55 protein-coding genes and 1 pseudogene (1 of these 56 running past the window's edge) are annotated in these 57671 nt (G+C 35.9%); 6 read left to right on the forward strand and 50 right to left on the reverse strand.

Annotated elements, in window-relative coordinates; translation table 11 throughout:
• The 7 genes from dacB to C1N55_RS12285 form a co-directional block, all read right to left on the reverse strand.
• Window positions 1-135, reverse strand: the beginning of a protein-coding gene (gene dacB, locus C1N55_RS12255; RefSeq protein ID WP_137729093.1) for a D-alanyl-D-alanine carboxypeptidase/D-alanyl-D-alanine endopeptidase. Its footprint begins 1296 nt before the window's first position; only the first 135 of its 1431 coding nucleotides appear in the window; the start codon lies at window positions 133-135; its stop codon lies off the left edge, out of view.
• 289 nt (window positions 136-424) lie between these two features.
• Entirely contained in the window at window positions 425-1312 is an 888-nt protein-coding gene (locus C1N55_RS12260) for a deoxyribonuclease IV (RefSeq protein ID WP_137729094.1), read from the reverse strand.
• A 40-nt stretch (window positions 1313-1352) separates the two neighbouring features.
• On the reverse strand, window positions 1353-2651 hold the full coding sequence (locus tag C1N55_RS12265; protein WP_137729095.1) for a DEAD/DEAH box helicase: 1299 nt from the start codon (window positions 2649-2651) through the stop codon (window positions 1353-1355).
• A 165-nt stretch (window positions 2652-2816) separates the two neighbouring features.
• Entirely contained in the window at window positions 2817-3785 is a 969-nt protein-coding gene (locus tag C1N55_RS12270) for a 4-hydroxy-3-methylbut-2-enyl diphosphate reductase (RefSeq protein WP_137729096.1), read from the reverse strand.
• A gap of 84 nt (window positions 3786-3869) precedes the next feature.
• Entirely contained in the window at window positions 3870-4475 is a 606-nt protein-coding gene (gene vrrA, locus C1N55_RS12275; RefSeq protein ID WP_137729097.1) for a VrrA/YqfQ family protein, read from the reverse strand.
• Between the two features lie 237 nt (window positions 4476-4712).
• Window positions 4713-5411 (reverse strand): response regulator, encoded by a 699-nt coding sequence (locus C1N55_RS12280; protein ID WP_137729098.1) that lies wholly within the window; start codon window positions 5409-5411, stop codon window positions 4713-4715.
• A gap of 14 nt (window positions 5412-5425) precedes the next feature.
• Entirely contained in the window at window positions 5426-7024 is a 1599-nt protein-coding gene (locus tag C1N55_RS12285; protein WP_137729099.1) for an ATP-binding protein, read from the reverse strand.
• A 173-nt stretch (window positions 7025-7197) separates the two neighbouring features.
• Between C1N55_RS12285 and C1N55_RS12290 the strand changes: the two genes are divergently transcribed.
• Both C1N55_RS12290 and dctA read left to right on the forward strand, forming a co-directional pair.
• Window positions 7198-8244 carry a DctP family TRAP transporter solute-binding subunit gene (locus tag C1N55_RS12290; protein ID WP_137729100.1) on the forward strand — a complete coding sequence of 349 codons (1047 nt, stop codon included), beginning with the start codon at window positions 7198-7200 and terminating at the stop codon, window positions 8242-8244.
• 287 nt (window positions 8245-8531) lie between these two features.
• Window positions 8532-9782 (forward strand): C4-dicarboxylate transporter DctA, encoded by a 1251-nt coding sequence (dctA, locus tag C1N55_RS12295; RefSeq protein WP_137729101.1) that lies wholly within the window; start codon window positions 8532-8534, stop codon window positions 9780-9782.
• Between the two features lie 327 nt (window positions 9783-10109).
• Here dctA and C1N55_RS12300 read toward each other — a convergent pair whose 3' ends face one another.
• The 10 genes and pseudogenes from C1N55_RS12300 to C1N55_RS12345 all read right to left on the reverse strand — a co-directional run bounded on the left by C1N55_RS12300 (window position 10110) and on the right by C1N55_RS12345 (window position 18799).
• Window positions 10110-10313 carry a hypothetical protein gene (locus C1N55_RS12300; protein ID WP_137729102.1) on the reverse strand — a complete coding sequence of 68 codons (204 nt, stop codon included), beginning with the start codon at window positions 10311-10313 and terminating at the stop codon, window positions 10110-10112.
• Window positions 10314-10344: 31 nt separating this feature from the next.
• A complete protein-coding gene (locus tag C1N55_RS12305) occupies window positions 10345-11466 on the reverse strand; it encodes a Nif3-like dinuclear metal center hexameric protein (RefSeq protein WP_137729103.1) in 1122 nt (373 codons plus the stop codon).
• The gene (locus tag C1N55_RS12310) at window positions 11453-12160 is read right to left on the reverse strand and encodes a tRNA (adenine(22)-N(1))-methyltransferase (protein WP_137729104.1); all 708 of its coding nucleotides are present in this window, start codon (window positions 12158-12160) and stop codon (window positions 11453-11455) included. Before C1N55_RS12310 ends, C1N55_RS12305 begins: the two co-directional genes overlap by 14 nt.
• 153 nt (window positions 12161-12313) lie before the next feature.
• Complete coding sequence (locus C1N55_RS12315; RefSeq protein ID WP_137729105.1) at window positions 12314-12682, reverse strand: c-type cytochrome; 369 nt, start codon at window positions 12680-12682, stop codon at window positions 12314-12316.
• Window positions 12683-12832: 150 nt separating this feature from the next.
• Window positions 12833-12973, reverse strand: a pseudogene (locus C1N55_RS12320) (acyl-CoA dehydrogenase family protein); the annotation flags it as partial.
• 297 nt (window positions 12974-13270) lie between these two features.
• Window positions 13271-13831 carry a hypothetical protein gene (locus tag C1N55_RS12325; protein WP_137729107.1) on the reverse strand — a complete coding sequence of 187 codons (561 nt, stop codon included), beginning with the start codon at window positions 13829-13831 and terminating at the stop codon, window positions 13271-13273.
• A gap of 199 nt (window positions 13832-14030) precedes the next feature.
• Window positions 14031-15158 (reverse strand): RNA polymerase sigma factor RpoD, encoded by a 1128-nt coding sequence (rpoD, locus tag C1N55_RS12330; RefSeq protein WP_137729108.1) that lies wholly within the window; start codon window positions 15156-15158, stop codon window positions 14031-14033.
• 31 nt (window positions 15159-15189) lie between these two features.
• Window positions 15190-17010: a DNA primase gene (gene dnaG / locus C1N55_RS12335; RefSeq protein WP_137730639.1), complete on the reverse strand. Its 1821-nt coding sequence runs from the start codon at window positions 17008-17010 to the stop codon at window positions 15190-15192.
• Window positions 17011-17333: 323 nt separating this feature from the next.
• Window positions 17334-18149 carry a pyruvate, water dikinase regulatory protein gene (locus C1N55_RS12340; RefSeq protein ID WP_137729109.1) on the reverse strand — a complete coding sequence of 272 codons (816 nt, stop codon included), beginning with the start codon at window positions 18147-18149 and terminating at the stop codon, window positions 17334-17336.
• A gap of 11 nt (window positions 18150-18160) precedes the next feature.
• Window positions 18161-18799, reverse strand: a complete 639-nt coding sequence (locus tag C1N55_RS12345; RefSeq protein ID WP_137729110.1) for a transcriptional regulator CcpN — start codon at window positions 18797-18799, stop codon at window positions 18161-18163.
• A 401-nt stretch (window positions 18800-19200) separates the two neighbouring features.
• Here C1N55_RS12345 and C1N55_RS12350 point away from each other — a divergent pair, with 401 nt between their 5' ends.
• Together C1N55_RS12350 and C1N55_RS12355 are read left to right on the forward strand one after the other, a co-directional pair.
• On the forward strand, window positions 19201-20589 hold the full coding sequence (locus C1N55_RS12350; RefSeq protein ID WP_137729111.1) for a glycine--tRNA ligase: 1389 nt from the start codon (window positions 19201-19203) through the stop codon (window positions 20587-20589).
• A 416-nt stretch (window positions 20590-21005) separates the two neighbouring features.
• Window positions 21006-21479 carry a hypothetical protein gene (locus tag C1N55_RS12355; protein ID WP_168193850.1) on the forward strand — a complete coding sequence of 158 codons (474 nt, stop codon included), beginning with the start codon at window positions 21006-21008 and terminating at the stop codon, window positions 21477-21479.
• A 3-nt stretch (window positions 21480-21482) separates the two neighbouring features.
• On the opposite strand, the gene recO is transcribed toward C1N55_RS12355, so the two are convergent.
• The 27 genes from recO to gpr form a co-directional block, all read right to left on the reverse strand.
• Entirely contained in the window at window positions 21483-22262 is a 780-nt protein-coding gene (recO, locus tag C1N55_RS12360) for a DNA repair protein RecO (protein ID WP_137729113.1), read from the reverse strand.
• A 234-nt stretch (window positions 22263-22496) separates the two neighbouring features.
• Entirely contained in the window at window positions 22497-23414 is a 918-nt protein-coding gene (gene era / locus C1N55_RS12365) for a GTPase Era (RefSeq protein ID WP_137729114.1), read from the reverse strand.
• Window positions 23395-23814, reverse strand: coding sequence for a cytidine deaminase (locus tag C1N55_RS12370; protein WP_137729115.1), 420 nt, complete (start codon window positions 23812-23814; stop codon window positions 23395-23397). Before C1N55_RS12370 ends, era begins: the two co-directional genes overlap by 20 nt.
• 60 nt (window positions 23815-23874) lie before the next feature.
• Window positions 23875-24225 (reverse strand): diacylglycerol kinase family protein, encoded by a 351-nt coding sequence (locus tag C1N55_RS12375; protein ID WP_137729116.1) that lies wholly within the window; start codon window positions 24223-24225, stop codon window positions 23875-23877.
• Window positions 24226-24699 (reverse strand): rRNA maturation RNase YbeY, encoded by a 474-nt coding sequence (gene ybeY / locus C1N55_RS12380; protein ID WP_137729117.1) that lies wholly within the window; start codon window positions 24697-24699, stop codon window positions 24226-24228.
• Window positions 24700-24714: 15 nt separating this feature from the next.
• Complete coding sequence (locus C1N55_RS12385; RefSeq protein ID WP_370452524.1) at window positions 24715-26838, reverse strand: HD family phosphohydrolase; 2124 nt, start codon at window positions 26836-26838, stop codon at window positions 24715-24717.
• A 145-nt stretch (window positions 26839-26983) separates the two neighbouring features.
• The gene (locus C1N55_RS12390) at window positions 26984-27940 is read right to left on the reverse strand and encodes a PhoH family protein (RefSeq protein ID WP_137729118.1); all 957 of its coding nucleotides are present in this window, start codon (window positions 27938-27940) and stop codon (window positions 26984-26986) included.
• Between the two features lie 3 nt (window positions 27941-27943).
• Window positions 27944-29068, reverse strand: a complete 1125-nt coding sequence (locus tag C1N55_RS12395) for a sporulation protein YqfD (RefSeq protein WP_137729119.1) — start codon at window positions 29066-29068, stop codon at window positions 27944-27946.
• Complete coding sequence (locus tag C1N55_RS12400; RefSeq protein WP_137729120.1) at window positions 29065-29310, reverse strand: hypothetical protein; 246 nt, start codon at window positions 29308-29310, stop codon at window positions 29065-29067. The genes C1N55_RS12395 and C1N55_RS12400 overlap by 4 nt, the downstream gene beginning before the upstream one ends.
• A 99-nt stretch (window positions 29311-29409) precedes the next feature.
• Window positions 29410-29898, reverse strand: a complete 489-nt coding sequence (locus tag C1N55_RS12405; protein WP_137729121.1) for a hypothetical protein — start codon at window positions 29896-29898, stop codon at window positions 29410-29412.
• Window positions 29899-29936: 38 nt separating this feature from the next.
• Entirely contained in the window at window positions 29937-30935 is a 999-nt protein-coding gene (gene floA / locus C1N55_RS12410; protein WP_168193851.1) for a flotillin-like protein FloA, read from the reverse strand.
• Window positions 30936-30937: 2 nt separating this feature from the next.
• Entirely contained in the window at window positions 30938-32263 is a 1326-nt protein-coding gene (locus tag C1N55_RS12415; protein WP_137729123.1) for an NfeD family protein, read from the reverse strand.
• 344 nt (window positions 32264-32607) lie between these two features.
• Window positions 32608-33816: an ISL3 family transposase gene (locus C1N55_RS12420; protein WP_137727947.1), complete on the reverse strand. Its 1209-nt coding sequence runs from the start codon at window positions 33814-33816 to the stop codon at window positions 32608-32610.
• A 298-nt stretch (window positions 33817-34114) separates the two neighbouring features.
• Window positions 34115-34288, reverse strand: a complete 174-nt coding sequence (gene rpsU, locus C1N55_RS12425; protein ID WP_004227078.1) for a 30S ribosomal protein S21 — start codon at window positions 34286-34288, stop codon at window positions 34115-34117.
• A 109-nt stretch (window positions 34289-34397) separates the two neighbouring features.
• The gene (deoC, locus tag C1N55_RS12430; RefSeq protein WP_137729124.1) at window positions 34398-35066 is read right to left on the reverse strand and encodes a deoxyribose-phosphate aldolase; all 669 of its coding nucleotides are present in this window, start codon (window positions 35064-35066) and stop codon (window positions 34398-34400) included.
• 237 nt (window positions 35067-35303) lie between these two features.
• Window positions 35304-36638 (reverse strand): tRNA (N(6)-L-threonylcarbamoyladenosine(37)-C(2))-methylthiotransferase MtaB, encoded by a 1335-nt coding sequence (gene mtaB, locus C1N55_RS12435; RefSeq protein ID WP_137729125.1) that lies wholly within the window; start codon window positions 36636-36638, stop codon window positions 35304-35306.
• 15 nt (window positions 36639-36653) lie between these two features.
• Complete coding sequence (locus tag C1N55_RS12440) at window positions 36654-37397, reverse strand: 16S rRNA (uracil(1498)-N(3))-methyltransferase (RefSeq protein WP_137729126.1); 744 nt, start codon at window positions 37395-37397, stop codon at window positions 36654-36656.
• Between the two features lie 123 nt (window positions 37398-37520).
• The gene (gene prmA, locus C1N55_RS12445; protein WP_137729127.1) at window positions 37521-38459 is read right to left on the reverse strand and encodes a 50S ribosomal protein L11 methyltransferase; all 939 of its coding nucleotides are present in this window, start codon (window positions 38457-38459) and stop codon (window positions 37521-37523) included.
• Between the two features lie 81 nt (window positions 38460-38540).
• Window positions 38541-39659 carry a molecular chaperone DnaJ gene (dnaJ, locus tag C1N55_RS12450; RefSeq protein ID WP_137729128.1) on the reverse strand — a complete coding sequence of 373 codons (1119 nt, stop codon included), beginning with the start codon at window positions 39657-39659 and terminating at the stop codon, window positions 38541-38543.
• A gap of 322 nt (window positions 39660-39981) precedes the next feature.
• Entirely contained in the window at window positions 39982-41814 is a 1833-nt protein-coding gene (gene dnaK, locus C1N55_RS12455) for a molecular chaperone DnaK (protein WP_137729129.1), read from the reverse strand.
• A gap of 64 nt (window positions 41815-41878) precedes the next feature.
• On the reverse strand, window positions 41879-42448 hold the full coding sequence (gene grpE, locus C1N55_RS12460) for a nucleotide exchange factor GrpE (RefSeq protein ID WP_137729130.1): 570 nt from the start codon (window positions 42446-42448) through the stop codon (window positions 41879-41881).
• Window positions 42449-42461: 13 nt separating this feature from the next.
• Window positions 42462-43496 (reverse strand): heat-inducible transcriptional repressor HrcA, encoded by a 1035-nt coding sequence (gene hrcA, locus C1N55_RS12465; RefSeq protein WP_137729131.1) that lies wholly within the window; start codon window positions 43494-43496, stop codon window positions 42462-42464.
• Window positions 43497-43586: 90 nt separating this feature from the next.
• Complete coding sequence (gene hemW, locus C1N55_RS12470) at window positions 43587-44732, reverse strand: radical SAM family heme chaperone HemW (protein ID WP_137729132.1); 1146 nt, start codon at window positions 44730-44732, stop codon at window positions 43587-43589.
• Between the two features lie 144 nt (window positions 44733-44876).
• Window positions 44877-45203, reverse strand: a complete 327-nt coding sequence (locus C1N55_RS12475) for a hypothetical protein (RefSeq protein ID WP_137729133.1) — start codon at window positions 45201-45203, stop codon at window positions 44877-44879.
• A gap of 532 nt (window positions 45204-45735) precedes the next feature.
• Window positions 45736-47568 carry a translation elongation factor 4 gene (gene lepA, locus C1N55_RS12480; protein WP_137729134.1) on the reverse strand — a complete coding sequence of 611 codons (1833 nt, stop codon included), beginning with the start codon at window positions 47566-47568 and terminating at the stop codon, window positions 45736-45738.
• Window positions 47569-47887: 319 nt separating this feature from the next.
• Complete coding sequence (gene spoIIP / locus C1N55_RS12485) at window positions 47888-48748, reverse strand: stage II sporulation protein P (RefSeq protein WP_137729135.1); 861 nt, start codon at window positions 48746-48748, stop codon at window positions 47888-47890.
• A gap of 48 nt (window positions 48749-48796) precedes the next feature.
• Window positions 48797-49825, reverse strand: coding sequence for a GPR endopeptidase (gene gpr, locus C1N55_RS12490; RefSeq protein WP_137729136.1), 1029 nt, complete (start codon window positions 49823-49825; stop codon window positions 48797-48799).
• A 165-nt stretch (window positions 49826-49990) separates the two neighbouring features.
• On the opposite strand from gpr, the gene rpsT reads away from it, so the two are divergent.
• The gene (gene rpsT / locus C1N55_RS12495; RefSeq protein ID WP_137729137.1) at window positions 49991-50242 is read left to right on the forward strand and encodes a 30S ribosomal protein S20; all 252 of its coding nucleotides are present in this window, start codon (window positions 49991-49993) and stop codon (window positions 50240-50242) included.
• A gap of 239 nt (window positions 50243-50481) precedes the next feature.
• Here rpsT and C1N55_RS12500 read toward each other — a convergent pair whose 3' ends face one another.
• The 3 genes from C1N55_RS12500 to holA form a co-directional block, all read right to left on the reverse strand.
• Window positions 50482-51837, reverse strand: coding sequence for a DUF2968 domain-containing protein (locus C1N55_RS12500; RefSeq protein ID WP_137729138.1), 1356 nt, complete (start codon window positions 51835-51837; stop codon window positions 50482-50484).
• A complete protein-coding gene (locus C1N55_RS12505; protein ID WP_137729139.1) occupies window positions 51834-52523 on the reverse strand; it encodes a hypothetical protein in 690 nt (229 codons plus the stop codon). Before C1N55_RS12505 ends, C1N55_RS12500 begins: the two co-directional genes overlap by 4 nt.
• Window positions 52524-52622: 99 nt before the next feature.
• Complete coding sequence (holA, locus tag C1N55_RS12510; protein ID WP_137729140.1) at window positions 52623-53633, reverse strand: DNA polymerase III subunit delta; 1011 nt, start codon at window positions 53631-53633, stop codon at window positions 52623-52625.
• A gap of 171 nt (window positions 53634-53804) precedes the next feature.
• On the opposite strand from holA, the gene C1N55_RS12515 reads away from it, so the two are divergent.
• On the forward strand, window positions 53805-53969 hold the full coding sequence (locus C1N55_RS12515; RefSeq protein ID WP_137729141.1) for a YqzM family protein: 165 nt from the start codon (window positions 53805-53807) through the stop codon (window positions 53967-53969).
• A 50-nt stretch (window positions 53970-54019) separates the two neighbouring features.
• Here the strand turns inward: C1N55_RS12515 and C1N55_RS12520 are convergent, their stop codons facing one another.
• The 3 genes from C1N55_RS12520 to C1N55_RS12530 form a co-directional block, all read right to left on the reverse strand.
• On the reverse strand, window positions 54020-56314 hold the full coding sequence (locus C1N55_RS12520) for a DNA internalization-related competence protein ComEC/Rec2 (RefSeq protein ID WP_240758289.1): 2295 nt from the start codon (window positions 56312-56314) through the stop codon (window positions 54020-54022).
• Window positions 56295-56867, reverse strand: coding sequence for a ComE operon protein 2 (locus C1N55_RS12525; protein ID WP_137729142.1), 573 nt, complete (start codon window positions 56865-56867; stop codon window positions 56295-56297). The genes C1N55_RS12520 and C1N55_RS12525 overlap by 20 nt, the downstream gene beginning before the upstream one ends.
• A gap of 79 nt (window positions 56868-56946) precedes the next feature.
• The gene (locus C1N55_RS12530) at window positions 56947-57567 is read right to left on the reverse strand and encodes a helix-hairpin-helix domain-containing protein (RefSeq protein ID WP_137729143.1); all 621 of its coding nucleotides are present in this window, start codon (window positions 57565-57567) and stop codon (window positions 56947-56949) included.
• Window positions 57568-57671 lie beyond the last annotated feature (104 nt).

A 57671-nucleotide genomic window follows, 5' to 3' on the forward strand; every position in this document is an offset into this window, starting at 1 on the left:
AAGTGACACACTTATATTGGTGTTCCCTAATTGGGCTTGTACGGTACTCTCTATATCTGATGCTGCTTCTACAAAGTGATTTGGGATAAAAAGCAAACAAATAGTAATCATAGAAAGAATTAGTTTCGTTTTCATTAATTCCTCCAAAAATATAAGTTGATATTAGTATTAACTTCTTTTTGTGACCTTAAGCACCTATTTAAACTAACTTATAGAATCTATAAATATAGGTATTCTAATCAAATTTTGATGATTAATAAGTTCTTCCCTTACTATATGTATGAAGGTTTGTTTGTAAGACTCGGGTTAGCTAATTGTAATTAAAACGAAGCTCTATCCAGATTCTATTACAATGCAAAGTTTTATATTCTCCCATAAAAAAACATCAAGCAATATTATTTGCTTGATGTTACTTTCGTCCTTATTAAACTAGTAATGCTTCGATTTCTGCTGGTTTATAGTCGCCACTTTTTAGCATTTCTATTTCAAATTTATATGGCGCTTTTTTGTTCTTGGCGTCAGTTCCAACCCATGGTGTTTCAAGGATTTTAGGCACATCTTTGAACGCTTCATGGTGAACAATGGATTTAAGTGCTTCAAATCCGATATGTCCAAATCCAATATTTTCATGACGGTCTTTTCCTGCTCCACAAACATTTTTGCTATCATTTATATGAACAACCTTAATACGGTCAATCCCTATCAATTGATCAAATTTAGCTAGTACCCCATCAAAATCGTTGATAATGTCATAACCTGCGTCATGTATATGACAAGTATCAAAGCATACAGATAAACGATCATTATTTTTTACACCATCAAAAATTTGGGCTAGTTCTTCAAAGGATCTACCAATCTCGGATCCCTTTCCTGCCATGGTTTCCAAGGCAATTTGAACAGGATGATTTGTAGATAATACCTCATTTAAACCTTCAATAATTTTCGCAATACCCATCTCCACACCTGCACCCACATGGGCTCCAGGGTGTAGAACAATTTGTGTTGCGCCAATTGCTGCTGTACGCTCGATTTCTTTTTGCAGGAACTCTACACCTAATGCAAAAGTTTCAGGTTTTGTGGTATTAGCGATATTGATAATATAAGGTGCATGAACCACAATATTTGAAAGTCCATTTTCTTTCATATGTGCTAGTCCAGCTTCAATATTTAACTCTTCAATAGGCTTACGACGAGTATTTTGGGGTGCACCTGTATAAATCATGAATGTTGATGAACCATAGGAAGCTGCCTCTTTACTTGATCCCAGAAGCATTTCTTTTCCACTCATCGAAACGTGTGAACCTAACAACATTTTCAAGTCCTCCTAAATTTTAAGCATTTAGCATTCTCAATTATTTTTGACGATTCTTCTTTCGTCTTTCTTTCTTTTTAATTTTTTCCATTTCCCAACGCATATTGCGTTTGTAGCCTGGTTTAACTTTTTTCGGCTTACGTACCTTTGATTTTGCAATGGCGTCAATTTCATTTTCATGTTTCGCACGGTTCGCTCTTGCATGACGTTCTTTTAGTTCAATCCATTCTCCGTTTTTCACATCTTTTTGAACGAAAGGAATGCCCATTTTTTCTACACGTACTACTGCATCTTCATCTTCTGGCTCAAACAAAGTAATAGCCGTTCCTTTATTACCAGCTCGAGCAGTTCGACCCACGCGGTGGATAAAGAATTCCAGGTCTTCGGGAATTTCATAATTGATCACATGGGAGATTCCTTGAATATCAATACCACGTGCTGCTAAATCCGTCGCTACGATATATTGGAATTCTAGGTCACGAATTTGTTTCATCATTTTTTTTCGATCACGAGGACTTAAATCCCCATGTATTTGTCCAACACGAGTACCTTGCTCCGCTAGGAATCCTGCTACAGCCTCAGCATTTTTTCTTGTATTACAGAAAATAACGGCTAGATATGGATTAATGGCTTCCATCACTTCAATTAAACGGCGATTTTTTGATTTGGAACGAACTGGCACTAATACGAAATCGATCCCTTCAGCCACAGGTCGCTTATCATTCATATGAATATGGACAGGAGCTTCCATATATTTTTTTAAGAACGGTTGTAATTTTTCAGGAATGGTTGCAGAGAAGACAAACATTTCTAGCTTTTCTGGCATATGGGATGCAAAACCATCAATTTCTTCGATGAATCCCATATCAAAAGCTAGGTCAGCTTCATCAACTACTAAAATTGGTGCAGTATGGACAAGTAAAGCACCTTCTTTTACTAAATCACGAATTCGACCAGGTGTCCCTACCACAATCTGCGGCTGATTTTTTAATTTATCGATTGATCTTTGTTTATCGGTTCCACCAATAAACAATTTTGCTTGTATTTCCGTTTCTTCGATTAACTCGCCTAACGCATCGAAAATTTGTTGAGCAAGCTCTCTTGTTGGAGAAGTGATTACTGCTTGAACTTCTTGCTTCTCTTCATTTACGCGTTGAACAATCGGTAATAGAAAACTATGTGTTTTCCCTGTCCCTGTATGCGCTTGTCCAATCGCACTTTTCCCTCTTAGAATAAGAGGGATCATTTCCTTTTGAATCGGTGTTGGTTCTTCAAAGCCAAGTTTTGCAATTGCTTCTTTTAAAAATGGCTTAAAATCATAATCTGAGTACTTCGACATTTTTCGTACCTCCTAATATGTTTCATATTGTACCATCTATAGTGAACAAAGAACAACTATACAAGTGTCAAACTCGAGGTATATCAAGGCTTTTGGAATATTAAGTTTATTTGGTCAAAATAAAAAAACCAGGAAATACTCCTGATTTTTTATTTTACCCAGTATTTAATATGGCATAATTTTTTCTACCGGTTTTGGTTCTTTAATTTTCGGTAGAATTTTATCTATAGTAACTGTTCGTTTAATTTCATGAGTTGTAGGGTCTTCGTGATCAAATTTCTCAAGGAATGTAATAACTTCTTTCACAATAGGTGTCGGTGTAGAAGCACCAGCTGTCACTGCAACAGTCTGAATTCCCTCTAACCATTCAAGCTTTAATTCTGATAGGTCTGCAATACGGTGTGAAGGTGTATTGGCAATTTCCTCGGACACTTGTGTTAAGCGATTTGAGTTATTTGACTTCGGATCTCCAACAACAATAAGTAATTCAGCTTTACCTGCTTGTTCTGCAACTGCTTCTTGACGAACTTGAGTAGCAAGACAAATTTCTTCATGGATTTGAATATGTGGATATTTTACTTTTAGATAATCCATTGCAACTTTAACATCCCATTGACTCATAGTTGTTTGGTTTGTTACAAGCAATTTATCATTATCTAATTGCAGTTCGTCGATATCTTCTGCGCTTTGCACTAAGTGGACGTGATTTGGCGCAACACCAATTGCCCCTTCCGGCTCAGGATGTCCTTTTTTACCGATATAGATAATATCATAGCCTTCAGCGGACTTTTCGCGAATAAGATCATGTGTCACAGTCACATCAGGACATGTAGCATCTATTGAAACAAGTCCTTTTTTTCTAGCAATCTCTCGAATCTCAGGTGATACACCATGTGCTGTGAAAATTACAGTACCCGATTCAACTTGTTCAATTATTTCTTTACGGTTTTCACCATCCAATGTAATGATCCCGTCTTTCTCGAAAGCATCCGTTACATGTTTATTGTGAACAATCATACCTAATATATATATTGGTCTTGGTAATGTTTTATCTAATGAGGCATTTCGTGCAATGACCATTGCATCCACTACACCATAACAATAGCCTCTTGGATTTATTTTAATGACTTGCATCATGTCAACTCCTTTTGTGGTACATAGTTCTATTATAACGGAGCGACACGCTGAATACAAAACTTCCTTCTAGCTTTTCTAAATCTATTCATCAAAATGATAGGGTGGCTGAAAGATTCTTGGAACTGATGGACGTGAAATAGCTTTTTTGGGTTTTGCTTTTTCAGTATAAGTAGGTGATTCAGATAACTCGAATTCCTCATACCTTCCTCTCCTGCCAGGTTTTGCAAACTTTTCTGCTCTGACTTGAGGTTCGGGTTTTTTGAACCTTTCAGGGGAAGAGAAGCTTTCTGGGATTTCTGAACTGTCATCTAAGTTAAATTCTTCACTTTCATCCTGTTCCTTTGTACCGCCAGTCTTGGGTAAACCTTGAAAACCTTTATATAATCTCCAAAGTGCAGGTAAGTTACGGAACATAGGTGTTGCTTGTTGTACAAATGGTTGAAAGCTTTGAGCTGTTGATAAAAATCGATTGGCCGTATCCATAAAAGTTTGTAATTTTGGTGTAGCTCCTCCTGTACCAAGCCCCGCACCCGGGATTGGAACTGGGGCTGGACCTCTACCTGGTGGTGGCATCATACCAGGTTGAGGGAATCGAGGTGGCCTCGTTGCAAAGTTGCCTCTTGGTCCCTGGAACTGATTAAAAGGTCGACTAGGTGGCATTTGGTTATAAAAACTTTGAGGGCGCATTTTAATCTCCTTTCTCCATGCTTAAGACGAAGTTGTTCTAAAGGTATCATATGCAATTGGGCTTTTAAGTGTACGTTTTTAATAGATTGATTAAAAAAATTGAAAAACACATCTCTGAAAAATAATATCGTGTAAATATGGCGCCTTTTTCGAATAAACGTACAAAACTAACTTTTCTATACATAAAAAATAGCCATTTCCTAATACGCAGAAATGACTACTATCCTTATATCTTTTCTAAACAAAATAATGATTTATAGGTCTGCCTATACCGCCATAATGAACATCCACATTGATAAAGTTCTGTTTTTCCAAAAAGTCTAAATACCTTCTTGCTGTTACCCTCGCAACTCCAATTGCTGCTGCAACTTCATCAGCGGATACACCATCTCTGGAAGCTTTTACGAAGTGAAGTACTTTATCCAAAGTCGTACGATTAAATCCTTTTGGTAATTCGGTTAATAATGTAGGTTCATTTCCCATTGATTCTTCTAACTCACGATATGGACGAATCATCTCATCCAATTCCTTTTGTGTGATATCTTGAACCTCGAAGGTCTTCAATTTAAAATTATAATAATTAAATAATGTTTGCTGTATTCTTTCAAATGTAAATGGCTTCATAATATAGTCATATACACCTAAATGTAAAATTTGTTGAATAGTTTGCATATCATTTGCTGCAGTAACTGTAATCACATCAACAGGTAAATTGGCGTTACGTATTTTTCTAAGAGTAATTAGTCCATCTTGTTCTGGCATAAAGATATCCATGATAACTAAATGAGGACTAAGCTCCTCTATCTGGTTATATCCTTCTACTCCATTGCTGCACATGGAGATTACTTTAAAACCTTGCACACGTTCGATAAACTGTCGATTTACTTCCCTTACCATTGGGTCATCTTCTACGAGTATCACTTTAATCGTATCCAACGATGATTCCCCCTTTAAAATTCAAAAGTAATTATAAATGTTGTCCCTTTGTTTACTTCACTTGATACCTCAATTGTACCATTTCCTTTTTGTACGATTTCATTTACTAAGTATAAACCGATTCCACGACCTTCATTTTCCTTTGTAGAAAATCCACTTTCAAAAATGCGAGATTGTATATCCTCTGTCATTCCGATTCCATTATCGCTTACTAAAATCGCGAGAATTCCATCATTATCATCAATTGAAATCGTAATTTCCTTATCTTGACGATTAACGCCAATTAATGAATCAAAAGCATTTTCGATTAAATTTCCGAATAATACAACAAAGTCATGATGATCCAGTTTATCAGGAAATTTTGTAAATTTACTTTCCTTATCAAGATTTACCTTTATTCCTAGTTCTTTGCCACGGCTTATTTTACTTAATAATAAGCCTGAAATATTTTCATTGTAAATACGTTCATTCAGAAATTTTGTTACATTGTCATGTTCATCTTGAACCTGGGATAAATATTCTAATGCCTGTTTAATATGCCCTAAATGAATAAGTCCCGAAATGGTATGCAACTTGTTTTTATATTCATGGGTTTGCACTCTCAAAGCCTGTACAAAAGCTTTTACTCCTGTAAGCTCCTCAGCTAATTGTTTAAAGGCCGTTAAATCTTTAAAAACAGCTACAGCCCCCACCTTATTGCCATTTACAAGTATTGGAATACGATTACTTAATATACTGCGTTCATTCACATATATTTCTTGATCATATACTGGTTTACCTGTCAGAACAATTTCAGGTAACCTAGTGTCCGGTAATACCTCATATATATTTTTGCCTAAATAATAGGAGGGCTCCCCCTCTACACCTAATATTTCACTTGCTTTCTTATTAAAGATGGTAATATTCAAGTCCTTATCAACAGCAATAATCCCTTCATGCATTGAATTAAAAGTTTCTGTTCTTTCAACATACATTTTTGAAATCTCGTGTGGCTCTAAACCGAACATTTGCTTTTTAATATGTCTTCCTAGGGTATGAGCTCCCCACATACTAAATAGTACAGAAATAGCAATCGTAATCAAAATTTCACTTTGGTAATCAGTAAAAATCTGAAGAGGTGAAGGTAATAGAAAACCAACAAGAGCTACCCCCACTTGGTTGTTATACTCATCCATAATCGGTACAAATGCTCGAATGGTTGTCCCATTTTCACCATTTGCTTTCGATAAATAATAATGCTCGACAAAAGCAGCGTCCATATCTGATGATTTACTAACTTCCCCAATTTCCTTGATTGATGGATGGGAGTACTTTACACGATTCGTATCCATTATCACGATATAATCTGCTTGATTGATAAACCGGATTTCTTCAACCATCTCATTTATTGTAGACGATGCAAATTTAAAATCATTGCTTTGCAGCAAGGTTTTTATCTCTGGTAAATTAGCAACAGTACGTGCTACCAGCATCGCTTCTTGACCGATGTTTTCCTCTTTTTCTTTTAATAAACTTCCGATGACAAAGGTACCTGCGATTAAAAAAGAAAAGACAATAATGAAAAAAGTCAACATCATTATTTTCTTATTCATCGATAATTTTCTGAACAGCATTATTGTCTCTCCTTTTGGAAAACTTGGCTTATCGAATAGACGTATTTCATTAAGCCTTTGTGGCGCTTATACAGATAAAAAGTTTTATACTTTCTTATTTACTAAATAAAACTGTTAGATTTTCACTTCAATGCTTATAATTATTTATAAAAATTGTAATTGTGGTGAAAAAAATGAAATACTTTCTAACTGGTTCATTCATTACCATCATTATCTTAATCGCACTATTTAGCTACCGTCAAAATATTTTTTCAACTACCCTACCCTATGATGATGAACAACAGGGGTTAAATGAACAAATCACCATTCATTTTAGTCATGTAGTTGCCGAGAATACACCTAAAGGGATTGCAGCTGAAAAATTTAAAGCGCTAGTAGAAGAAAAAAGCGATGGGAAAGTGGTCGTTCAGATTTACCCGAATGGTATGTTATATAATGATGAAAATGAATTGGAAGCACTCCGGGAAAATAAAATCCAGATGATTGCTCCTACAATATCTAAGATGACAAAGACATTACCAAATTGGCAGGTACTAGATCTTCCCTTCATTATAGAAGATAATAAACAGTTAAAAAAGGTCTTGCAAGGTGAGACTAGTAAATCGCTCCTGCAAGAGCTGGATAGTATCAATGTCAAGGGATTGACGTTCTGGAATAATGGCTTCAAACAAATAGCATCCACTTCGCCAATAATAGAAGTGGAGCAATTTAAAGGTAAACGTGTAAGGATGATGACTAGTGATATTTTGCATGAACAATTTATGCTACTAGATGCTAAACCTATTGCTACTACATTCGGTGACCTATATTCTGGCTTAAAACAAAACCTTGTGGATGCACAGGAGAATACCATTTCGAATATCTACTCAAAACAATTTCATACCATGGAAAATCACATCACTCTTTCGAATCATGGTATCCTGGCCTATTCCGTGATAATGAATGAAACTTTTTGGAATAGCCTTGATGTAGAAATTCAAAATATCATTACCGATTCACTTGACCAAATGCAAAACTGGCAATTCGAACGTGCTGAACAATTTAATGTTGAAAACTTATCGTATTTAAAAGGAAATTCAAACGTCAAAATTTATGATTTAGATGACCTGACTAAAAAGAAATGGGAAGAAAAATTACTTCCAATTTACTCTCATTACGAAAAAAACATCAATGATCATTATTTGGATGATCTCTTAAATGAAATAAAACAGATAGATTAATAACGAACAAAATGAACAATATACGACTACCTTTCAAAAAAGGTAGTTTTTTTATTTTATCAAAACTTTGTACTATAACAAAAAATTCTATTCCGAAAATAGTATTATAACAGAATAAACGTTGATATAAAGCTGTTTGTGAGCACTTTCACATAATATTGAACAAAATGAACGATATAACCTTTAAAAACTAAACAGTCTTTTTAGAAAACTATGAGGTATTATAGGTTCAGAAATTGAAAGCGATATCATTTAAGATTCTTAATTTACAAGGAGGATGTAAAGAAATGAAATTCCTTAAGAACCTAACAGTTCAAGTTATTATTGCAATCATTTTAGGTATTATCGTTGGTGCTATTTGGCCAGAGTTTGGGGCAAGCTTAAAAGTTTTAGCGGATTTATTTATTAAATTAATTAAAATGTTAATTACGCCTATTATCTTCTTGACAGTTGCAATTGGAATCGGTGCTATGGGAGATATGAAAAAGGTTGGTAAAATTGGCGGCAAGGCTTTAATTTATTTTGAAATTGTATCGACAATTGCACTTGCTATCGGTATTGCTGTTGCCTTACTAGTTAACGCTGGTTCCGGTATTCCTACAGATGCTGCCAATGGTTCAGATGTTTCTCAGTATACAGAGGCTGCTGCAAACCAAGAGCATGGGATTGGTGCATTCATCGCAAGTATTATTCCATCAAACTTTGTTGGAGCTCTTGCAAACGGCGAATTATTACCTACTTTATTTGCTGCTGTATTATTCGGTATGGCTGCTGCTTCACTTGGTGAAAGATCAAAACCGGTTATAACTTTCTTTGAACAAGTTTCAGAGATTTTCTTTAAAATCGTAGGTATGGTAATGAAGTTCTCTCCAATTGGTGCATTTGGTGCGATGGCTTATACAATCGGTAACTTTGGTCTAAAATCTCTTGGAAACTTAGGATTATTAATGGCTGCCGTTTATATTACAATGGCATTATTCCTCATTGTAATTTTAGGCTCAATTGCAAAATTCTATGGATTTAATATCTTTAAATTTATCGCTTATATTAAGGACGAAATCTTCTTAGTAATTGGTACTTCATCATCAGAATCTGCGCTTCCATCCATGATGCGTAAATTGGAAAGATTCGGATGCTCTAAGCAAGTTGTTGGTCTGGTTGTTCCAACTGGATATTCATTCAACCTAGACGGTACAGCAATTTACTTATCTATGGCTGCATTATTCATTGCACAAGCTTATGGTGTAGACTTATCTTGGATCCAAATCTTAACTTTACTAGGTATTTTAATGATTACTTCTAAGGGAGCTGCTGGTGTAACTGGCTCAGGTTTCATCACTTTAGCTGCTACTTTAGCTGCCTTCCCAATGATTCCAGTTGAAGGGATTGCATTATTAATCGGGGTTGACCGTTTCATGTCAGAAGCTCGTGCTGTAACGAACTTAATTGGTAACGGAGTTGCTACTGTAGTTGTTTCTAAATCTGAAAAAGAATTTGACGAAGCAGTTAACGCAGAGTTACAACAATCACGTGCATAAATGCAAAAAAATTAGCTTCCTCAGACTGTAGATAAACTCAGAAATTTCGAGTTTGCTACAGTCTTTTTTCATATTATTAATTGTTTGCTTTACAGCAGCTGTGAGAGCGTTTGACTGTGCGGTTTGCAAGTTTCTAGCTTTTTGGGGATTGAGATTGCTTCTCGCTCCCTCGCTAGCTCACTCTTTGCCTTTTCGGGGTATTGAAATCGCTTTTCGCTTCCCTGATAGCCTAGTTTAAATCTTTTCAAGACAGTGCGTTCTTTTTTCAAATTATAAGGAAAAGAAAAGACATCCTATCGACCTAATCTGGTCAATTGGATGTCTCAGTTATTTCTTACATTCATATTCAAAGGAAGTGGTAACTATAAAGCCACTTTTTTCTACGATGGGGTTGCCGCCTTCTTTTTCGCAGGCTTGTACTAACTTTTCAATTTTGCTCTCCAAGAAATACGAGGTTATCCCTGCAAACACAATCCCGATTATTATCATGATGGCCCCAATGATTACCCATCCACGTCCACTATTCCCCATATCTTACTTCCTACTCCCCGAAATAAAGTACTTAGATAAAAATGAAAGGTTCAGTATTTAATTCTGATTGAATAAATTCAACAGAAAGCTTTGCTTCCATACATAATTTATCCATTTTTTCCGCCACACCCTTAATCATCACCTTTTCTACGTGATGACCAGGATCTACAATGTTTAACCCAAGACTTTGCGCGTCTTGAGCAATGTGAAAACCGATATCCCCTGTGACGAATACATCTGCACCTGAACGTTTCGCAGTATGAATGTACTTGTTCCCATCTCCACCTACAATCGCTACTTTAGAAACAATCGAGTTGGTATCTCCTACAACACGTACTCTAGGGACATTTAATTGAGTTTTAACATACTCTGCAAATCTCTCTAATGTCATAGGCTCTTTTAACGTTCCAACACGTCCTAGGCCCATTACGTTTGTTTCAACGGCTAATGTATATAAATCATACGCCGGTTCCTCATATGGATGAGCATTTAACATCGCTTTAAGCACTTGATTTTTAATTGATTGTGTGAAAACAACTTCAATTTTCTCTTCATCCGTTTTTTCCATTTCACCAATGTCTCCAATAAATGGCTCTGCACCCTCTAAGGCTCTAAAACGTCCTTGCCCATTCGTCGAGAAACTGCAACTGTCATAGTTCCCTATACTTCCCGCACCAGCCTTACCTAGTGCAAGACGCACTTTTTCGGCATAGTCATCCGGTACAAATACAGCGAGCTTCATAAGATTTTCATGATAGGTTTTTTCAAGGATTTGGCGATTTTCAAGCTGTAAAGCATCTGACAATAAATCATTTACGCCATCTTCTGCAACATCTAGATTTGTATGGGCAGCATAGACTGCAATGTCATTTTTAATTAATTTTTCAAATAGCTTTCCAGCTGGTGTATCTGTTCTTATATTAGATAGTTTTCTAAAAATCGGTGGGTGGTGAGCAATAATTAATTGACACCCTTTTGCAATTGCCTCATCAGCGATTTGTTCATTCACATCAAGTGTGACTAGTACTTTTGCAACTTCTTTATTTAATGTTCCAATTGCTAATCCAATAGGATCATTTTCCATACAAGCTAACTTTTTTGGTGACCAGCTTTCAAAAAGATGGATAATTTCATGCCCATTAGCTTTCTTCATTATTTAAAGCCTCCTCAACAAGCTTTATTAAACGTATTACTTCTTCCCGTTTCTTGGCAATATCCGTTGTATCGTCTGCACGTTCAATGGAAGTTAGAATTCGTTTCCAATTGTCGATTTCTTTAGTCCATTTTTCAATAAACACATTTGTTTTATTGGCCATTAATTGTTTGCCTAATAAAATCTCTTGTTCTGAAAGTTCCATTTCGCCACGCTGTAACACGAGGACTTCATAAATTTTTTCGTCTTCTTTTAAGATAACTTCATCTAAGACAGCCCAATGATTTCGAATCGCCCATTCTCTAATTACCTTTGCATGTATGTTTGGTTGTAAAATGAGTCGAGTAACAGATTTTAAAGATTCTTTATCGTTTTCTAAGATGGAGACAATTAATGGACCTCCCATTCCTGCAATAGTGATTGTATCTACTCCATCACTTTCTTCAACTGCTTTTAATCCATCAGCAAGACGAACAGTAATATTCTTCTCTAAGCCTTCTAATTTAACCTGTCTGAGTGCAGATTCAAAGGGACCCTTTACTACCTCGCCTGCAATCGCTTTGGTTACGATTCCATTATGTACTAGATAGCATGGTAGGTACGCATGGTCACTCCCTATATCTGCAACAACTGCACCTGTAGGAACAAAGGATGCTACTGTTTCTAACCGTTTTGATAATTTTTGTGCGTTCATGTAAGTAAACCGCCTTTTTCTATTGTCTATGTATATTATATATAAAATTAAATAGCTTGTCCTTAAAGGGTATTTAAGTACCCAAATCTACAGACAAAAGATAAAAGGGCTACCTTATAAGAATTCTTATAAGGTAGCCTCTAATTTTCATTATTATTCTAATGAAGAAATGTATTCAGCAATTGCTTCTGCCTCTGCTCCAGTTTTTAAACCAGGAGTCATTGGTGAACCTTCAATACCGTTTGCTAAAACGTCAACGATATGCTCAGCATCTAAACCAGCAATTTTAGGACCCATACCACCAGTTAAGTCACCACCGTGACAACCGATACATGTGCTTACTAATTCTTCACCGCCAGCACCTTCAGTAGCTGTAGCTCCTTCTTCAGTAGCTGCGCCTTCTTCACCATGTTCTGCAGCGATTTCTTCTTTATTTCCTGCTCCTTCTAATGACATAAAGAAAATAAGTCCAATACCGAATGCCATGATTAGAATATAAGGAATAATAGGATTGTTTTTCATTAGGATACCCTCCCTTTGGATTTAATTTTTCTACATCTATTAATATAGAATCTAGTCAACATTAATTATTGTACTGCATTATTCGAAAAACGAAAAGACCTAAACGCCAACTTTTACTATGGATGACACAAATTCGACAATTATAAGTTATTACTGCAAGAAGAGTTTTGCGATGATAACCTTTTGTACTTCAAACATTTCCTCGCCGATTTCTAATAATTTCGCATCTCTTAAATATCTTTCCACTTCATACTCTTTCATATACCCATTACCACCATGAATTTGGATTGCTTATTCAGCAATCTCAAAGAAAAGCGCTTTTAGTAGAAGAATATGTCCTACAATCACGAAACTCAGCAACTCTAGTTTGCCCTATGGAATTCTTTTCGAATCGGCAATCCCATGATACCCATTTCTGAAAGCTGTTTAAACACTTCTCGGAAATGTTTTGTGACAATTCCTTTCTATTGTTCAGGAGCTACAATCTCATCTTCAAATTATTTATCATTTCAACTGTATGGTAAAATCAATTGATCCTTGAAGCTGATCTTCATTTTCCTAAAAAAATATCTCATTATTGAGATACTCTTACAGATAGACCAGTTGATATCCAATTAAAACGACTATACCTAGTGCGCCTGATATTGTAAAATACATTAATTTAAATTTAAAGCCAGTATATAACCACAATAAACAATTGATGATTAGTAAAGCATATAAGACAATTCGATTTTCAGGAAAGTACGTAAGACTTATTTTCACAGATAAACCAAAAAGCAGTAAAGCAGATGCTATTTGTAATATTGGTGCTATCACATCATTTTTCTTAGCAAATCGATAAGCTAATACAATTAAGAAAATAGCGGTTATTCCAACCATAGCTGAAACTAGCCATACTAATTCAGACATCATGAATAAAGCGATTAATAAGGTAATGGACACTAGTAAAACGAATGTCAATAATAACAATTTATTCCGTTTTTCCTTAGCCATGACTGACTTTTTATGACCAACTTCTTCCTTATGGTCAATTTCCTTTCCTTCAGAATAAAGAGTCATCAGAAAGTCACAATAATGATCTGGTAATAACTTATTTTGTTTCCAAAATAAAATTTCATTCAAAATAATTGTTTTCTTCGAATTAGCCATAACGATTTCTCCAAATTTTGTTGAGTATGTATGTAATTATTCTATCTTATTTTGCAGATGGATGACATAGTAAAAAAATCATCAATCAAAAAGGCACCCTGAAAAGGATGCCAGTTTAGAAGCAGGAAAGTTAACAATCATTATTAACTAGACCAACTGTATTAATAAACAACTTCGTTTGAAGTTCTAGATGTTAGTTTTACTCCAGGAAGTCTTTTAAACGTTTACTTCTAGAAGGATGTCGCAGTTTTCTTAATGCTTTTGCCTCGATTTGACGAATACGTTCACGAGTTACGCCGAAAACCTTCCCTACTTCTTCTAAAGTACGTGTACGACCATCATCTAAACCAAAACGTAAACGTAAGACATTTTCTTCACGATCTGTTAATGTATCGAGTACATCTTCAAGCTGCTCTTTTAACAATTCGTATGCAGCATGATCAGATGGTGATTGAGCTTCATGGTCTTCAATGAAATCACCTAAATGTGAATCATCTTCTTCCCCAATTGGTGTCTCTAAAGAAACAGGCTCTTGCGCAATTTTTAAAATTTCGCGTACTTTTTCAGGTGTTAAATCCATCTCTTCTCCAATTTCTTCTGGAGATGGTTCGCGACCAAGATCCTGTAATAATTGTCTTTGAACACGAATTAATTTGTTGATTGTTTCCACCATATGAACCGGAATACGAATTGTACGTGCTTGGTCTGCAATTGCACGTGTAATTGCCTGACGAATCCACCAAGTAGCATATGTTGAAAATTTAAACCCTTTACGGTAATCAAATTTCTCAACTGCTTTAATAAGCCCCATATTCCCCTCTTGAATTAGGTCAAGGAACAGCATCCCACGACCTACATAGCGTTTTGCAATGGAAACAACTAAACGTAAGTTCGCTTCAGCTAAGCGTTTACGTGCCTCTTCATCACCTTGTTCAATTCTTTCAGCAAGCTTAATTTCATCTTCAGCGGATAGTAAATCTACACGTCCAATTTCTTTCAAGTACATTCGAACAGGGTCATTAATCTTTACGCCCGGAGGAACACTTAAGTCATTTAGATCAAACGCTTCTTCGCTCTCTTCTTGTTTGGCAAGAACTTCTTCTTCAAACTCTTCTTTTCCATCCACTTCAATACCAAAGCTTTTTTCAATATCTTCTGCAAAATGGAAGATTTCTTCATTTTCTAATTCAAACGGAGTGAGTTTGCTTGAAATTTCTTGCATAGAAATTTCATTGGATTTTTTTGCTTTTTCTTGTAAAAGTGTTTTCACTTCGTCAATCGTCTGTCCATTGACAACTTCTTTTGATTGTTCTGACTTGTCCGCCATAAACCTTCCTCCTTCTAACAACGCAAATCGGCTAAATTGTTGATAATGATTTCCTCAATTGTATGATGTTCATTGCGATTTCCAGTGCACGTTTATGCTCGTGCATTTTCTCCGCTTCTTGTGACTCATGAAGTAATTTTTTTATCTCCAATTCAATCCGATGTTTTTTTAACTGCCTTAAACAATCTGAGATTTCTGCTTCAGCCTGTTCAGAATCATGCTCTAGAAGTGCTGCTTCCATTACAATTTTCCTTAACTCAGAATCCTCGAGAATTTCTAAAAACCTTTGGTAATCGGCTGTTCCATGCTCCTCATAAAATCCGATTAATCGTACGAAAACAGCACTGTATTCATCTCGTACAAAAGGCTCGGATTGGTCGCTTCTTAATATCCTATCTACAACCTCATCATTGGTAAGCATATGCGATAAAAGCAATCGTTCTGCTCGTTCAGTTGCAGTTAAAGGTTTTTTTGTCTGTAATTCAATTTTCTTCGTTTGCTTTATGTTGTCTGCTCGGTTAAAATTTTTAGCATTATTAGCATCTAATTTTCTATACTGAGCATATATTGCTTCCTCAGAAATATTTGTTTCACTTGCAATCTGTTTTATATAAAGGTCTCTCTCAATAGGCGAAGATCGACCTACAAGTTGTTCAAGTACTTCCTGGGTATATTGCAACACGTCATTCTCAAATTGAAAGTTTTTATTTCGCCTTGCATGCATCATCATAAAAGCAATGTATGCATGTGGCTTTTCTAAAATTTGCTGTACAAAGGAATCCGGACCATATTTTTTTATATAATCATCTGGATCTAGTTTCTCAGGTAATACAGCTATCTCAACTTTCAAATTTTCGGCATATAACATTTCAGAAGCCCGCTTGGCAGCTTCCCAACCAGCATTATCACCGTCATAACATACTATTATTTGTTCACTTAAGCGCTTTAGCTTTGTGATGTGCTGTGGCGTCAGGGAAGTCCCCATTGTTGCAACTGCGTTATATACACCGGCTTGATTTGCTGCAAGTACATCCATAAAACCTTCCATCAAAATTACTTGACGCTTTTTTCTGATTACGGTTCTTGCCTTATCCAGATTGAAAAGTATTTGACTTTTGTGAAATATTGGTGATTCTGGACTATTTAAGTACTTTGCCTCATCTATTGAGTCAATGATTCGTCCTGAAAATGCAATTACTTTCCCATTTTCGTCCCGAATTGGAAACATGACTCTTCCTCGAAAACGATCAAAATAAGTATGGTCATTTTCACGCTTTATGATGAGTCCGCACTCAGCCATTTCTTCTAAATCAAACCCTTTTCTTTTTAGCAAAACTGACAGGGTGTCCCATCCTGGTAAAGACCATCCTATACCATTCGTTTCGATATGTTCCTTTGTAAATCCTCTTTTTAGCAAGTAATTTAATGCCTGTTCCCCTTCTTCTGTATTCATTAATACATGATGAAAAAAATCAGCAGTAAATTCATGCGCCTCAAGCATATTTTCTTCTTTCTTTGAATAGGCATGAGTTTCTTTGGATAGACTGTTGCTTTGGATATCTAAATTGATTCCAACGCGGCTTCCAAGTTTGACTACAGCATCTGGAAATGTAATATTTTCAATATCCATTACAAAAGTAATAGCATTTCCTCCTGCGCCACACCCAAAACAATGAAAAATTTGCTTATCTTGAGACACTGAAAATGAGGGTGTATTTTCACCGTGAAATGGACATAATCCAAACCAGTTACGTCCTCTTTTTGTCAGTTGCATATAATCACTTATGACATCGACTATATCGGATTGGGAACGTATTTGTTCTATCATCTCTTCAGGTATTTTTCCGGTCATATAATCACCAACTTCAGTTGCTAAGTAACACAATTCGAGATAAATTAAAAAAATCCTCTATTTTCCGACAAAAAAATAGTGTTTTTGCTCTAAGATTTCTCTTATTAATATTTTTACCACAATTTTCTCATTATAAAACAAATAGATGAAAATTTCCACTTTTTTATTGAAAAAAATGCATTTTTTATCCATTCCAGGGTTTAACCCTTCATAATTACGATGATTTTTCACAAAAAATTAATTGACTTCTAATATGTATTCTGAGCATCCGCGAAAAAAAACCACCTCTTCAATTTTTTTTGAAGAGATAGCCATTAAATATTTCAGTTCTTATTTTGTTCAATTTTTTCAATGATAACATTTGCCGTTTCTTCTACAGCTTTATTGGTTACATCAATAACTGAACATCCGATTCTTTCAACCACTTTATTGAAATGTTCGATTTCCTGCTCGATTCTAGATGGTTTAGCATAAATTGCATCATCATTCAAACCTAATGCAATAAGTCGTTCCTTACGAATAACATTTAATTTATCCGTAGATATTACTAGACCAAAGCATTTTTTTGGATCAACCAAGTATAATTCCTCAGGTGGATTAATCTCGGGAACTAACGGTACATTAGCTACTTTATAACGTTTATGGGCTAGATACTGAGAAAGTGGGGTTTTTGAAGTTCGAGATACACCTACTAAGACCACATCCGCTAACAATAACCCTCTAGGATCCCGACCATCATCATATTTGACTGCGAATTCTACAGCCTCGATTTTCTTGAAATAATCAGCATCTAATTTATGAACAAGCCCTGGTTCTTCTCTTGGCTGCTCACCAATTTTTTCTTCAAATATACGGATAATCGGACCTAATAAATCAATCCATTGGACAGCTTCGCGACTACAACTATCCATCATATAGTTTCTCATTTTTTCTTCAACTAACGTAAAGACAATAATTGCATCTTGTTCTTTTGCAATTTCAACAATTTTTTCAATATGATCATTATTTTCAATATTAGGAAACTTACGAATTACAGTATTATCAAAGTTTGGGCGGAATTGAGAAACTGCTGCTTTAACAACCTGTTCACCTGTTTCCCCTACTGAATCAGATACAACGAATACTTTTAAATTTTTCAAAATAGCACTCCTTATAAATCATGGGTTTCAGCTAATGAAATAAATGCCTTGGTTACGCTTGTTTTTGTTAAACGCCCAATAATTTCAAGACCTTTTTCCGTCTCATTGACAACAGGTAGAGAATCGACTTGACGCTCGATTAATTTTTTTGCAGCCCCGATTAATGAATCTGATTTCTTACAATATACAATATTAGGCATCCTAGACATAATAATATGAACTGGTATTTTCGTCAGCTCTTGTGTACCGATACTTGTTCGTAATAAATCTTTTCTGGACAAAACCCCTTGCAAATAAGACTGGTCATCTACAACAAATAAAGTTCCAACATCTTCTAAAAATAATTGGACAATGGCATCGTAAACGGTCATATTTTCTGATACTACTACTGGTAGAGACTGAAAATCCCCTACCTTCAAATTCATCATGGATTCACTTGCCGTGGTCATTGTTTTTTTTCCTGAATAGAAGTATCCAACACGTGGCCTAGCATCTAAAAATCCAGCCATCGTTAAGATTGCTAAATCTGGACGTAGAGTAGCCCGGGTCAAATTTAAACGTTCTGCAATTTGTTCACCTGTTATTGGGCCATTCTCTTTAACGATCTGCAGAATCGTGTCTTGACGTTTATTGAGTTCGATTGGACTCACCCGCTTCAAATAGTGTTATACTTTTCTATAAATATTATATACTAATTTGGTATCATTTGCGAAGAAATGAATGAAAAGCTACAATATTGACACAGTTCGAGTGAATAGCATAAAATATCGATAGAAGTTCATATAGGCAATGAGAGGACAAATAAGTATCTTTTCAAAAAAGCGAGTAGGAGTTGGTGAAAGCCTACAAGAAAAGAGAAACGGCACCCTTGAGCCAATTTTCTAAAAGAGGATTGTTAATGTTAAAAGTAGCGACATTGAAAATGATGCGCTTTACTTTAGCCGACAATCAAGCGGGGTGGAACCGCGGGTGTACATACGCACTCGTCCCCGGGCAAAAAGCCCGGAGACGGGTGCTTTTATATTTTTATTTATAGTAGGAGGAATTTTTTATGGCACAAAAATCTATGGAAACAATCGTAAGCTTAGCAAAACACCGTGGTTTCGTCTTCCCAGGATCTGAAATTTACGGCGGACTTGCAAACACTTGGGATTACGGTCCACTTGGTGTTGAATTAAAAAACAATGTTAAAAAAGCATGGTGGCTAAAATTTGTTCAAGAATCTGAATACAATGTAGGTCTTGATGCTGCAATCCTTATGAACCCACGTGCATGGGTAGCATCTGGTCACGTTGGAAACTTCAACGATCCTATGATTGATTGTAAATCGTGTAAAGCACGCCACCGTGCAGATAAACTAATCGAAGATGCATCTTTAGAAAAAACAGGTAATGAAATTATCGTCGACGGTATGAGCTTCGATCAAATGAAAGCAAAAATGGAAGAACTATCTGTTACTTGTCCAGAGTGTGGTAAAAACGATTTCACGGATATCCGTCAATTCAACCTTATGTTTAAAACATTCCAAGGTGTAACAGAAAGCTCTACAAACGAGATTTTCCTTCGTCCTGAAACAGCACAAGGTATTTTCGTTAACTTTAAAAATGTGCAACGCTCAATGCGTAAACGTACACCATTTGGTATAGCACAAATCGGTAAATCATTCCGTAACGAAATTACACCAGGTAACTTTACATTCCGTACACGTGAATTCGAGCAAATGGAATTAGAATTCTTCTGCAAGCCAGGCGAAGACCTAGAATGGCACCAATATTGGAAAGAATTCTGTAAAAATTGGTTATTAAACCTAGGTATGAAAGACGATAGCATGCGTCTACGTGACCATGAAGATGATGAGCTATCCCACTATTCAAATGCAACTTCTGATATCGAATTCCGCTTCCCATTCGGCTGGGGTGAGCTATGGGGAATCGCAGACCGTACAGATTTCGACTTGAAACAGCATATGGAACACTCTGGTGAAGATTTCACTTATATCGATCCAATTACAAACGAACGTTATGTTCCATATTGTATCGAACCATCACTTGGTGCAGATCGTGTAACACTAGCGTTCTTATGTGATGCTTATGATGAAGAAGAGCTTGAAGGCGGCGACTCTCGTACAGTATTACGCTTCCACCCTGCTCTTGCTCCGTTTAAAGCAGCGGTATTACCATTATCGAAAAAACTAGCTGATGATGCAGGAGAAGTATGGGCTGAGCTACGCAAATCATTCCCAGTGGATTACGATGAGTCACAGTCAATCGGTAAACGTTACCGCCGTCAGGACGAAATCGGTACACCATTCTGTATCACATATGATTTCGACTCAAAAGAAGACGGTCAAGTAACAGTACGCCACCGTGACAGCATGGAACAGGTACGTATGCCTATTACTGAAGTTAAGGCATATATTGAAAAGCATCTTCAATTCTAATTGGCACTTAAATAGATAATTTACGGACACTGTGGCGAAAGCCTGCAACATGCACAAATATGCCAAATATTTATAGAAAAGCATTTACAATTCTAATATAGATTCCTTTGTATAGAAGTTTTGCGGTTCTGCACCGAAAACTTGCGACAGGTGCAAACTTGCAAATTTCTGAAGTTATTAAGACTATCAACTTCAATTCTAAATGCAAACACTCTACTTAGTATTACTTTTGAACTTATTTCGCAATTGCGAGATAAGTTCTTTTTTGTATAAATTCAAAATAAAAACACTCTCCTCATAAGAGAATGTACATTTCAAATTATCATTTTGTTCATTTTGTTCAATTTGTTTATTCAGGAGATGATTTGTTAGAAAATTTAGATTATAATTATAATAAAAAAATCGAGGTGGGATTGATGTTCTTTCACACTTTATTTAAACAACCTAAGCAAGAAGCTGAAGAAATTTCCTCGGCAGAAAAACTTTTGATCGTTGTACGTGAACTATTAAATAAAGAATTACCAGAACACTATACTCATCATCATATTTTATTTACAGCAAATTCAAAACTAGCTTCTTTAAATGAATCTCTCAAAAATCATCGAACTCAAGCAAATTATGACTTAAAATTAGGTCAATTCCATTCACAAATGCATGATGAACTGCGAAAACAAGTTAGTGATTTACAGGTGTTAGTCGATGGCTTTATGGAGCTAAATATTGATATAAAACAAATGAATCATCGACTACACTTCCACTATGATTCTATTCAGTATATCCATGAGAATTATGTACTTTATATGGAAGGACGATTCTCTCATCAATCCTCCCAATTATTCTGGCAAGCAGTTAAAGAAGATGTATTAGACATCATACGAAAAATTATTTAACACTCAATCAGTGGGTTCCTCATTACTTGTCCTTCTTGTCAATAATGGGGTTCTTTCCAATTGTTCAATAAATGAACGTGATTTTAAGCGAATACCTGTTTGCTCCTCATAAATTGTCGTGACTATTTTCTTTATGAACTGTTTCGTCCCCTTTTTCAGCTCTAACTTCCCTATCTGATCAATCGGTACATTATAAAACATCCTAATCAATTTTAACTGTGTTGGAGATAAACGTATGATATAAGGATCTTGATGGAAACAACGATGGCATAAGAAACCACCCTGTGAAAAGGAAAAAGCAAACTCCCCATCAAAAGACCCACATGATGCACATGCATTTAGAATTGGTTGAACCCCTGTGTATGGTAGTAGCTTCCAATCTACAAATAAGCTGATGGCTTCTGGATCATGCTCTTCCTCAATAGCATTAAGTGCTTGCAAAAGTACCTCAAAAGCAAAAGGTTCTGGTCCCTCATCTACTAGTCTATCAACAAGCTCCACAATATAACTTGCGTAGGCTGTGGCGTTAATGTCTGTTTGTATATGGCGCATTGACGCTAAATGTTCTCCCTGCTGCATCGTTCCCATACCTGATGTTCTTTGCACCATATACATCCCATGCATGAAGGTTTGGGTAACACCCGCTAAACGACTGGTCGGCTTTTTCGCACCCCTAGCCATTACAGTTATCTTACCTGCTTCTCTTGTCATTAAGGTCACAATTTTATTTGATTCACCATAAGCTCGCGATTTTAAAACAATGCCTTCCCATTTATTTAACATTTGGCACTGCACTTCCTTCTACATTTACTTTGCTTCTATTATACATGACCGCTATATGATTTACGCTATTAGTCACTTTTTATCGATTGATTTTTACCTATGAAGTTTCTAATAAGTTTTTCTATAATGGTCTATCCAAGTTTTACTTGTTACTATATTCGCTAGCAAGCACAATATCCAATCGAAAAAAAAGACAAACTGCATTCAACAGCTTGTCTTTGAATTTACTTAATATTAATATTCATCTTCTCGATAACCAAAATCACGTAGATGAGCGGATTTATTTCGCCAATCCTTTTGTACTTTCACCCATAGCTCCAAAAATACTTTTGAGCCAAGGAGCATTTCGATATCCTTACGGGCTTGTGTACCTACTTCTTTTAACAGGGCACCCCGTTTCCCGATAACAATTCCTTTTTGAGAATCTCGTTCCACCATAATCGTTGCTTGAACGCGAATCATATTTTCGTTCTCTTCGTCACGCTTAATTTTATCGATAACGACAGCAATTGAATGTGGAATTTCTTCTCTTGTTAAATGAAGAACTTTTTCACGAATCATTTCTGATATGATAAAACGCTCTGGGTGATCGGTCACCTGATCTGCAGGATAATATTGTGGACCCTCAGGTAAATATTTTTCAATCGTTTCAAGTAATTGGTCGACATTATTCCCTTGTAGCGCAGAAATCGGAACAATCTCTGCGAATGGGAATTTCCCTTTATATGTTTCAATCGTTTGAACTAATTCATCCGGATGAATTTGGTCGATTTTATTCACAACTAGAAATACAGGTGTTTTGGTCCCTTCAAGCAGCTCTAAAATGAATTCGTCACCCTTACCTATTCCTTGTTCTGCATTCACCATAAACATAATGATGTCTACTTCACGTAAAGTATTTTTGGATACCTTAATCATGAATTCACCTAATTTATGTTTCGGCTTATGAATCCCTGGTGTATCAATGAAGACCATTTGAGATGCTTCACGTGTCAGTACACCCTGTATTTTATTTCTTGTAGTTTGTGGTTTATCCGACATAATCGCAATTTTTTGACCGATAACACGGTTTAAAAAAGTAGACTTCCCTACATTCGGTCGTCCAATTATTGAGATAAATCCTGATTTGTAGCTATTGTTTTTTTCCTGCATTATCTAAGTCCTCCGGTGTAAAGGCGCCAGGCAAAAGCTCGGCAACTGTCGTTTGTTGTAGATCTCCATTTAGGTTTGTTAAGTAAACCGGCATGTCTGGTGCACAGAATTCTGAAATAACTTGTCTGCATGCTCCACATGGTGAACATGGTCCGACTGTATCTGCAACCACTGCAATTGCTTTAAACTTTTTATTGCCTTCAGAAACCGCCTTAAAAATAGCTGTTCTTTCTGCACAATTTGTTAAACCGAAGCTGGAATTTTCAATGTTGCAGCCTTGATAAACTTTTCCATCCTCTGTAAGCAATGCTGCACCTACCGGAAATTTTGAGTATGGTACATAAGCCGTTTTTCTAGCAACTTTTGATTGTTCAATTAAATCTTTCATATCTACTGTCATTAATTTCCCCGCTCCTTCATAAATACCTTATTCATACCTTTATCTATTCACTTGATAATGTTAAAACCATTTTGGTAGAAAAATAAGTAATCCGATTATAACACTTGCAAGAGCAATTACAAGTACTGCACCCGCTGCAACATCCTTTGCTTGCTTTGCAAGGGGATGAATTTCCGGTGATGCCAAGTTGACGACACTTTCAATGGCGGTATTGATCATCTCAGCACCAATCACTAGCGTAATAACCAGAATAATAATTAACCATTCATTTATTGTTAGACCAGTTAATATAGATGCAATTATCACGATAATTGCACTAATGATATGGATGCGCATATTTTGTTCTCTCATTGCAGTCCATATTCCATAAAAAGCATACCCAAAGGATTTGAGCAGTTTATGGACGTCCATTCAGAAATCACGACCTAAGCCAAAAGAAGTCAGAATTTCATCTTGTTTTCCAAACATGATTTTTTCATCTTCTTCTGTCATATGGTCATATCCTAATAAGTGTAAAAATCCATGTACAGCTAAAAAGCCTAATTCTCTTTCAAAAGAGTGTCCAAAATCAGCAGCCTGTTCCTTTGTTCGATCGGTTGAAATAATGATGTCTCCTAAAACTCTGGGGATTCCTTCACCAACAATTTCAATCTCTCCCTCTCCTAATTCTTCAAGAGCAAAGGAAATAACGTCTGTCGGCTGATCTTTGTCTCGGTAATCACGATTGATTTCATGAATTTTTTCATTCGTTACAAATGTGACCGACACTTCACTGCCGTCTTCAATATCAAGATGACTTGCAGCATGTTGTAATAATTGTTCAACCAATTCCAAATGCTGCTCCTTTACTTCGTTTGTTTCATCTAAAAAATCAATATTAAGCATTAGTGCCTCCTAAAATTATCCTTCTTTTGGGTATTCGATTCGTGAATGGAAGATTCCATTTAAAGTCTCACATAGTACTTTCTCAATAATCTTTAACTCTTTAATCGAGACGTCGCATTCATCAAATTGATGTTCTTGTACACGACTTTGCACGATAGAATAGACTAGTTTTTGAATTTTTTCTGAGTTAGGCTGTTTCATAGAACGAACTGCTGCCTCTACACTATCAGCAATACTTATAACAGCTGCCTCTTTCGTTTGCGGTTTTGGCCCTGGATAACTAAATACCTTCTCATCCACGTCTTCCCTTTCTTCTTTAGCCTTATGAAGAAAGAATTTTAATGTACTAGTACCATGATGCTGTAAGGCAATATCCACAATTTCCTTTGGCATTTTATGTTTTTCTAATAATTGAGCACCATCTGTAGTGTGAGAAATAATGATTTCTGCACTTCTCTCCGGCGGTAAAGAATCATGAGGATTAATCCCAGACATTTGATTTTCAATAAAGAATGCAGGTCTTCGTGTTTTACCGATATCGTGATAGTAACAGGCAACTCTCGCTAACAAACCATCTGCCCCAATTGCTTCACAAGCAGCTTCTGCAAGATTTGCTACCATCACACTATGATGATAAGTACCCGGAGTTTCAGTTAATAACTTTTTCAATAATGGATGGTTTGGATTTGATAATTCGATTAATCTCATTGTCGACAATAATCCAAATGCTGATTCAAAGAATGGCAATAATCCCATTGTTAAAGCACCAGATAAAATCCCTGATGCAATACCTGCAACCGAATAGAATAACAATTCAAATAAGTCATAGTTTGTTTGTGACATCAATAAATAAAAAGCAATAAATAACAAGTTAAAAATTGAAACAACACCACAGGCTTTTAAAAGATGGGATCTTTTTTCCATGCTTCGCATGAAGAACACACTCGAAAGGCCACCCAAGATTATATATAGAACGATATCCATTTGTAACACTGCTGAATAACCTTCATGGAAAATGACTCCTGCTGATGCGGCTGTCAATATGGTAACAAGTATTGCCGCTTTCTCATTTGCTAAAAGTCGAACAAGCATCGTTGCCAGTGCAGTTGGATATAAAAAGGCAATGGTTGCATCAAACTGATCTGAAAGCAAACTGATCACCTTCATGAGCAGTATGGAGAAAGAATAAATGATTGCCGTTACAAACAAGGCCTTTCGTTTATTCTGAAGTTCCATCTCTGAATAATTAAATAAAATGTACATAAAAGCCATTTGCAGAACTACAAGAATTAGTAGGCCAAGTACGGGCTTTGTAGAGGTTTGGTTATTCAATAAACCGAGGAGTTCCAATTGTCTAAAGACTTCCCGGTCAATGAGCTCGCCTTCTTGAACGATAATTTGACCTTGCAATATTCTGGTAGGCTCAACTTCTTCACGAGCTTTTAAAATCAGCTCCTCCGTACGAACTTCATCTAAAATCTCTGTTTCTATAATTGCAGCTCTTCCAATTAAATTGATTGCACTTATTATATCTTCAGCTATGGTACTTTCCTGGCGGATTTTCGTTTCGATTTCTGTACGTTTTAGTGCCACATTTTCTGTTCGAATCGGCTCTTCCAGCATTGTTTTTATTTCTTTTACCAGAAAGTTTTCTGCCGTTTTCAACTCAGCATCACTGGCAACCAATAGAGACTGCAATTGGCTATTCGTAAAAATTAGCAGCGATTGACTTTCCGTAATATCTTTTAGTTTTTCACGTAATTGGCTGATTTGGTTTTCTATGTCTATAGGCGTTTCTTCCTCTTGCAATCTTACATCTTTCCGGACATCCAAAATAATATCAAAGATTGATGTTACAAGTGAAGATCGATGTTCCGCGGTCTCTTCATTGAACAAATAAACAGGTTCAACGCCATCCTCAGCCTGATTTCTTTCTTGTTCGGTTTTCACAGTGTCTTCTATTGTTTTCACTGCACGAATTGTTTCTGGAGCAAGTTGGAAAGCTTGTATATCATATGTAGTGCTTCGTATATTTCCAAGCATTAAAAAGAATTGCAGAATACCAGTAATTAATAAAACAACTATTAATAAAGTTCGAAAACTAATCATGTTCAGTAATTTATTAAAGTGCTTTTCCACTAGTGCACCCCCAAATGTCTATATGTACTAGTTTACCAATTTATGAATATTATTTCATGAAATCTTCCTAAAAAATAAAAAATGTGCACGATAAACGTACACATTTAAAACAGTTATATCCTATGAAAACAAATTCCAAGCAAGATTACAGTTCTTGATCTGTGTATGATTGGATAATTTTTGCAACAAGCGGATGACGAACAACGTCTCCTGCCTCAAGAATTTGAAAATGGATATCTTTTAAATATTTTAAACTACGCTCAGCTATGATTAAACCAGATTCCGTATTTTTTGGTAAGTCAATTTGAGTTTTGTCTCCCGTTATGACCATTTTGGATCCAAACCCTAAACGAGTTAAAAACATTTTCATTTGCATATGAGTTGTATTTTGGGCTTCATCCAAGATAACAAACGCATCATCCAGTGTTCGACCACGCATATATGCTAAAGGAGCAATTTCTATTGTTCCACGTTCAATTAGTCTTTGTGTTTGCTCTTGTCCATATATATCATGTAATGCATCATAGAGAGGTCTTAAGTAAGGGTCTACCTTTTCCTTTAAATCTCCTGGTAAAAATCCTAATGACTCTCCCGCTTCTACAGCTGGTCTAGTTAAAATGATTCGCTTTACATGGCCATTCTTTAAGGCTTGAGTAGCCATTACTACCGCTATATAGGTTTTTCCCGTACCAGCTGGCCCAATACCGAACACGAGGTCTTGGTGACGAATCGCTCTTATGTACTCTCGTTGTCCAATAGTTTTTGCGCGAATCGGTTTCCCTTTATAATTTCTTGCTATTTCTTCTTCATATAACTCTGCAAAATATTCGATTGTCCCTTTATTCACCATTTCGATTGCTGTAGCTACATCACGCAAATCAATATTTACACCTTTGCGAATCACCTTTAAGAGAGCTTGCACTAAATCTTTAGCCTGTTGTTTTTGTGGTTCGCTTCCTGCAATTTGAATTACTTCACCACGCGTGATAATTTGAACGTTAAATGTTTCTTCAATCAGTTTTAAATTAGCATCTGACATTCCAAGCAGCATTACTGCTTCATTTGGATTTTCAACTTGTAATTCTGATAATTGTTCTGACATAAATCAATCTCCTTGGTCAATTGGGTAGTTTTTTGCAATATTTTCATTTACCAAAAATAGGACTTTCCCTTTCACTTTATCATCATCGAATGAAACGTGCAAAATGTTTTCCTTTTTTATTATGGTTTTGGGAGGTAAAGATTTTAATATTTTTTCGTGCAATAGAGGCAAGATAAACGACTCGATTTGTTCTTCTGAGATCTCTTCCGTAACTGTGATGTACTTTTGAGTCTTTTTGATTTCGATAAATCTTGAAAGCCATTCCGGTAAATCGACTTTTTGAAACGATTTTCCTTGCTCCTTTTCATCATTTATTTTGAAATCAAATGTCCATTCCCTACTACTTGCTGAAACTAATTGTATCTTCTTAGGAATAGAAAATTCAGTTTCTAGCCAGTAGTCAGCATACACTTCCCCAGCGGCTCCTACAAGAATCGAGCGATCTCCAACTGTAATAACGCCTGATACAAGTGTATCCCCTTTATATACTGTTGTATTCGGCAAAACACGACGTTCCCCACTAGAAATTTCAAAATGTGTAATAACTCCGCTTTTTGTAGCAATTAAATGATTTTTAGTACTTGAAGTATTATCCTTATTATCCGTTATAGGGGCAAGTTGAGGGACAATTGTCATGCTACTGCCTGTTTTTAGTATATGCACCCAAGATAAATCTCTTAACTCTTCCATGATCATTTGTCTTATCTCAAAATCAGATTGTACACGCCCTTTCATTTTCGGTTTATCTAAAGAGAGTTTCTCCTTTACCACTTTTTCAACTGCAACTCTCAGTTCAGGAGTTTCTGCCTCTACATTTACATCCCATACAAATTGGGAGGCTATGATAGGTATGATTATTAGTAGCAGCAGGCCGATAGCTGTCCAACTATTCTTCTGGAAGATTCGAGACACCTGAAGATATTCAATCTTTACTTTTACACGGTATTTTTTTCGGATTTCTCGGACAACTCTCAAATCTTTTCTTAACATTTCAAATCGAATTTCATTATCCAGGTGTTTAAGATTTTTGATCTTCACACCTTTTGAATGAAGATTTTGAATAAAGGCATTGGATCCGCTGTTACGGCTGATGCGAATTTCAACAGGGCGATTATCAAATTTTTTCATAATCGGTCACTCACCTGTCTTTTCATCTCAATCGACAATAAATTGTCTACATGAATGATAAATTCTATCTCTTTCAATACATCTATATGTACACGATTTGCTTTTATTAAAATTGAAAAATCCTCATATATAAACGAACAATGCTGTTCTGATGCTTCTAAAAATTTATACGTTCCAATCAACCTTAGCTGACTGCTATTTACTATTTCTATTAATGGGTCTGTTTGGAATAATTTTTTCAATTAAAAATGCCCCCCTTTCGCAAAAGTATATGCTTTGAAAAAGGGGGGCATGTATAAATTTCACTGCAGTTTTTACAAATCTGCACCAAAGTAAGACGTTTATCTTTGTTTTGCTTTTGGAGGACCTAAAATCTCAGTCGTTATGATTGCCTGCACTAATGCTTCTCGTGTAGTGGGTACAAAACTCCCGATTTCTTTTTGTTTAATAGTATCGGATGTTGACGATGTTGACGAAATTAATGACCCTCGATTTGATGAACGTTCACCCTTAAATAGCGGTCTTACATTAGGAGATTTCTCTTGAGTAACAACTTCTTCTTTTATTGATTCATATAGTTTTTCAGATTGTTGCTCTTTCTTAGCAGCTGTTGAATTGGGTTGTGTTTTTTCATTTAATTGCTGAAACACTTCACTTGCAAAGTCTTCAAGTGATTTTCTTTTTCCAGTCTGCTTTGGCAGCTCAAACTTTTGATTAGTCGGTTTATTATTAAATGGCGGCATGCCTTTTGGATTCTGCTGTTTCTTTTTAGTGCCATTTAAAATAGAACTAATGATGAACAAAATGGCCATCACTATTATACCTTCCACCTTAGCTTCACACTCCCTTCTTCAGGTGTGTATTAAAATTATTTTTGATTTGGATCTTGTTTATCAGTTGTAACCTTTGAGATAGAATCTCTCATTGAAGTATCTGCTTGAATGTTTTTGTAGTTCATATAATCCATAATGCCAAAGTTTCCATTTCGTAGTGCCTCTGCCATCGCTAAAGGTACTTCTGCTTCTGCTTCTACTACTTTTGCTTTCATTTCTTGCACTTTCGCAACCATTTCTTGTTCATTCGCTACGGCCATCGCACGGCGTTCTTCCGCTTTTGCTTGTGCAATATTTTTATCCGCTTGTGCCTGTTCAATTTGTAATTCAGCACCGATGTTTTTACCAACATCAACGTCCGCAATATCAATCGATAGGATTTCAAATGCAGTACCTGAGTCCAAGCCTTTTGAAAGAACTGTTTGAGAAATAAGATCTGGGTTTTCTAATACCTTTGAATGACTTTCAGAAGAACCAATTGTAGATACAATCCCCTCACCTACACGAGCAATAATCGTATCTTCGCCAGCACCACCAACTAAACGATCTAAGTTAGCACGTACTGTAATTCTAGCTTTTGCTTTTACTTCAATACCATTAATGGCAACACCAGCAATAAATGGTGTCTCGATCACTTTTGGATTTACGGACATTTGTACAGCCTCTAAAACATCACGTCCGGCTAAATCGATTGCCGCTGCACGTTCGAATGATAGCTCAATATTCGCACGTTGAGCCGCAATTAATGCATTTACAACACGGTCTACATTACCGCCAGCCAAATAGTGCGACTCTAGCTGGTTAATTGATACATCTAACCCTGCTTTATGTGCCTTAATTAAAGGATTCACGATTCGAGCAGGTATAACACGACGTAATCTCATCCCAACTAACGTGAAAATACTTACACGAACACCTGCTGCAATAGCACTAATCCAAAGTGCGACTGGAACGATTGTTAAAATTACTGATAATACAATGATAACTAAAACGATTGTTACAATTAAACTGATTGCCGCTGCATCAAAAATCATATTTATTCCACTCCTTTATTCGTCTCTCTCACGATAATTCGCGAGCCTTCTACTTGTATAACTTCCACTTTCTTATTGGCTTCAATATAGCTTCCTTCTGAAACTGCATCTATTCGTTCATTGCCCACAATGATGGTCCCTGCTGGGCGAAGTGGCGTAATGGATTGACCAATTTTACCGATCAGTTCGACACGGTTCACATTTGAAACATATCCTTCTTCTGTTGTCGTAGCATCACGTAAGATTAGCTTATTAAAGACATGTAGATTTTTCCCAAAGAATTTCATCAAGATCACCATTCCTATTATTGCAATAAATACCGCGATTAAAATGGAATATGCCATATGAACCACACTTTCCCCAGCGAATAATAAACTGATTATCATAAGCGCACCACCAATTATACCTATAATTCCTCCTGGCACAAACAATTCAGCAATGAGTAGAGCTAAACCAATAATAAAGAGCACAACAGATTCATATCCGGCAAAGCCTGCCACCGTATGACCAAAGAAAAATAAACCAAATGAAGATAGTCCAATGAGCCCAGGAAAACCAAAACCAGGTGAAAACAATTCCATAACTAAACCAAACAAACCAATTGATAATAAAAGGGTCACAACCATTGGGTTAGTGATAAACCTCGCTACCTTTTCTGCAAAAGTTGGTTCTACAGAAACCACTTCAGTATCTGAAAGGTTAAGCGTCTCCAGGAGTTCATTTAAATTAGCTACAGTACCATTTGAATAACCAACTTTTAATGCTTCCTCTGCAGATAGTGTCAACAGTTGCCCTTCTGGAGCTTGATTTTCTGGTAAATCAACGTTTTTATCCGCCATGGCTCTTGCGTAGATTGGTTTTCTATCTTGAGATTCTGCTGCAGCCTCCATCGCAGCAATCCAGAAACTATTGCTTTTTTCATCCGCGGCATTACCGGCACTATCAATAATAGCTGCAGCACCTATTGTGGCATTCGGAACCATATAAATTTTTTTTGCGTGTAATGCGAGGAAGGCTCCCGCTGATAACGCTTTCGAATTTACGAAAGCAACCACTTCAACAGGAGAATTTGCAATTATTTTTCCAATTTCATGTGCTGATGTGACATAACCACCTGGTGTATGTATTTCTAAAATAATAGTCTTTGCTCCCTCTTCCTCCGCCTCAGTAAAAGCTCTTTGAAGAAAGGCCTTTAACCCATCCTCCACCTCATTTTCAAGTGGGATATGATATACCTTTCCACTAGCGACTACTGAAAGACTTGGAAGAAGTAGCGAAAATGATAGCAAACATAAAAGAATCCAACTGAACGTTTTCGTTTTTCTCATTTCTACCCCCCTTTTTTGGTAAAAGATATATAGGTATAAAAACTTATTTAATAAAGTTCATCTTACTTTACGATTAAATAAGTTAAAAGTTTCAAAAAAGTGATTATTTTTTACATATTTAATATTTTACACATAATTCTGCTTAAAATAGAAACAAAGGTGATTAAATTTAGAAGCATTACTGTTTTAGTTGAGGGAATTCCTGGATTTAAAAGAGGTAAACTGTAGAAAGATAATTTATTTGCTCAATTTAACAATGAAATCCAGCATAAGAGTTATTAAAGGGTTCAATAAAAAGGTTCTATGTCAAATGTTGGGGTGATGTGTTTTTGCACGTCACCCTATTAACCTAAATGAACACCGAATTCTTTATATAAATCATTCAATAAAATCTTTGCTTTAAAATGCTTAAAGCTCCTAAAACCATAAGCATTACGTTTCATTACCTTCGATTTATTATTAATTCCTTCTAAAAAACCATTTGAATAGCCAAAACTAAAACTATTTAAGATCTCTACTTGCCAATTCTTAAAGGTTTGAATGGCTTTTATAAATGCTGGGATATTTGCTTCTTCTACCTTACGGTAATAAGCTTCTAATCTATTCTTCACTTCTGCAATATCATTCGTCGTTTTTGCCCAATCAAACCATTTACAATAGGCTTCTTTTAGTTCATATGCTTGCTTTAATTCCTTTGACATTCCCGTGTAGCGATTTAAATACCATCGATTCTTTTCCGTTAACTTATCAAAGCGTTTATATAAGACATGACGCATTTTTTTGCACTTTTTTCGATCGTATGGATGCCAATCCTTCTGCACTTTACGACGCACCTCGTCTAGAGCCCAATAAATATAACGACAATAATGGAATCGATCGGCAATAATGATAGGACGATTTAAGGCTTTTTTAACAGCTGCTTTAAAGCTTGGATTCATATCCATTACGACGACTTCTACATCTGATCCATATGTCATTAGATAATCCTTAATCGTTTCTTTTCTACGATTCGGTAAAATATCAATTGGTTCGTGCGTTTCAGCGTTGGCAATGATTAGTTGATAGGTCCCCGCATCTGTATCTCCTTTATATTCATCAATCGCAATACATTTTGGTAAATGGACCCCTTCATTTAGCTGCTCTTTTACCACCTTTTTAAAGCGACGAATTACCGTCGAACTGGATGTTCCAAGGACTTCTGCTGCTTCTTTAAATGTCTTTGCCTTTACTGAACGGATTCCAACAACTTGATTCCATTCTTTTGAGTAACGTTGATACTTATCCACGAAAGGAGATTTTTCCGAGAAGCGTTTTCCGCACTCACATACATAACGTCGACGTTTATAGAAAAGGATGGTTAATCGTTCAAACCATTTTAAATGTTTAATTTTTTGAATTCGATAATCATGTATTTTAGAGGTCATTTTATTACAGTCTGGACACTGATGTTCTTTCTTCGGAATTGAAACGTAAAGAGCGATACGCTCCCCGATCTCTTCAATCTTATGAACAGTTACACCTTTTAATCCTGGGATATTTCTGTTAAAATTCATAATGCACGTATCACCTTTCATTGCTTGTTTCTCGACAATTCAAGTATATCGAAATCGGTGATTACGTGCTTTTTTTTATTTCAAATTGTAGTAAAACCCCAACAAATATTATAGAACCAATAAAAATAGCAAAAATACTATTAATAAAATATGAATTATTGACCATAATATTTCTAGGTTGTATTTGTAGAAAATGCAAAATACCCTAGTATTTGCTAAACAAATACTAGGGTATATCAGTTTCAACCTTGATGAATCATAAAATTGCGTGTTATGAACGTAGGGATTTGTTAGGAAATTACCACTTACGTTTACGTGCAGCTTCTGATTTCTTTTTACGTTTTACGCTTGGTTTTTCGTAAAATTCGCGTTTTCTTACTTCCTGAATAGTACCACTTTTAGATACAGTACGTTTGAAGCGGCGAAGAGCATCTTCAAGCGATTCGTTTTTTCTAACGACAGTTTTTGACATCTCTCTTTCCCTCCCTCCGAACACACGTCAATACACAATCAACATCTGTTAGTTGTGTACTAAAGAATTATATCGTATTGTCCAACTACAGTCAATAGCAATATTAAAATTAATAATTGGAATCTGAAATTAAGCCGTTCATGATAGCTACACCAGAGCTTGCTCCAATTCTAGTTGCACCAGCTTCGATCATTTTTTGCATATCTTCTAGGCTTCTTACACCACCAGATGCTTTCACACCGATTTCTGGACCTACTGTTTTTCTCATTAAGGCAACATCTTCTGAAGTTGCACCACCAGTAGAAAATCCAGTAGAAGTTTTTACAAAGTCAGCCCCTGCTTTAACAGATAACTCACAAGCTCTTACTTTTTCTTCGTCTGTTAAAAGAGAAGTTTCAATAATTACTTTTACTAAAGTACCATTTGCAGCGGTAACAACAGCTTTAATGTCTTCAAAAACAAGGTCGTCATGACCATCTTTTAATGCCCCAATATTGATTACCATGTCAATTTCTCCGGCACCATTTTCAATAGCATTAGTTGTTTCAAAAGCCTTAACTTGCGGAGTCGTTGCACCTAAAGGAAAACCAATCACCGTACAAACTTTAACATTTGAACCTGCTAATAATTCACTCGCATTTTTAACCCAAGTAGGATTTACACACACAGAAGCAAATTCATATTTTAGTGCTTCTTCACAAATTTTGTCAATTTGTGCTTTCGTAGTCTCAGCTTTTAATAAAGTATGATCAATCATTGCAGCGTAATTTTGAGTCATAAAAATTACTCCTTCTTTTATAGTTGTACGTACCTCTCCCATAATACCATTAAAGTAAATTATTGTGAAATGACAGATAATTTCAATTAGTATTCATGTTACTTTTCCTTGCTTCTTTAGTTTTTATTCGCACGAAATTCATTAATTCAAATAAATATTTACTAATCCATTTCAAAGAAAAACGACAAAATCTTATTGATTTTGTCGTTCAAACTTTTTTCTGATTCTTCACTAGTTTTATTGAACTTGTTCTTCTAAAACACGTACAAATTGACCTTCACAGTAAGGATAGCCTACTTTTTGCACTTTTACTTTTAAAAGTTTACCGATCATTTCTTCTGTGCCTTCAAATACGACACGTAGATAGTTATCAGTGTAACCTACAAGTAGATTGTCTTGTTCTGATTCTTTATAACGATCTTCAGGAATAACTTCCAATACTTCTCCTTCGAAGCGAGAAGCATATTCTTTTGCTAATTGATCGTTTAAAGTAAGTAATCGATGAACACGTTCATTTTTAACATTTTCATCCACTTGATCTTCCATTCTTGCAGCAGGTGTTCCAGTTCGTTTTGAATAAGGGAATACATGTAGTTCTGCAAATTTATGGTTTGCAATAAAGTTATATGTTTCCATGAATTCCTCTTCTGTTTCACCTGGGAATCCAACAATTACGTCAGATGTAATCGCCAATTCAGGTAATGCTTCATTTAAGCGTTCTAGACGTTCCGCGAAGAAATCCATCGTATATTTACGACGCATACGTTTTAACACCGTATCTGACCCAGATTGAATCGGAATGTGTAAATGGCGTACCACTACATTAGAATTTTTAAGAACATCAATTACTTCATCTGTTATTTGTGAAGCTTCAATTGATGAAATACGTAATCGTTTTAAACCTTTTACATTCGCTTCTAGATCACGAAGCAACTGTGCTAAATTATAGTCTTTGAAATCTTGTCCATACCCACCAGTATGAATACCAGTTAAAACGATTTCTAGATATCCAGCATCAACTAACTTTTGCGCTTGACGAATTACCTCTTGTGGATCACGAGAACGCATTAATCCACGAGCCCAAGGAATAATACAGAATGTACAGAAGTTATTACATCCTTCTTGAATTTTTAAAGAAGCACGCGTACGATCTGTAAAATAAGGAACATCTAATTCTTCGTAAACACGGTTTTTCATGATATTCCCTACTGCATTAATAGGTTGGCGTTCTACTTTATATTGTTCAATATATCCTAGCATTTTTTGGCGATCTTGCGTACCCACTACAATATCTACACCTGGAATTGCCATAATTTCTGCTGGCGATGTTTGAGCATAACATCCTGTTACACAAATAACTGCATCTGGGTTTTGGCGAACTGCACGACGAATGACCTGACGAGATTTTTTATCCCCCGTATTTGTTACAGTACATGTATTGATTACATAAACATCCGCTTGTTTTTCAAATTCAGTACGTTCATATCCTTGTTCTTTAAAAAGCTGCCAAATACTTTCAGTTTCATAATGGTTTACTTTACAGCCTAAAGTATGAAAAGCCACCGTTGACACTGGCTAACACCTCTTTCATTCTAGTTCATATGATATAGCAGCCAGCGCATATAATGGCGCTGTTTCTGCCCGTAATATTCTTGGTCCAAGAGACATTGTTTCTGCACCAGCTTCTAATAAGCTTTGCGCTTCATTTCTCGAAATTCCACCCTCAGGACCGAAAATTAATAAAATTGACTTCGATTCATTATCATACACTTTTTTAAGTTTATCTGCAAATCTTGTGCGATTTTCTTTTTTTGCATCTTCTTCGTCAGCAATAAATACTGCGTCGTATTCTGAAACAAGATTTAGTAGCTGCTTGAAGGAAACAGGATTCATAATAGCCGGAATTTGCGTTCGATGAGATTGCTCTGCAGCTTCCTGTGCAATTTTTTGTAAACGCTCCGTCTTTTTCTCGCCTTTTTTTTCGTCCCATTTTACAATCGAACGTTCTGCACTAAATGGAATTAATGCATGCATACCAAGCTCTGTTCCTTTTTGGGAGATTAACTCAAGCTTATCCCCTTTTGGTAATCCGCAAGCGATATCTACCTGTATGGGCATCTCTGGAGAAGGAACGGTATTACCTGTTAGTTTTACAACGACACCCTCACCAACCGAAATAATTTCACATATATATGCGGTATTAGCGTTAACGACTACGATATGATCGCCACTCTCCATACGCATAACTTTTGCAATGTGGCGTGCATTTTCTCCTACAATTGTAAATTCGTTCGATTCATTAAAGGGTTCATGTACGAAATATCGTTGCATTATGTACCTCCAAATTTTTTATTAGAAAAGCGAAAGGTGCTCGCCAAACTCCGACTACAATTCTTTACTATTCTGAAAAAGACAAGGAGCTGCCCCTAATTATTGGGACAACTCCTTTCTTGTTTATGGTCGTCGTGCAATGATGGCCACCCAATCTTCCATCATTAACACTTCCTCAATAATAAAGCCTGAGTCTACAAGTGCCTTTTTCACATCATCTTTTTTTGCATTAATAATACCAGAAGTAACATAAAGTCCTCCAGGTTTTACAATTGAAAAGGCATCATCTGTAAATGTCATGATAATTTCGGCTAAGATGTTTGCCACAACAACATCTGCTGGTTCTGTTACCGTATCGAGTAAATTACCTTGATGTACTTTTGCGATATGCTGTACTTTATTATGTACAATATTTTCAAACGCAGATTTAACAGCAACTGCATCTAAATCTAGAGCATGTACTTTCTCAGCACCAAGCATCGAAGCAGCAATTGCCAATACACCAGAGCCAGTTCCAACATCAACAACAGAATTGCCTTCTTTAACAACCTTTTCTAATGCTTGTAAGCACATTACAGTTGTAGGATGTGTACCTGTCCCAAACGCCATACCAGGATCTAGCTCAATAATCAGTTCGTCTGTGTTTACTGGTGTGTATTCTTCCCACGTTGGCACAATAGTAAATCTTTCCGAAATTTTCACTGGATGATAATATTGCTTCCAGGCAGTTGCCCAATCCTCTTCATGCACTTCACACATAGTAAAAACATTATCCCCAAGATTAATATCAAAATTTTCTAGATTCGCGATTGCAAGTTTTATTTCTTCAACAGTTTCTGCTAAAAAACTAGATACAGGTAAATACGCTTTTACGATTACCCCGCTTTTTGGAAAATCGTTTGGATTCAAATCATAAATTTCCCCAAATTGATCAACTCGTTCTTTCTCCATTTCTGTTGAATCTTCAATGACAACACCACTTGCGCCAGCTTCATGATAAATATTTGAAATTGCTTCAACCGCTTCGTTTGTTGTTAAAACCGACAACTCTGTCCATTTCACTTGCAATCAGCTCCTCTAAAATTTTGTTACCAAGGTTCAAATTAATAGTAAGCGTCCACAATCATGGACGCTATTTTTAAGTTACTCACCTTTGAATGTCTTTTTGATTTTATCAAATAATGAACTGCTATGTTCTTCAGGGATGTCGCCGCTTATTTCTGCGAAATCACGTAATAGTTGTTTTTGTTTTTCTGTTAGTTTTGTAGGAGTCATTACTTTTACAATGACATATTGATGTCCTGTTCCGTATCCATGGACATTTTTTACACCTTTGTCTTTAATACGGAATTGAGCTCCTGATTGTGTACCAGCTGGAATTTTTAGTTTTACTTTTCCATGAACTGTTGGCACTTCAATTTCGTCTCCAAGTGCAGCCTGAGGGAAAGTTAGTTTTAATTCATAATAAATATCATCGCCATCTCGTTCGAAGTATTCGTGATTTTTCACATTGAAGACGATATATAAGTCTCCTGCCGGGCCTCCATTGATACCTGGTTCACCTTGGCCAGTCACACGTAATTGTTGACCATCATCTACACCCGCTGGAATTGTAACTTTGATTTTCTTCCGTTTTTGAACTGTCCCAGCTCCATGACATTTATTACATTTTTCTGGAATAATTTTACCCGTTCCTTGGCAAGTATTACATGCACGGCGGTTTACCATACGGCCAAATGGTGTTTCAACCGCTTGGTTCACTTGTCCTGCCCCATTACACGTTGTACATGTCTTTGCACTTGTTCCAGGTTTTGCACCCGATCCATTACAAGTATCGCAAGTCTCTTCTTTTGGTATTTCGATTTCTGTTTGCTTTCCGAAAACAGCATCCTCAAAAGAGATATTCATGCGGTACTGAAGGTCGTCACCTTTTCTTGGGGCATTTGGATCACTTCGACGACCGCCGCCTCCGAAGAATGAACTGAAAATATCTTCAAATCCACCAAATCCTGATCCTCCGAATCCACCAAATCCTCCTTGATTTGGCCCTTCATGACCGAATTGATCATATTGAGAACGTTTTGTATCATCGCTCAGCACTTCGTAGGCTTCAGCAATTTCTTTAAATTTCTCATCGGCACCAGCTTCTTTATTGATATCTGGATGATACTGCTTTGAAAGTTTACGATATGCTTTCTTTATCTCATCTTTGCTAGCACTTTTACTTACGCCAAGCACTTCATAGTAATCGCGTTTACTCATCGTTCACACTCCGCTCTTTTTCATAACGTATATTTTAACATGGTCGTATAATACTGTATATAAAGTTTGTTTTTTAGTTACTTATTAAATGAACATCTGATTGCAATGAAAAAGTCAAAGTCCGTTATGTTCGACTTTGACTTTTTCTACTTTCATCTATCAACAATCAAATTCGCCATGGCTTATTTGCAACTGTCACTAGTTTTTTGTCACCATAACACCAGTTTTTTAAGCTCTTCACGAAAAATTGCTTTTAAAATCGCACGTCTACACTTAAAGCGAACTTGATAAAGTGGGTGAACCACATTGATAAGAATTCGGCTTATTTATCGTCTTTTACTTCTTCAAAGTCAGCATCTACAACGCCGTCATCTTTTTTATCTGGACCTGCTTCTGCTTCACCTTGTGCAGCTTGTGCAGCAGCTGCCGCTTGTTCATATACTTTCATTACTAGTGGTTGTAGGATACCTTCTAGTTTTTCTTTTGAAGATTTAATACCTTCGATTTCACCAGCTTCTAAAGCTTTTTTCAACTCTTCTTTTGCATCTTCTACTGATTTTTTCTCATCTTCAGTAATTTGTTCGCCAAGATCAGTAATAGTTTTGTCTACTTGGAATACTAATTGGTCTGCTTCGTTACGAACTTCAGCTTCTTCTTTACGTTTAGCATCAGCCTCAGCATTTGCTTCTGCCTCTTTTACCATACGTTCGATATCCTCGTCTGTTAAACCAGAATCGGATTGGATAACGATTGTTTGTTCTTTTTGCGTACCTAGGTCTTTCGCTTTAACAGATACAATACCGTTTTTATCGATATCGAATGTTACTTCGATTTGAGGTACACCACGTGGAGCTGGTGGAATATCTGCTAATTGGAAACGACCTAAAGTTTTGTTGTCAGCAGCCATTGGACGTTCACCTTGTAATACGTGAATATCTACAGCAGGTTGGTTATCTGCAGCTGTTGAGAAAACTTGAGATTTTGAAGTTGGAATTGTCGTGTTGCGTTCGATTAATTTTGTGAACACACCACCCATTGTTTCAATACCAAGTGAAAGTGGAGTTACGTCAAGTAATACGATATCTTTCACATCACCTGTTAACACGCCACCTTGAACTGCTGCCCCCATTGCTACTACTTCGTCAGGGTTAACACCACGATGTGGATCTTGGTTTGTTTCTTTTTTCACAGCTTCTTGTACAGCAGGAATACGAGTCGACCCACCAACAAGGATTACTTTGTCTAAATCAGATGCGTTCAAACCAGCATCTTTAAGTGCTTGACGAGTCGGGATAATTGTACGTTCAACTAAATCACGCGTAATCTCATCGAATTTTGCACGAGTTAAGTTCACTTCTAAGTGAAGCGGGCCATCTGCTCCTGCAGTAATGAATGGTAATGAAACTTGTGTAGATGTTACACCTGATAAGTCTTTTTTCGCTTTTTCAGCTGCATCTTTTAAACGTTGCATTGCCATTTTATCTTTTGATAAATCAACGCCATTTTCTTTTTTGAATTCTTCTACTAAGAAGTCGATTACTTTTTGGTCGAAGTCATCCCCACCAAGTTTGTTATCACCAGCAGTTGCTAGTACTTCGAATACGCCGTCGCCTAATTCAAGAATAGAAACGTCAAATGTACCGCCACCAAGGTCAAATACTAAGATTTTTTGGTCTTGGTCTTGTTTATCTAAACCATAAGCTAGTGCGGCTGCTGTTGGTTCGTTAATAATACGTTCAACTTCAAGACCTGCAATTTTACCAGCGTCTTTTGTTGCTTGGCGTTGCGCATCATTAAAATAAGCAGGAACGGTAATTACAGCTTTTGTTACTGTCTCGCCTAAGTAATCTTCAGCATAACCTTTTAAGTATTGTAGAATCATTGCAGATACTTCTTGAGGTGTATATTCTTTATCTTCGATTGTTACTTTTTCTGATGTACCGATTTTTGATTTAATAGATAAGATTGTATTAGGGTTTGTAATTGATTGGCGTTTTGCTACTTCCCCAACTTGTTTCTCACCATTTTTAAATGAAACCGCTGAAGGAGTAGTACGGTTACCTTCTGGATTTGGAATTACTTTTGGTTCGCCGCCTTCTAGAACTGCTACACAAGAGTTTGTTGTACCTAAGTCAATACCAATAATTTTGCTCATATTAAATTGCCTCCTAATTATTTAAAACACGTATTTGGTGTTTTTCACTAATTAAATTTTTAAATTATTCGTTTACTGAAACCATAGATGGTCGTAATACGCGATCTTTTAATTTATAGCCCTTTTGAAGCTCTTTTAACACAATACCAGTTTCCTTTTCTGAATCTGATTCTTGCATTACTGCTTGATGTACATTCGGGTCAAAGCTTTGCCCTTGTGCAGGAATTAACTCTAAACCTTCTTGTTTCGTTGCATCAATCAACGTTTTGTAGACCATTTCAATACCTTTATATAAAGAAACAGCATCATCTGAACTTACTTCCACCTGTAATGCACGTTCTAGATTGTCGATTACTGGTAAAAGATCTGTCAGTAGCTTTTGAGCACGATATTTTTCAGCCGCTTCACGGTCTAATTGAGCACGACGTCTCATATTATCGAAGTCAGCACGCAGGCGCAAGTAGCGACTTTCCTCTTCTTGCAGTTTCGCTTCAAGCGCCGCATTTTTTGCGTTTAACTGCTCTTCAACGGATAATTCTACCTGCTCTTCAGTTTCTGTGCCGTTCGTTTCTGCTTCACTGATTTGTTCATTTACTTCTTCTAGTTGTTCTTTGTTTTCTGTAGTTTCAGACACGAATGTTTCCTCCTTATAACCCATCATTTACTTTATTTGAAAGTGCACGTGAAAGTCCACTTCGCATCACATCAAGTAGAGAGACAACACGTTGATAATCCATTCTTTTAGGACCGATTATTGCAATGGAACCCTCTTGATCTTTACCAATAGAGTAGGACGCTGTAATTACACTTAAATCATCCATAACTAAATGGTTATTTTCAGAACCAATCCGAATATGAATGCCTGTATCTTCATGTTGGAACAATGAAATTACTTGACTTTCTATTTCCATCATTTCCATAAGCGCGCGAACTTTATTTAGATCGTGAAACTCAGGCTGATTTAACATATTTGTTTTCCCGCCGAAATAAATTTTCCCTTCATTTTGGAAGGTTGCAACATTTCTTAATGATTGGATAAAAGTATCAGCAGTGTTTACATGTTGCCTTAAAACATTAAAAGTTTCTAATTCAAGTCGACTTTGTAGCTCTAATAATGAAACACCCACTAGACGTTCATTTAGAATATTGACGGTTTTTTCAATATCTGAAGGAACAAATCCTTGTGGAAGTGTAATCGTTCGATTTTCAACATGCCCATTATCCGTAACAATGATTGCTACAGCAGTTTGTTCCGATAAAGGGACTATTTGAAATCTCTTTACGCGATGTTTAGTTACATTAGGTCCAAGTAAAATCGTTGTATAAGAAGTTAAATCTGACAAAATGTTAGCAGATTCACGAATTACTTGTTCCATCTCTACAATTTGATTCTTATAAATAGATTGAAATAAGCCAATTTCTCGGGCAGACATAGAGATCGGTTGCAATAAATGATCTACGTAAAATCGATAACCCTTCTCAGAAGGTACACGACCTGAAGAAGTATGTGTTTTTTCAATAAACCCAAGCTCCTCTAAATCGGCCATCTCGTTACGAATTGTTGCCGGACTAGATGTAATCCATTCTTTTTTTGAAATTTGGCGTGATCCTACCGGTTGAGCTGAAGTAACAAAATCATCAACGATTACTTGCAATATTTGTAATTGTCGATTGGTTAACATTGTCATCACCTCTGTTAGCACTCATTAACAAGGAGTGCTAATACTATTATTAAATTATCAAATCTCTAATATGATGTCAACGGAATCGCTCTATTCTCCTAATAAAAATTGTTGAAAGATTTCATTTCCAACAAAGCGACCCTGTCGACTTAGTCTTACACCTTTTTCATCTTCAATAAGCAAATCTTGTTGAACAAGCTCAGCTATTACTTTGCCAAAAAGCTCTTTCATAGAAATATCAAGCTTTGCTTCAAACGCTTCATACAATACACCTTCATTTTTTCTCAAACCTAAAAACATTTGCTCTTCGCATTTTTCATCAAATGTTACTTCATGTTTATGAAGGATAGGTAGTTCATTATTTTTAATGGTATCAATATATTTTTTTATAGGTCCATGATTCGAATAGCGATTTCCTAATAAATAACCGTGGGCACCGGCACCAAAACCTGCATATTCATCATTTTCCCAATAAATTTTATTATGTGTTGATTGATGTTCTTCTATCGCAAAATTACTTATTTCATATTGTTTCTTTTCTTTTTCTTCCATTCTTTTCATTAATAGGTCATACATATCCGCTTCTAAATCCTCGGTAGGCAAGTTTAGCTTCCCTTTAGCATACTGAATATAAAAAATGGTTTTTGGTTCAACAATTAAAGAGTACGCTGAATAATGCGGCAGATTTAAATCCAAAGCTTTTTCAAGAGTATCCTCCCATTGCTCCATCGACTGACCAGGGAGACCATACATTAAGTCTATACTAATATTGTCAAAGCCTACTTTTTTAGCTTGCTTAATGGTTTCAAAAACATGGTCGTTTGAATGTGTACGTCCTATTTTTTTTAACAGAGTTGGGTCAAAAGATTGCACCCCCATACTTAAGCGATTCACTCCACCGTTAAGTAAAGCCTCTAATTTATCAACTGATAGTTCATCAGGATTTGCCTCTGAACTAAACTCCACAAGTTGCTTCGTTGGGAGTAAGGTATTTATATGATGCAATAATCTTGTTATTTGTTTTGCAGAAAGTGCAGTTGGAGTCCCACCGCCAAGAAAGATTGTTTCGATGCTTTGAAATTGTTCCGGAGTTTGTCTGACCGCCATTTCAATTTCCTTGCCAACTGCTTCTATATATTCATCAACTGGTTGATTTTTAAAATAAACTTTATTGAAATCACAATAATTGCAAATTTGATGACAGAAAGGAATATGTATGTAGACACCTCGAGCCATTAAGATCCCTTCTTTCTTAAGAAATGTCGTATTTCTCTATTGTACTCTTTCATCATAAAAATTCAATTTTATGGTACTAAATTATCGAAAATGGATCCTAAAAATAAAAAAAGAGATCTGAAAATAATCAGACCTCGAAAAAAATTAAATAGCTATATTGATTTGTTGTCTATATAATTCTACAAACAGTTCAATAGCTGAATAATTCGAAAATTTAGTTGTGAAACTAATTGCCTCTTCCTTTGAATTAAAAGAAAGTGCACTCATTTCCTTAGCAAACTCATATTTGCCATTTTCTAATGTAATTAAGTAGACTCTTACCACCGGACTATAAGGTCTTTGCTTATCCAAATTATCTCCCGCCAGCAATACTCCAACCGTTGCATCTTGTTCATTAATAATCGTTGATAGTGCAACTAGTTCATCATACTCAAACCATTCAGGAATTGCTACCTCTACTATATTATTCATCTACTTTACATCTCCTTCGCTGTTTTTCATATGAAGCTAAAACATTCGATATAAATACCAATAATTAACAAATAAAAGTAACTCAATTGGATTTAATAGATAAATTTTACTATGGTTAATGCAAATCTAAAAGAGCAATATTTAAACAATTTTTTCATCCTATTTGAAATATATGAAATATTGTTGCAATAAAAAACAGAATATCCATTTGAAGTGAAGATAATCTGTTTCATTGGAAATATTTTACTATATGTATTTGGTAATTCTATTAATTAATGTTATTAAAACCCATTTTATCATATTATTAGGTATTTTGTATACCTTCTTATTGAATCTCATATTGTTAGAGAAGACGTTTGGGTTAAACTCTTCATCCCTATTTCCTTCTGCCTATATGAAAAGCAATTTCAATTAAAATGGCTACTGTCAGTCAAAGAGGTCATCTTTTTATGTAGCTAAGCTTTTCATAAAAAAGGCGATTTGCACTTGAAAATAGTTGCAAATCGCCTTAAATGTTCTTTTGGATCAGCGGTTATTTCTTATTATTATCATCCATTTTCAGTACAGCCATGAATGCTTCCTGTGGAACTTCTACTGAACCCACTTGTTTCATACGTTTTTTACCTTCTTTTTGTTTATCAAGAAGTTTACGTTTACGAGAGATGTCACCACCGTAACATTTTGCTAGTACGTTTTTGCGGATCGCTTTAATAGTTGAACGTGCAACAATTTTTTGACCGATTGCAGCTTGAATTGGCACTTCGAATTGTTGACGCGGGATTAATTCTTTTAGCTTCTCAACAATTACTTTTCCACGCTCGTAAGCAAAGTCACGGTGTACGATAAAGCTTAAAGCATCAACTTGCTCACCATTTAATAGGATGTCCATTTTAACTAACTTGGATGGTTTATATCCGATTAATTCATAATCAAATGACGCGTACCCTTTTGTATTTGATTTTAAGTAGTCAAAGAAATCATAAACAATTTCAGATAGTGGCATTTCATAAATAATGCTTACACGGCTAGTATCGATGTAATCCATTGTCATGAAGTTACCACGTTTAATTTGACATAGCTCCATAACTGCACCCACATAATCGTTTGGCACCATAATTGTCGCTTTTACATAGGGCTCTTCAATACGATCAATTTTTTGTGGATCTGGCATCATTGAAGGGTTATCGACTTTTAAAACTTCCCCATCTGTTAAATGAACATCATAAATAACAGAAGGAGCAGTTGTAATTAGGTCGATATTAAATTCACGTTCAATACGCTCTTGAATGATTTCCATGTGTAGAAGTCCCAAGAAACCACAACGGAAACCAAAACCTAATGCTTGAGAAGTTTCTGGTTCATATTGCAATGCTGAGTCGTTCAGCTCTAATTTTTCTAGTGCTTCGCGTAAATCGTTATATCGCGCTGTGTCAATCGGATAAAGACCGCAATATACCATTGGATTTAATTTACGATATCCTTCAAGCGGCGTTTCAGCTGGACGGTTTGCAAAGGTAACCGTGTCCCCTACTCGTGTATCTCCAACATTTTTGATAGAGGCAGTTAAGTATCCTACGTCTCCTACAGTAAGCTCAGCTTGAGGTACTGATTTCGGTGTATGAACCCCAACTTCAATTACTTCAAACTCGGCTCCTGTCGCCATCATGCGAATCTTATCCCCTGCTTTTACCGTTCCATTCACAATTCGAATCGATATGATAACACCTTTATATGCATCATAAACAGAGTCAAAAATTAACGCCTGAAGAGGAGCATCCGGATCACCTGTTGGTGCAGGCACTTTTTCAACAATTTGCTCTAGAATTTCTTCAATACCAATACCCGCTTTAGCGGAAGCAAGAACTGCTTCAGAAGCATCAAGTCCAATTACATCCTCAACTTCAGCACGTACACGCTCTGGATCAGCTGCCGGTAAATCGATTTTATTTATAACCGGTAGAATTTCAAGATCGTTATCAAGGGCTAAATATACATTGGCAAGTGTTTGTGCCTCTATACCCTGTGCAGCATCAACTACTAAAATGGCTCCTTCGCAAGCTGCTAAACTTCGAGAAACTTCATATGTAAAATCGACATGTCCTGGTGTGTCGATTAAATGGAAGGTATAAGTTTCACCGTTTTTAGCTGCATATTTCAACTGTACTGCATTTAACTTAATTGTTATCCCACGTTCACGTTCTAAATCCATGGAATCTAATAATTGTGCTTTCATTTCTCGTGCTGTAATCGACTTTGTTGTTTCTAATATGCGGTCAGCTAATGTAGATTTACCGTGATCGATATGGGCAATAATAGAAAAATTTCGTATGTTTTGTTGTCGTTTAAGACGTTCTTCTCGATTCATGTCGTGTCCACTCCTAATCAAATACGCCTCCTACGTATAATTCCCGCTCATCACGCGGAAATAACCAAAGAAGGTAGACTTTCTAAAGTTCTATTTTCTTTGGAATACGCTGGAGGCATTAACCCTTATCAGTAAATAGGCTACTGATATTTTGGTAACCTGTTATATTTTCTATATACATTTCCTTCAAAAAAAGGCTAAACTAACTTGAATTATAGCAGTGACACAACAACTTTAGCAATGATGTAGTGAGAAAAAACGCAAAATATTATGATTCACTTCCAAAATCAATGATAGACAAGGAATAAGAATTACTGTCCTAATTTACATAGGTTTTCGCGATCGCTTGTGCAAGCACTGCAATCGTACGATATACTTCATCCTCGGTATTTTCGATTCCACCGATTTCAATTAATAGCAGGTTATTAGCTAAATCTTGATTATAAACTCCATCCACACCATCTCCCGACTTCTCAATGATCCCTCTTGAAATATTGGGAACAATTTGATTTAGAGCCTGATTAAGGGAATTGGCATGATTTAAATTTGACTTATAATTTGGATTCTCAGCACCAATAACAAATGCAGTCTTTGCATAGCCTACATTGTTATGAGTAACTGTAGATTTTTTATGACCTGTAGCATCTCGATGTATATCAAGAATAAGATCATACTGATTTTTCTTTAACTCCTGATTAAGAAATGTACGTGCAGTAGAATAAGAAGAAGCCATTGTTTTCCCCTGCTTCACAGTCTCAGCCATAATATCTACATCAAGAGTCTTTGCGTTTAAACCGTTTAGTTTAAAGTAATCTTCCATCGCCTTTGACATGGATAATAAATTAGCTTGATCGTCGTATACAGCAACTGTACCTGTTTGACTTTCTACAAACGGCTTATAGGTTTCTTGAGAATGCGTGAAAACAAACAATACGTCAAATGAATCCATTGTCGGTGTAACATCTTTAGCGTTTTCTTCTGTTGCCGTTACTTCTGTTGCTGTTACTTCTTCTGCATTTTTTTCTGACTGAACATTAGTCGATGCATAGACTACTTGCTTTTCTTCAGCTAAAGGTGGTTCATATTTTTGGTTGTTCGGAAAAGGCAATAGTCCTGTGATGATTGGTAACATAAAAAAGAAGACTAGAAAAACAGATAGAACTTTTAATTTTTTTAACATGACATCCTCTCCTTCCACTACGATATGGAGGGAGAGGACGTTTTAGAACTATTTCACTTTATGTTCCATCCACTTATATAGACATTTGCTGACTAAGATTGAATATTTCGTAATCCAAACATCCACCTCTTTCGGCGTTACAATCAATCTTTCAGGATGGGATGCAAAAACTTCTTCAAATAATTGAAGGCGATCTTCGGTAGACCATGTCGACCATTCACCGAAAATCGGTTTGATTAAATTTAAATCAACTCTCTGATTGGAATCAGGTGTCCAGGAAGAAACAGAAAGTTTGCCAGAAGGCTTCCCTTTTTCTTCAATTTTTGCAGCGATAGAACGGAACACATTATCGATTGCATCAGCAATAATAACCGTAGCATCCACAACGGTTGGCACTCCTATCGCTGTTACAGGAACACCCATTACTTCCTTAGACACTTCCGTACGTTGATTTCCTACCCCAGAGCCTGGATGAATTCCTGTATTTGTAATTTGTATTGTTTTACATAATCGAGAGCTTCCTCTTGTTGCTAAGGCATCAATGACTAATACTAACGAAGGCTTGATTTTCTCAGTTAAGGCTCGTATAAAATCGCTTGTTTCAAAGCCTGTTTGCCCTGTCACACCTGGTGCATACATAATAAAATGATCACTTGGATTTTCGGATTGCTCGTTTTGCATTGAGTCAATAGCAAATGGACCTACCGCATCTGGTGTAATCGTTTTATTTCCTAAGCCAATCACCAGAACCTTACTATCTTTTGTAATCTCTATATCTTTATGAATATCATCAAGATATTTTGTAAAAGCCTTTTCCAACTGCTCAAATCCATTTGAATCGTCTATTGTTAAGGTTGGAACAGAAAGTGTAATATATGTCCCTTCCTTTTTTCCGATTTTTTCTTGCCCATCTTCATCCACTATTACTTTTGTAACTTTAACTCGTCCTTCGGTAAATTCATTAATGGAAACACCATTTGTTTGCTCTAGTCTATTCTTTTGCTGCTTGGTCTGATGTTCAACGACTTCGGCTGATTCATCAATTAAATCGGTTCTGCTCCAATTCACTTCTGTCATTAATAATCACCTCGTGTATATGTTGGACAAACTGTCAAGTAAATATTCTTTGCATTTAACTATTGCAATTAGCTCTAGGGTTTGGTAGAATGATTTTTGTTGTATTGACAAACGAAAATAGTGAGAAGATAACTCATCTCGTACCTTTTTTAGGAGGTGAAAGATATGCCAAACATTAAATCTGCAATTAAACGTGTTAAAGTTGCTGAAAAAGCTAACCTTGCGAACTCTCAAGCAAAATCAGCTATGCGTACTACAGTTAAAAAAGCGGAACAAGCACTTGCTAACAATGCTGAAAACGCTAGCGAATTAGTAGTAGCTGCAAGCAAAGCACTTGATTCTGCAGCTTCAAAAGGTCTTATCCATAAAAATGCTGCAGCTCGTAAAAAATCACGTTTAGCTAAAAAAGCTAACTAATACATTAAGAGGTTTTCCAAAATCATCATTTTTATGATTTGGAAAACCTCTTTTTCCTTTACCGCTTCAATGAGCCTGTTACACGCGGGCTCTTTAACTTATGCGCTTAGACCGCTCACCCTACCAAAAACCAAATGAAAATCTCAGATAGCAGCCACAAAAGCAAAATAAGATCGTTGTCAAAATTTATCCGTCACATAAAAAAAACTAACTAGAGTCATCCCCCAGATAGTTTATTTTTAAAAGATTATATATTTGGCATATTGCTTCCAATCAAGTTCTTGTATAGTGGCTTTACTTGGCAATTCAAAAGGCATTGGAAAGAATGCTTCTGATTGTGCACTTTTCGCATTATCGTAAAAAACAATTTGGTCATTTGATAAACCACTTGTTAGAATGGCATCTCCCTTATCTTCAAATGCAACATCCACTTCAGTTGCTTGTATTTTTCCATCTTCACCTATTAAATAGATTTGGGTTACTTCTTTTGATTCTGCATCAACCGTAATTTCTTTTGAAGAAAGCCACTCTTTCTTTACTCTAAAAGCACTCGGTGCTTCGTTAATGATGATTTTAGTTTTTGTTAAGCTAGCATATGGCTTACCAACTATCGCTTCATTCAGATCTACTCGTACCTCAAATGAAAGTGGTTTTGGCATTTTAACTACTTTCTCCATTTCATTATACCAGAGTGAATTAACAGCAGGAATCGTCTGCTTTTCTATTACAACGCCCAATAACTCTTCTTGCTCTTGTGCAATACTACTAGTTTCTTCACTATTCGTTTCTTCAGTACTAGTTTCTTCAGTATTCGTAATATTTTGAGACTCTATTTCATTATCAAAAAGGGATTGGTCTAATTCTACATTTTGATTCTCTGCAACAGTCTCCCATTCTTTCTCCGACACATAGGTAATTAGATTTTTTTCATCCGTATATATAATAAATGTTATGGTTCCGTTATCATCAATCACTTCACCAACTACACCATCGATTGGACTTGAAAGAACATTTGAAAAACTTAGGTCAGCAATTTGATTCTCTAAAATATCAATATTTCTTTCAACCTCAGCTATCTGTTTCTCAATAGTTGCAATCGCTTCTAACGGAGAGCCTTGTGTAACTTCTGTTTCGACTGTAATGGAAAGTTCATCATCAACCTGCTCCGAATCAATCGAGGTTACAGGATTATTTATATCTTGTGCTTCTAATCGTCTCAGAATTCCTTCTAAGGTAGTTAATTCACTTTCATAAGCATTTACTTCAAATTGTAATTTAGACTGTTCCTGTGTAGCTTCATCGGTTTTATAGGCAGCAATTTCTTCATTCATACTTATTTTCTGACCAGGTCGCACCGAAATTTCTGATAACGCATTTGCGTCTGCTGTAATCCGAATTTCTTCCTGAGGGACAATCATTGCCTCTTTTTCTAAATAAGCTCTTTGCTGCTCTAGAGTAACTCTCTCATAATCAGTTATATAATAAGAACGTGTGATTTTACTACCATCTTTAAATACAATCAGGCAATTGATGATCAATAGAGCCAACAATGCCGTACTACCTGCAGCAAGCCAAATTTTCATATTCTGCTTCATAAACCTACCACCTTAGTAACGTAATCATAGAGAGGTAAGATACTAATTCCAGCTGTTACAAGAGCAAAGAAAATATGAAGCCCTATAATTTTCGTTAATAATAAGCCCTTACTCTCTTCTTCCCATCTCGACAGGAAATTATATTGAATATAAATGCTAGCAGCTGTCGCAATTGTAAGTTGATTAAAAAAGTAAATTACAAAACTATCATCAGTGATATATGTACTTATTGGCCCTAATGACAAAAATGATATAGCAGTTGTAAACCCTGACAAGGTAAAAACGGAAAAGAGAATAACTTTTTCTAGTAAAATACTTGCTAAAACAAAGAGTTGTATTTTAGAGATGGCTCTAAATGAATGATCTGTTAGGATGGCCAAGCATATAGATATAAAATAATAGTGAAATGCAAAAAATAATAATCCTTTTACTACTGCCCCAAACACCGATAAATAACGGCTTACAATATACTCTTCTTCCAAATTTTCAGCAAGGAGATACGTCAAATTTTCAGACCCCATACCCCAAATACTTCTAATAACAAAAAAGAGAATCGTTATGCCAAGCAGTATAAAGAACCGGCTACGATAACCTTTTATTTGATAATCCTGTTCTTGATTATCAAGTGCAAATGCTAGTTTACTAGGATTTAATAGTGAATGCCAAAATCTAAATTGATAGTCCATGTGAAGTCCTTTCTATTTTAAGAAAATATATGTTTTAACTAAATATAACAGATAATGTAAATAGAGTTAAATGAACAATCTTAAAATACTCCAATAGGTTTATAAAGCTTTTAACAAAAACATTTCTAAATACCTCTCTCTATTCCCGCTAATTGATTTAAGTTTCAAATCAATCTCAGATAGATTTTTTAGTGCTTTTAGTAATCGTTCCTCATTTGGACGCTGTCTATTTTCCAGCATGAGCTTTACTCGATAAGGGTGGATCTTAAGCTGCTTAGATATCTGATTTGGATGATAACCTTTTTTTTGCAAATAATAGACATTATTCATCGTACGTATATTTGAAGCCAAAAGGCCAACTAACATGATAGGCTCTTCCTTTTGTCTAAGCAAATCATGATATATTTGAAGTGCTTCGGATACATTTCTTGATAAATAAGCATTCAACATTTTAAAAGCGTCATGCTCCAATGTTTTGGCTACTAATTCTTCAACTAAGTGCACGGTAATTTGACCTTCTTCGCCTAAATATAATGCCATTTTTTCAATCTCAATTCTAAGCTGCAGCATATTTGCTCCAACCATTTCCACTAACTTATCTACAGCATCATCAGCTATACTTTTATCAAAACTTTTTACTTCACTTCTTATCCAGGTTGCTAAATCGTTTTCTTTTGGTGTTTCAGCATGAAGTAAGAGACTTTTTTCTTTCATTGCCTTCGTTATTTTTTTTCGCTCATCTAATTTCTCATAAGGCGCTATAAAAATTGTGACACTAAAGTCAGATGGATGGGCAAGCCAATTTTCAAGACGTTTTAAATCGTGCTCTATTTTCTCTTTCCCTTTTTCACTCGCTTTTAAAAACGAAGCATTTTTTGCAATGACTAATTTTCTTTCTGAAAAGAACGGAAATGTATCTGCTTCATCAATCACTAAATCAACAGGTGATTCATCCATATCAAAAGTGATGACTTCAGCCTCTTCAGTTGTATTTATTGCTTCTTTGATACGTTTGATTGTTTCATCTACAAAATAAGATTCATCGCCATAAATACAATATACAGGAGCAATTTGCCCGTTTTTAATCTCTTTCCATGCTTTTGTAAACATATTGCGTCCTCCTATCATTTCGTATTTATAAGTATACACGTTTTTTTATTTCTATCATCAATGTATAAAAATTTTCAATAAGACAAAAGGTAGATAGTAGAAATTGCTTTATTGGATATAGCTTTTTATAATATATTCACTTATAATTGATGTTGAGTAGGAGGGATAGGTATGTCATCACATGATGAAAACGTTGTAACACACAATCCTTTTGAAGGAAAAAATGGCGCATCTATGCGTAACCAAGCTATTGATGCTGGAGTAGGATTTGGCGTTTCATTCGCATTTTTTGCAATTATGTTTATTATCGCAATCATTGTTGATGTAGCAGCTTAATCGTTGTTACGCGAAAAGAGGACATTCAATATCTGAATGTCCTCTTTTATTTATCGTTGTTTAGTTATTTTTACTAACATCGATTCATGATCATCTATCCTTATTTCAACAGTACCAACTTCACCAGTGGTTAAAGTCGCTAAATCCAAATTTCGAAAACGCTCTACCACCTCCTCATGAGGATGCCCATAACGATTATTCTCACCTGCACTAAAAATCGTTAAAGCTGGCTTTAATTTCTCAACAAACGCTTCAGTACTTGATGTCTTACTTCCATGATGTCCAGCCTTTAAGACATCTATCTGGGCTAAATCAGGATATTGGCGTAGAATTGATTGCTCACCAGATTCTTCGACATCTCCCATGAACAGTGCTTTGAAATCCCCTTTTGTTACATACAACACAAGAGAATCATTATTCCCTTCATACGTTGTTTCAGTTGGCCAGAGATAAGTAAAGGAAATGCCCTCTTTTTTCCAAGTGACATTTGCAATTTCCTCCACTATAGAAATTTTCTGTTGTTTGGCTTCTACTAGCAAATCATTCATTACATCCTTTTTATAAGAATTTGGTGTAATGTGTATTTCCCCGACCTGAATTTCCTGCAATATTTCTTCTGCTCCTTCGACATGATCGCTATCTGCATGCGTCAAAATCAATTTATCGATTTTCTGAATGCCTTTTCCTTTTAAAAACGGAACAACGATATCCCTTCCTATTTCATATTGGTTAGAACTTTTTTTCCATTCCTCCTGATTGAATCTTAAAATCCCGCCTGCATCAATCATATAGATTTCTTCTTTGAAGGGTAATTCAATGACAATACAGTCCCCTTGGCCAACGTTAACAAAAGTAATGATTAGATCATTCGTCAATTTTCCACTCAGATGAATGAAGAATGCGGGTAAAAGAAGCACGAAAAGAACTTTCAAAAGTTTTGCTTTTACATCGATTAAATAAAATGTTGCAAAAACACTAATATAGCCAATAACTATTAAAATAAGCGTTGGCTTACCAGGATTCCACATTTGATATGGAATTCCTTGTAACCAGTCAATACTTGCTGTAAGAAAACTTCTTAAAGGCTCATAGATTAGAAACAAAATAGCCGCTATAGGTTCAAGAAAATACGAAGAAACTAATAATACAATATTAATAGGCAAAATGATGAAAGAAAATAGAGGCACAAAGATAATATTCACTAGAAAAGAGGATAGACTTATTTCATAAAAATGAAATAGGAGCAGTGGATAAACAAGCAGCTGAGTGACGAAGGTTATGAGGAAAGATTGGATTATCCATGAGGAATAACGATTAATAAAATGACCCGAATAAATCAAGCTCAAAGTTGCTAAATAGGATAATTGGAATCCAATTTGAAAAATGGCCCAAGGTTCAATAGAGACAAAGAATATAAAACTAATAGAAAGAGCATCATCTGCTGTCATTTTCCCTTTCAAACGACTAATCATGATGAGTTCAACAACTGATACTGCTCTCCAAACTGAAGGTGAACTACCTGCAAGGACAGCATATATCGGTAAAATTGCCATAAGTATAATGGTTGCAAGTTCTCGTCTCACGCCCAATCTTAAAAGACCTTGAAAAAAAATAAATGCAACAATCGCCACATGGAGCCCTGAGATTGCAAATAAATGAGTAATTCCTAATTTTTGATAAGCTCTAGTCATTTCTTCATCGACATTTTCACTTACCCCAATAATTAGCGCTTGAGCTTCTGCTACCAGTGAAGATGGAAATGCTTCTTGGATATGGGTCTTCACATTATATCGTTGCTTGGCTATCCTTTGTTGGATACTTCTTTTATTTCCGACATATTCCCAACTAGAGATTTCAACAACTCCTATAGCGCCATTACTTTTTAAATAATTCTTCATGTTAAATGCAAAGTCATGATCTGGAATAGTGGGTTCTACTAACTCCCCTCTCAACAAATAACGGCTTCCTACCAAGGAGATCTGTTGGAAATTATACTTTTCTTTTTCTGAGCCAAATTTATAAACAACGTATACATTTCTTCCTTGCGAGTCTTTCATAAATCCACGCAAAGTATCACCATTAATCTTATATTCGTCTGACCATGTTAATTGGGTGGGAAATTGAAGTGGTTCATCAAATTGTTGAAGTAAGTTTGTAAAGTAAGAAAAACTACAAAATGCTGTAAAACAGATTCCAACAATATGAATGAAACTGATTTTTTTAAAATGGAGAAATAGAAAATAGGGCACCAATAAAAACAACAGCCTTACCGATTCGTGAGCTGCAAGGGATGCAACGAGAACCGATAAGGCATAAAAAATACACTTATGCTTGAATGAGATCAAATAGTTCTTTCACCTTCTCTTCAAAGGGCTGTAGTACTTCCTTTGTAGCACCGAGATTTCTAAGCTTATCTAACATTTCAACTGCCAGTTCAAGTTTTTGATCTTTAAGAAAATCAATTTTCGCTTCGTCAAAAGGAATTTGAACAACATTCACATTTGCTTTTTGAAATAGTTCTAATGCATACGCATTATTTTTATAGTCATTTGCATAATATAAGTTTTTAATGCCCGCTTGGATGATTGTTTTTGAACAAGGCAGACAAGGGAAATGTGTCACATATATATCCGCACCATTTGCTGGCGTACCATATTTCGCACATTGTAATAATGCATTTGTCTCAGCGTGAACTGTTCGAACACAATGATTATCGACAACATAGCAGCCATCTTCAATACAATGCTCGTCTCCTGATATCGAACCATTGTAGCCACCAGCAATAATTCTCTTCTCTCGAACAATTGTCGCTCCAACTGCTAGTCTAGTACAGGTACTTCTTAGGGCCAATAGATGACTTTGTGCCATAAAAAATTGATCCCATGTAATTCGCTCCATATGATTACCTCCAAACTGTCTTAATTTTTAGTTTAGATGGAAAAGCCTTATTATGCAAATGAGTTTTATTTCTACGTTCTTACCTTACTACGATGTATTCTTTTAACTTTTCAAAGGTTTTTTCTCCGATTCCAGAAACATTTTTAAGATCCTCAATTGTTTTAAATGAGCCATTTTCCTCACGAAAAGCAATAATAGCTTGAGCTTTTGATGCCCCGATTCCAGGTAAAGTTGTTAACTCTGTAACATCCGCACTGTTTAAATTCACCTTAACACTTGTTGCATCAGTGGATTTAGCTGGAGAACTAATTACTTGTCCATTTGCGTGATCTTGGTCAATCTCTTCCCCAATTTTCGGAATATAGATAAGCATCTCATCTTGGAGCTTTTGAGCATGATTCACAGCTGTCGATTGAGCTTCCTCGGTATATCCACCAGCCATTTCAATAGCATCAATAATTCGTTCATCTGTTGTTAAGACGTAAACACCTGGTGATTTTACTGCACCTTTTACATCAACCATAATTGTTTCGACTATCGGTTCCGGAGTTTGGACATCTGAAGTTACACTATCTACAATTTCTTCATCTTGCGTTTGTGGAATCGTTGTAATTGGATAGGTTTCTGCTTCTTTCGAAGAGTCTTGTTGAAGGAAAACATAAAGGAGAATTAAACAAACAATGCCGGGGAATAGCACCATTTTCCCATACTTTTTTATGACCTGCTGAAATATAAAAAACACCTCTCTAAAAGAAGGTAATTCATATGGAGTATATGTTTAATATACAGAATTTACCTTCTTTT

The organism is Lysinibacillus sp. SGAir0095 (assembly GCF_005491425.1).
Taxonomy (GTDB): domain Bacteria; phylum Bacillota; class Bacilli; order Bacillales_A; family Planococcaceae; genus Ureibacillus.

What these genes read in the sequence shown, in the direction of transcription:
- C1N55_RS12260 (WP_137729094.1), bottom strand. Translation starts at nt 1,312, where the DNA reads ATGTTGTTAGGTTCACACGTTTCGATGAGTGGAAAAGAAATGCTTCTG.
- C1N55_RS12265 (WP_137729095.1), bottom strand. Translation starts at nt 2,651, where the DNA reads ATGTCGAAGTACTCAGATTATGATTTTAAGCCATTTTTAAAAGAAGCA.
- C1N55_RS12270 (WP_137729096.1), bottom strand. Translation starts at nt 3,785, where the DNA reads ATGCAAGTCATTAAAATAAATCCAAGAGGCTATTGTTATGGTGTAGTG.
- vrrA (WP_137729097.1), bottom strand. Translation starts at nt 4,475, where the DNA reads ATGCGCCCTCAAAGTTTTTATAACCAAATGCCACCTAGTCGACCTTTT.
- C1N55_RS12285 (WP_137729099.1), bottom strand. Translation starts at nt 7,024, where the DNA reads ATGCTGTTCAGAAAATTATCGATGAATAAGAAAATAATGATGTTGACT.
- C1N55_RS12290 (WP_137729100.1), top strand. Translation starts at nt 7,198, where the DNA reads ATGAAATACTTTCTAACTGGTTCATTCATTACCATCATTATCTTAATC.
- dctA (WP_137729101.1), top strand. Translation starts at nt 8,532, where the DNA reads ATGAAATTCCTTAAGAACCTAACAGTTCAAGTTATTATTGCAATCATT.
- C1N55_RS12300 (WP_137729102.1), bottom strand. Translation starts at nt 10,313, where the DNA reads ATGGGGAATAGTGGACGTGGATGGGTAATCATTGGGGCCATCATGATA.
- C1N55_RS12305 (WP_137729103.1), bottom strand. Translation starts at nt 11,466, where the DNA reads ATGAAGAAAGCTAATGGGCATGAAATTATCCATCTTTTTGAAAGCTGG.
- C1N55_RS12310 (WP_137729104.1), bottom strand. Translation starts at nt 12,160, where the DNA reads ATGAACGCACAAAAATTATCAAAACGGTTAGAAACAGTAGCATCCTTT.
- C1N55_RS12315 (WP_137729105.1), bottom strand. Translation starts at nt 12,682, where the DNA reads ATGAAAAACAATCCTATTATTCCTTATATTCTAATCATGGCATTCGGT.
- C1N55_RS12325 (WP_137729107.1), bottom strand. Translation starts at nt 13,831, where the DNA reads ATGGCTAATTCGAAGAAAACAATTATTTTGAATGAAATTTTATTTTGG.
- rpoD (WP_137729108.1), bottom strand. Translation starts at nt 15,158, where the DNA reads ATGGCGGACAAGTCAGAACAATCAAAAGAAGTTGTCAATGGACAGACG.
- dnaG (WP_137730639.1), bottom strand. Translation starts at nt 17,010, where the DNA reads ATGACCGGAAAAATACCTGAAGAGATGATAGAACAAATACGTTCCCAA.
- C1N55_RS12350 (WP_137729111.1), top strand. Translation starts at nt 19,201, where the DNA reads ATGGCACAAAAATCTATGGAAACAATCGTAAGCTTAGCAAAACACCGT.
- C1N55_RS12355 (WP_168193850.1), top strand. Translation starts at nt 21,006, where the DNA reads ATGTTCTTTCACACTTTATTTAAACAACCTAAGCAAGAAGCTGAAGAA.
- recO (WP_137729113.1), bottom strand. Translation starts at nt 22,262, where the DNA reads ATGTTAAATAAATGGGAAGGCATTGTTTTAAAATCGCGAGCTTATGGT.
- era (WP_137729114.1), bottom strand. Translation starts at nt 23,414, where the DNA reads ATGCAGGAAAAAAACAATAGCTACAAATCAGGATTTATCTCAATAATT.
- C1N55_RS12370 (WP_137729115.1), bottom strand. Translation starts at nt 23,814, where the DNA reads ATGACAGTAGATATGAAAGATTTAATTGAACAATCAAAAGTTGCTAGA.
- C1N55_RS12375 (WP_137729116.1), bottom strand. Translation starts at nt 24,225, where the DNA reads ATGGACGTCCATAAACTGCTCAAATCCTTTGGGTATGCTTTTTATGGA.
- ybeY (WP_137729117.1), bottom strand. Translation starts at nt 24,699, where the DNA reads ATGCTTAATATTGATTTTTTAGATGAAACAAACGAAGTAAAGGAGCAG.
- C1N55_RS12390 (WP_137729118.1), bottom strand. Translation starts at nt 27,940, where the DNA reads ATGTCAGAACAATTATCAGAATTACAAGTTGAAAATCCAAATGAAGCA.
- C1N55_RS12395 (WP_137729119.1), bottom strand. Translation starts at nt 29,068, where the DNA reads ATGAAAAAATTTGATAATCGCCCTGTTGAAATTCGCATCAGCCGTAAC.
- floA (WP_168193851.1), bottom strand. Translation starts at nt 30,935, where the DNA reads ATGATTTTTGATGCAGCGGCAATCAGTTTAATTGTAACAATCGTTTTA.
- C1N55_RS12415 (WP_137729123.1), bottom strand. Translation starts at nt 32,263, where the DNA reads ATGAGAAAAACGAAAACGTTCAGTTGGATTCTTTTATGTTTGCTATCA.
- C1N55_RS12420 (WP_137727947.1), bottom strand. Translation starts at nt 33,816, where the DNA reads ATGAATTTTAACAGAAATATCCCAGGATTAAAAGGTGTAACTGTTCAT.
- rpsU (WP_004227078.1), bottom strand. Translation starts at nt 34,288, where the DNA reads ATGTCAAAAACTGTCGTTAGAAAAAACGAATCGCTTGAAGATGCTCTT.
- deoC (WP_137729124.1), bottom strand. Translation starts at nt 35,066, where the DNA reads ATGACTCAAAATTACGCTGCAATGATTGATCATACTTTATTAAAAGCT.
- C1N55_RS12440 (WP_137729126.1), bottom strand. Translation starts at nt 37,397, where the DNA reads ATGCAACGATATTTCGTACATGAACCCTTTAATGAATCGAACGAATTT.
- dnaJ (WP_137729128.1), bottom strand. Translation starts at nt 39,659, where the DNA reads ATGAGTAAACGCGATTACTATGAAGTGCTTGGCGTAAGTAAAAGTGCT.
- dnaK (WP_137729129.1), bottom strand. Translation starts at nt 41,814, where the DNA reads ATGAGCAAAATTATTGGTATTGACTTAGGTACAACAAACTCTTGTGTA.
- hrcA (WP_137729131.1), bottom strand. Translation starts at nt 43,496, where the DNA reads ATGTTAACCAATCGACAATTACAAATATTGCAAGTAATCGTTGATGAT.
- hemW (WP_137729132.1), bottom strand. Translation starts at nt 44,732, where the DNA reads ATGGCTCGAGGTGTCTACATACATATTCCTTTCTGTCATCAAATTTGC.
- C1N55_RS12475 (WP_137729133.1), bottom strand. Translation starts at nt 45,203, where the DNA reads ATGAATAATATAGTAGAGGTAGCAATTCCTGAATGGTTTGAGTATGAT.
- lepA (WP_137729134.1), bottom strand. Translation starts at nt 47,568, where the DNA reads ATGAATCGAGAAGAACGTCTTAAACGACAACAAAACATACGAAATTTT.
- spoIIP (WP_137729135.1), bottom strand. Translation starts at nt 48,748, where the DNA reads ATGTTAAAAAAATTAAAAGTTCTATCTGTTTTTCTAGTCTTCTTTTTT.
- gpr (WP_137729136.1), bottom strand. Translation starts at nt 49,825, where the DNA reads ATGACAGAAGTGAATTGGAGCAGAACCGATTTAATTGATGAATCAGCC.
- rpsT (WP_137729137.1), top strand. Translation starts at nt 49,991, where the DNA reads ATGCCAAACATTAAATCTGCAATTAAACGTGTTAAAGTTGCTGAAAAA.
- C1N55_RS12500 (WP_137729138.1), bottom strand. Translation starts at nt 51,837, where the DNA reads ATGAAGCAGAATATGAAAATTTGGCTTGCTGCAGGTAGTACGGCATTG.
- C1N55_RS12505 (WP_137729139.1), bottom strand. Translation starts at nt 52,523, where the DNA reads ATGGACTATCAATTTAGATTTTGGCATTCACTATTAAATCCTAGTAAA.
- holA (WP_137729140.1), bottom strand. Translation starts at nt 53,633, where the DNA reads ATGTTTACAAAAGCATGGAAAGAGATTAAAAACGGGCAAATTGCTCCT.
- C1N55_RS12515 (WP_137729141.1), top strand. Translation starts at nt 53,805, where the DNA reads ATGTCATCACATGATGAAAACGTTGTAACACACAATCCTTTTGAAGGA.
- C1N55_RS12525 (WP_137729142.1), bottom strand. Translation starts at nt 56,867, where the DNA reads ATGGAGCGAATTACATGGGATCAATTTTTTATGGCACAAAGTCATCTA.
- C1N55_RS12530 (WP_137729143.1), bottom strand. Translation starts at nt 57,567, where the DNA reads ATGGTGCTATTCCCCGGCATTGTTTGTTTAATTCTCCTTTATGTTTTC.